The organism is Nocardia sp. NPDC004604 (assembly GCF_040609795.1).
In the GTDB taxonomy this organism is placed as follows: domain Bacteria; phylum Actinomycetota; class Actinomycetes; order Mycobacteriales; family Mycobacteriaceae; genus Nocardia.
This window is the reverse complement of the sequence record NZ_JBEXLC010000060.1, coordinates 1-51,438: the sequence shown is the minus strand read 5'-3', so window position 1 is coordinate 51,438 and position 51,438 is coordinate 1. Positions and strand designations below refer to the sequence as shown.

The window sequence follows — 51,438 nt, the reverse complement described above, 5'->3', positions numbered from 1 at the left end:
GTCAGGGCAAGGAAATTCCAGAGCTGCAGGACCAGTTGATGCGCGGCCACCGATGCCGCACCGAATCGGGCGGCGACCGCCGCCGCGGAGACGAAGCTCGCCTGGAAGGCGAGGCTGCGGGCGATCAGGTCACGACCGAGCACGAGTTGGGCCCGCATCACCGACCAGTGCGGCGCCAGCGAAACACGTTCGCGCACCAGCGCACTCAGGAACAACCCGGCTGTCACGGCCTGGCCGGTGACGTTCGCGACCGCCGAACCCGCCAACTCCAATCGCGGTGCACCCAGCAATCCGTGCACCAGCATCGGGCACAGCATCCCCGAAACCAGCAGTCCGGCAATAACGAACAGCAGCGGCCTGCGCGTCTCCTGCACCCCGCGCAGCCAGCCATTGCCCGCCATCGCGATCAAAATCAACGGCACACCGAACAACGCGATCCGCACCCAGACCAGCGCTGCCCCGGCGATATCCCCACCACCCGCGATCACATTCGTCAGTGGAACCGCAACCGCCTGTCCCACAACAAGAATCAGCGTCCCGGCGAAGACGGCGACCCAAGTCGCCTGTACCCCCTCCCCTATCGCACCGCGCTCATCACCGGCCCCATGCCGCCGTGCCGCCCGCGCCGTGGTCCCATACGACAGAAACGTCAGCTGCGAACTGACCTGCGCCAGAATCAATCCGCCAACCGCGAGACCAGCCAAGGCCAATGCCCCGAGCCGCCCCACCACCGCCAGGTCGAACAGCAGATAGATGGGTTCGGCCACCAGCACGCCCAAAGTCGGCAGCGCAAGCCCGATTATCCGTCGAGGGTCCACCCCACCAATCGAATCCGGCACATCCCCAGTGATCTCCGGGGCAGCCGCGGACTCCGGTATCCGATCCGCCACCGAATCGAGGCCATCCCCCGCTGCTCCGGGCGAGGAATCGGCTCGTGTCTCACCCATCAATGCACCGTTCCGACTCCGCCAGATCCCAAGATCGCCATCCATTCCGAAGCGAGAACTCGGCGACCGTGCGCCCGCACAGCACCGATGTGTCGTGCCCCTGCTCGACCGGACAGTCGACGGCCGCCGTGCTCACCCGAGTTCGGCCAGTAGAGCCGCGACTACCGACTCCGATGTGCCGGTCGTGGTGTAGCCGGCGGCGAACCGATGCCCACCACCGCCCAAAGACGTTGCGACCGTAGCGACATCGACGCCGTCCTGCGCACCGGGCGCACTATCGCGCGAACGCAGCGAGACGGTCCACCGATCCGCGACGGTGCGAGATTGTTTGAACACCGCGGCGACCCCGGCTTCGGCAGTGGTGCGGACGATATCGACCACACTCTCCACCTCTTCCGAGCGCACCCCATCGACATCCTCGCGGCGTACAAAGGCATACACCAACCCGGTACCGCCACCCGCCTGCGGCTCCAACCGCGCCGTATCGAGCACCCGCGACAGCATCGGCAACCAGCCGAACGGATGCGTATCCATCAGTGACCGGGTGATTTCGGCGCCGTCGATGCCGGTGGCCAGCAACCGTTCGGCCAGCTGATGGGTGCCGGGCCGGACCCAGCGGAACGATCCGGTATCGGTGACCAGTCCGGCGTAAAGGCAATGTGCCACTTCGGAATCGATCGGCACCTGCCAGGCATCGAGCAGCCGGGCGATCAGACTCGTCGTCGACTCCGCGCCCGCGTCGATCACATTGATCGTCCCGAACCGGGTATTGGAGCGGTGATGATCGAGCACCAAAGTCGTTCGGGCTCCGGCCAATCGATCGGCGAGCGCGCCGAGCCGACCGGCACTACCGCAGTCCACGGTGACGAGCAGATCCACCTCCGCCGGTACGTCGCCGGGCGGCACCAGGTGCCGCACACCGGGCAATGTCCGCATCGTGGCGGGCAGCTCGGCGGGTTCGGCGAACGACACCCAGACCGGAATGCCCCGACGGTGCAGCACCAATGCCAAGGCCAGCCCGCTGCCGATGGTGTCGGCATCGGGCTGCACATGACACAGGATGGTGACCGAACGGGCCGCGTTCAGTGCGGCAACGGCCGGTCCGAGCTGGACCGCCGCATCGAGATCGACCCCCCTGGTACCCGGGTCGGCAGGCATCGTCGTCATCGCCTACCGCACGTCACTCGTCGGATTCGCGTTCGACCTTGTACGGGTCGGCAGCACCGGCGTGGGTGGCGGTGGCCGCCACCTTCGCGACCGCGTCATCGGCGGCCCGCGCCCTGGCCAGCAGCTCCTCCATATCCCGCGCGGCGTCGGGCACCTTGTCGAGCACGAACGCCAATGTCGGGGTGAATTTCACACCGGTGCCAGCACCCACCTTGGAGCGCAGCACACCCTTCGCCTTCTCCAGGCCAGCGGCCGCGGCCGCGTAATCCGGTTCCACGTCGAGGGTTTCGCCCATTACCGTGTAGTACACCGTCGCCTCGCGCAGATCGCCGGTGACCTTCGCATCGGTCACGGTCACGAAATTCAGACGCGGATCCTTCACCTCGTATTCGATCGCGGTCGCCACGATCGCGGAAATCCGCTTGGCGAGTCGGCGTGCCCTGGCTTGATCCACCATGGCTGAACCCTCCTCACTACTAACTCGTCAGTCCTCGGGTCCGAAGATCCTGCGGCGCACTGCCAGCAACTCTAACTCCGGACGTGCCGCGACGTGTCGTTCACATTTGTCGAGCACCTCGGTCAGATGGTCCATACCGGAACTGACCATGGCAACCCCCAGCAATGAGCGACGATGGCGGTCTTGTTCCCCACCCTCAGCGGCACTCACACCGAAGCGCTGCAATTCGGCCAGCACGGGCCGGATCACCGAACGCTTCTGCTTCAGCGAGTGCACATCTCCGAGCAGGATGTCGAACTCCAGTGCACCCAGGTACACCCAAAGCCTCCCGTGTCGGTACCTACGAAATGATCGTCTCGGTGGTCCGGCACGGCAGCGATACCGTGCCGGACCACCGGCACACGATCAGTCGCGCGGCTTCTCGCGCAGCTCGTAGGCCTCGATCACATCGCCTTCCTTGATGTCGTTGTAGGTCAACGTCATACCGCATTCGAAGCCCTCGCGGACCTCGGTGACGTCGTCCTTTTCCCGCCTCAAGGTGGAGATCGTGACCGTCTCGGCGACCACCACGTTGTCACGGAGCAAGCGCGCCTTGGCATTGCGCTTGACCGAACCCGAGGTGACCATGCAGCCAGCGATATTGCCGACCTTCGACGAACGGAAGATCGCGCGGATCTCCGCCCGGCCCAGCTCGACCTCTTCGTAGATCGGCTTGAGCATGCCCTTGAGGGCCTTCTCGATCTCGTCGATGGCCTGGTAGATCACCGAGTAGTACCGAATGTCCACGCCTTCGCGGTTGGCCAGCTCGGTCGCCTTGCCCTCGGCCCGGACATTGAACCCGATGATGATCGCGTTCGACGCCGACGCCAGGTTGACGTTGGTCTCGGTGACGCCACCGACACCGCGGTCGATGACCCGCAGGCGCACCTCGTCGTCGATCTGGATACCGAGCAGCGCCTCTTCGAGGGCCTCGACGGTACCGGAGTTGTCGCCCTTGAGGATCAGGTTGAGCTCCGAAGTCTCCTTCAGCGCGGCATCCAGATCTTCCAGGCTGATCCGCTTGCGGCTGCGCGCGGCCAGTGCGTTGCGCTTGCGCGCATTGCGACGGTCGGCGATCTGGCGAGCGATCCGGTCCTCGTCGACGACGAGCAGGTTGTCACCGGCGCCGGGCACCGACGTGAAGCCGATGACCTGAACCGGCCGCGACGGCAGCGCTGCGGCGACATCGTCGCCGTGCTCGTCGACCATGCGGCGGACGCGACCGTAAGCGTCGCCCGCCACAATCGAGTCGCCGACGCGCAGCGTGCCGCGCTGGATGAGCACGGTCGCCACCGGACCACGGCCGCGGTCGAGGTGCGCCTCGATGGCGACACCCTGGGCGTCCATATCCGGGTTGGCCCGCAGATCCAGCGCCGCGTCCGCGGTCAGCAGCACCGCCTCGAGCAGCTGCTCGATATTGGTGCCCTGCTTGGCGGAGATGTCGACGAACATGGTGTCGCCACCGTATTCCTCGGCAACCAGGTTGTATTCGGTCAGCTGCTGCCGGATCTTGTCCGGGTTCGCGCCTTCCTTGTCGATCTTGTTGACCGCCACCACGATCGGCACATCGGCCGCCTGCGCGTGGTTGATCGCCTCCACCGTCTGCGGCATGACGCCGTCGTCGGCGGCGACCACCAGGATCGCGATATCGGTGGCCTTCGCACCACGGGCACGCATGGCGGTGAACGCCTCGTGACCCGGGGTGTCGATGAAGGTGATGAGCCGGTCGCTGTCGCCGAGGTGGGTGAGCACCTGGTAGGCGCCGATGTGCTGGGTGATGCCACCGGCCTCGCCCTCACGGACGTTGGCCTTGCGGATCGTGTCGAGCAGTCGGGTCTTACCGTGGTCGACGTGACCCATGACGGTCACCACCGGCGGACGCTGTTCGAGGTCTTCCTCGCCGCCCTCGTCCTCACCGTAGGTCAGATCGAACGATTCCAGCAGCTCGCGGTCCTCGTCCTCGGGGCTGACCACGTGCACGACGTAGTTCATCTCGCTGCCGAGCAGCTCGAGGGTCTCGTCGTTCACCGACTGGGTCGCGGTGACCATCTCACCGAGGTTGAACAGGGCCTGCACCAAGGCAGCCGGGTTCGCATCGATCTTCTCCGCGAAATCCGAGAGCGACGCGCCACGGGCGAGACGGATGATCTCGCCGTTGCCGCGTGGCAGCCGAACGCCGCCGACGGCGGGCGCTTGCATGCTTTCGTACTCGGCGCGCTTCGCCCGCTTCGACTTGCGGCCACGACGAGGCGCGCCACCGGGACGGCCGAACGCACCGGCCGCACCGCCACGGCCACCGGGACCACCCGGACGACCGCCGCCACCGCCACCGGGACGACCACGGAAACCACCGGCCGCCGGAGCACCCGCACCGGCACCGGGGGCACCCGTGCCGCCGCCGCCCTGGCCACCGCGGTAGCCACCGCCACCGCCGCCGCCACCACCGGGACGACCGCCGCCACCACCCGGACCGCCACCGGGACGACCCGGACGGCCCGCACCTGCGCCGCCGCCCGGACCCGGACGGGCCGAACGTGCGGGCATGGCACCGGGATTCGGGCGCGGCGGCATCGAGCCGGGGCTCGGCCGCGGACCACCGGGACGCGGACCACCTTGGCCGGGACCCGGACGCCGCTCGCCCTGGGCGCCACCCGGACGGGGACCGGGACCACCCTGGGCCGGACCGGGACGCGGCCCCTGGCCGGGACCGGGACGCGGGCCCTGGCCGGGACCGGGACGGGGTCCACCCTGACCGGGGGCCGGCCGCGGCGCGGGACGCTCACGATCGGGCGCGGAGGAGAAGGGATTGTTGCCGACGCGCGGGGCCTTCGGCCCCGGCTTCGGTCCGGCCGCGGCCGGACCACCAGGACGCGGACCACCCTGCGCGGGTGCACCCGGACGCTGCTGACCGGGACGCGCGCCACCCGGCGTCGGGCGGGGTCCGCCCTGAGCCGGAGCGCTCGGCGCCGGAGCGGCCTTGGCGGCCGGGGCCGCCGGGGTCTCCTGGACCGGGGTGGTGTCCCGCGGGGCGGGCTTGGCCGCCGGACCGGGACGCACGGCCGGGCCGGGACGGACCGCATCGGACGGACGGGCAGCCGGAGCCGCTGTCTCACGGGCGGCCGGAGCCGCCGGGGTCGCCGCCTGCGCGGGCGCGGGGGTACGTGGACCGGGACGCGGACCGCCTGCGGCGGGCTTCGCGGCCGGAGTGCTCGACGGTGCGGAACCGGAGCGCGCCCCGGACTTCGCAGCGCCGTTCGCCGGGGCGGACTTGCCTGCCACCGACTCGCGCAGCCGACGTGCGACGGGTGCTTCCACCGTCGAGGACGCCGACTTCACGAACTCGCCCTGCTCCTTGAGCCTTGCGAGTAGTTCTTTGCTCGTGACACCGAGTTCTTTGGCCAACTCGTGCACGCGGGCCTTGCCTGCCACTGCTCTCCTCACTGAGAGGTCGAGCAGTGCCTCCGCCTAGGGATGGCGGGCCCGCACGACCTCGGGTTATCTCCGATGGACGTTCATCGTTGGTGCTTCACGGTGTGCTCATGAGTGCTCGTGCCTGTTCTCGAGGTACTTCTCCAGGGCTGAGATATCCAGATTTCCGGACACTCGTAGTGCTCTGCCGAATGCTCGGCGTCGTTCTGCGGTGCGCAAACAAACCGAAACGGGGTGCAGCCAGGCACCCCGTCCGGGAAGTCTGCGCTGCGGATCGGGAACTATCGCAACAACCTCGGAACCGTCACCGGTCTCACAGTCCTGCGCCACGATCCGCAACAGATCGACGGCCAGCTCGTGCTTTCGGCATCCGATACACGTCCGCACCGGAGCTGCTCGACGTCGGTGCGCCGGGACTTGCTCGGTGGTGCGTTCGAACAAAGGAACCGAAGGCTCGTGCTGAACCTGACACCACTCTACCGCTGTCCCGCTCGGAACACCGAACCCCGTCCCTTTCGAAGTTACGAACATGTCATCCGATGGGCCCGATTGGCGGGAATCGGTCAACTGCGATGCGCCTCCGTCCGCACGCTGCCGCTGCCCGCATCCGGTGCGGCATCGCTGCGGATATCGATCCGCCAGCCGGTCAGGCGAGCCGCCAACCTGGCGTTCTGCCCTTCCTTGCCGATGGCGAGCGAGAGCTGGAAGTCGGGCACGACCACCCGAGCCGCACGCGCCTCCGGATCGACGATGGTGACCGAGACCACTTTCGAGGGCGAAAGCGCATTGCCGACGAAGGTCGCCGAATCATCGGCGTAATCGATGATGTCGATCTTCTCTCCGGCCAGTTCGCTCATCACATTGCGCACGCGCTGCCCCATCGGGCCGATACAGGCACCCTTGGCGTTGACACCGGGCACGGTGGTGCGCACGGCGATCTTGGAGCGGTGCCCGGCCTCGCGGGCGACGGCGACGATCTCCACCGAGCCATCGGCGATCTCGGGCACCTCGAGTGCGAACAGGCGGCGCACCAGATTCGGATGGGTGCGCGAGAGGGTGATCTGCGGACCGCGCGGACCACGGGATACGCCGACGACGTAGCACTTGATCCGGTCGCCGTGCTCGTAGCTCTCCCCCGGCACCTGCTCGGCGGGCGGGATCAGCCCCTCGGTGCCGTGCAGTTCGCTGCCTATGCGCACCACCACGGTGCCGCGGGCATTGGCGCGGGCATCGCGCTGCACGACACCGCCGACGATGTCGCCCTCGTGAGTGGAGAACTCGCCGAAGGACTTCTCGTTCTCGGCATCACGCAGCCGCTGCAGCACCACCTGGCGCGCGGTGGTCGCCGCGATTCGACCGAAACCCTCTGGGGTGTCGTCCCATTCGGAGATCACATTGCCGTCGACGTCGAGTTCGCGGGCCATCACCCGGACCACGCCGGTCTTCTGATTGATATCGATGCGCGCGTTGGGCTGGTGGCCCTCGGTGTGGCGGTAGGCCGTGAGCAGTGCCGACTCGATCGCGGAGATCACGGTCTCGATCGAGATCCCTTTATCGGCGACAATCGCGCGCAGGGCTTCGATTTCGATGTTCATTCCACGATCCCTTCGGTCGGCGCATCGGACGCGTCTAATGATTCGGTTGGTGCATCGGTTGTTCCATCGGCGGCGAGGTCCACCGCTTCCTCTTGTCCCGGCCGCGGACGGCCGGGCGCGACTCCGCCCGCGAGTTCCAGTTCCCGCGCGCCGGGTGGGTTGAACTCCACCTGGACGACGGCCTCGGCGATATCGGCCACCGGAACGTGCACCCGGTGCGGCTTGTTCTTGCCGCCGAGCACCAACGCCACTGTGTCGTCGGTGAGAATGCCGACCCTGGCCTCGAACTTGTCCGATGACTTGGGATCCGGTGACGGCGCGCCAGCGTGGAGTTTGATCCGCACCTTGCGGCCCTGCGCGCGGCGCCAGTGCCGGTCGACGGTGAGCGGACGGTCGATGCCCGGGCTGGTCACCTCGAGCAGGTAGGGGGTTTCGCCGAAATCGCCCGCATCGTCGAGGACCTCGGACAGCTCGGCGCTCAGTTTCGCGATCGAGTCGAGATCGGAGGCCGCGTCGCTGTCCACGATCACCTGTACCCGAACCGGCGCATCCACATGTGTGCCCGTCGTCGAGATCTCGACACCCTCGAGGTCGAATCCTCGGCGCTCGACGAGTCCAGCAACAAGCTGGCTCACCCTTTCCTCGGTCGGCATGGGCATATGGGGCGGCTCCTGGTTCAGTTGTCAGACGGCTGATCTGTCCAGCGAACTGTGGGCAGTCGCTGGCGGAAAAATTTCTCTACCGAAGATCTAGCGTAACGCGCTCCGAGAGTGTAATGGACCAGCGGCCTCGAGCAAGTTTCCTGGCCACACGCCTGCGACACGGCGCGGCGGGTGCCGTGCCGACCGGACGGTAGGCGTGCGGCCGACCGCGCGGTAGATGCGCGGCCAGCGGTGCGATGGCCGCTTGGTCGGTGGTGCCTCGCGAATCTGGCACGATGGTGCCGTGCCCATCCGCCTCCCCGCCCCGCCGCGCGCCGGGTGCACTTCCGGCATCCCCGAAGACCGGGACCGAGTCCAGCACAGCGACGCTGGCGCCGGTCGCCCGAACATCGTCGACCGCCGGACCGCGCTGCGGCTGGCAGGCGGCGGTGCGATGGGCGCGCTAGCCGTCGGCGCGGTGGCCGGGTGTACGGACAAGAAGGTGTACGAACCCGATCCACTTGCCGCACAAGAGGTTCTGGCCCGCGCCGACGCCGCGGCCGCGACCGCGGCAATCGCCGTGACGCCACAGCGGCACGCCGCGCTGACCGCGATCGCCAGCGAACGCACCGAACACGCCGACGCGCTGCGCGCCGAAGTCAACCGCGTCATCGGCGTTTACGGCGATGGGACCACCCCGGCGCACCGTACCCGCCAACCCGCCCCATCCGCCGCCGCCCCTGCGGCGTCCGGTACCGAAACAACGCCCACCCAGCCGGCGAGCATCGACGAGCTGCGCACGCGCCTCACCAAATCGCAGCAGTCCGCGGGCGATCTCGCCCGCACCCAATCTGGTTACCGCGCAGGGCTATTGGCCTCCATCAGTGCGGCATGCGCGGCCCAGGCGGGGGTCTTGCTCGCATGAATCGTGCCGAACACCAAGCCTTGTCCGAAGCCGGGAACGCGCCCCCGACCGACATCGCCCACCGAGCTGCTGCCCGCTTTGCGCACGGCTCACCTCCTCAGGCAGAGATGAGCAGATGACCGAAGCCGAACGCCACGCCTTGCTCGACGCATTGCGCGCCGAATACTCGGCGGTATACGCCTATGGGGTGATCGCGGCCTATGCCGCCGCCGAGCGAACCCGGTTGGTCGCCCAGGACACCGCCGCCCATCGCGCCCGCCGCGACACCGCCATCGATGCGCTGCAGTTGGCCGGAGTGGCGGCACCGCCGCCCGACGCGGCCTATGCCACACCGTTCCCGGTGAACGACCCGATCCCAGCCGCGAATCTGGCCGTCACGGTGGAAACCGACACCGCCGTCGCCTGGCGCTCGGTCGTCGAAAACAGCACTTCGGACCCCATCCGCCGGATGGCCGTCGACGCCCTCACCGAATGCGCCGTCCGCCTGGCCACCTGGCAATCAATCCTCGGCACCAACCCGCCCACCACCGCCTTCCCAGGCAAGGCCTGACACACTCTCCCAGCGCCACGCACCAATTCGCCAGACGCGGCAGGCCGAAGCAGACTCGACAACCACACCTGACGCGGCAGGCCACGCTGGGCACGTCATACCGAGCCAGGCGCGGCCTACCGCAGTTGGGCGAGGAATGTGGGGTTATGGGCGCATTTCGTAGGTGCCGTCGCAGGCGGCGACCTGGGTCCAGATGCGGTCGAAGCGGGGGCGGTCGGTTACCGGGGGACGCAGGGAGGAGGCGGCCCAGGCCTGTTGGCCGGGGGTGGCGGAGGGCTTGCCGTAGAGGGTGGTGGCGTAGCCGTTGAAGTCGCGGATCTGGAAGTCGAAGATCTGGTCGAGCACGTCGCGGTCCAGGCCGGTGATGGCGGCCTGCTCCAGGATCAGCTGACCGTAGACCACCAGGGCGAACAGGTGGCCGATGGTCAGCATGAAGTCCAGGTCCTGCTGCTGGCCGGCATCGGGCGCGGCGGTGGTCAGCAGGGTGCGTAGGGCCTGGGCCTGCTCGTAGAAGCGGGCGACGTTCGGTACATCGGTGTGCTTGTCGTAGACCGTGGTCCAGTCGGCGAACTGCACCTTGCCCGCGCCGCGAGCCGGGCCCTGCCGGAAGAAGAACTCGTCGTCGGCTGCGTCGTGCCGAGTGCCGATCTCCGGGTAGTCCTTCGGGTTGAACAGGTAGTTCGGCATGAACTTCAGGATCTGGCCGACATTGACATGCACCGTGCCCTCCAGCCGGGGCAGCGTGCCGATATAGCGGGCGACCTGGGCGAAGTAGGTGTTCTTCTCGAATCCCTTGGCGGCCAGCACATCCAGCAGCAGCGTCATTACGGTCTCGCCCTCGGAGGTCACCTTGGACTTCGTCATCGGGTTGAACAGCAGATAGCGCCGGTCCTCGAGGCTGGCGCTGCGGAAGTAGTCGACGGCGCGGTCGCTGAACAGCTTCATCGCGACGATGCGCGCGTAGGCATCCACGAAATTCGTTCGCACATGCGGGAATTCGGTGACGGCCTGGCCGTAGAGAATGCGGTTGTTGGAGTGCGTGATGGCCTCGTAGAACGAGTGCTCGACCATGCCGATGCTGCCGTGGCACAGGTTGAACTTGCCGACGTTCACGGTGTTCAGCGCGGCGGAGAAGGCCTCGGGACCGGTGGACAGGATATCGGCGGCGGTCACCGGGTAGTCGTGCAGCGCGAAGGTGCTCACATACAACTGGCCGTGGATGACATTGTCGATGAGTTCATAGTTGTCGTGGCGACTGTCGGCGGCGAACCAGACATAGCCGTCCGCGCCGTCGATATCGGCGCGACGGGAGAACACCGACACCATCGATGCGACATTGCCATTGCCGATGTAGTACTTGACGCCGTTGGCGCGGAAGAGAATTCCGGCTTCGGCGTCCGCGCTGCCCGGTTCGGTCGGCGTCAGGATCAGATCGGTGTTGTAGATGTCGGCACCGTGGTCACGCTCGGACAGGCCGAACGCCATCACCTGACCGTCGACGAGATCGGCGGCGGCGCGCTTCTTGGCGGCCTCGTTATCGCTCTGCCAGATCGGGCCGAGGCCAAGGATGGTGACCTGTTCGGCGTACCAGTACGCCAACCCGTAGAACCCGAAGATCTCCGACAGCGCCGCATTGCGCGCACCGTCCCAGCGCCGGTTCTCATCGCCGTCGGCGTAGGCGGCGGGCGTCAGGAAGGTCGCGAACAGCTTCTCCTTCTTGACGAACTCGAGGAAATCCGACACCCACACCGCATCGGCATCATCGGCCAGCAACTGCCGCTTACCCCGCGATTCGAACCACTCGATGGTCGCCTTCAACAGCCGCCGCGTCTCGGCGTCGAACTGCTTCGGGTCATAGGTGGCGGGGTTGAACAACAACGCGTCGGTACTCGTCATGCTGTTAACTTACCAGCGGGTAACAGCAGCCTGGAGTGGGTCCGGCAATACCGCTGGCCACGAATCGTGCCTACGGAACCGTAGGTCAGGGCGGATATGAGAAGCCCGGACGACCCCGGCTGCTGTCATCATCAGCATTGCCGCAGTCGCCCGGGCTTCGCTATCGGTTGCCGAAGGCGGACCTATCGTTCGCCGCGCACCTGCGCGAGCACCGATTCGACCACCGCATCGGCGGGGACCTCGATGGACTCCCCGGTGAAGCGATCGCGAATCTCGACCTTGCCTTCGGCCCAGCCGCGACCGACGACCACGATCAGCGGAACACCGATCAGCTCGGAATCCTTGAACTTCACACCGGGCGATGCCTTGCGGTCGTCGAGCACGACCTCGACTCCGGCCGCATCCAACAGCGCCGCGACCTGTTCGCCACCCTCGCGCGAGGAGTCGTCCTTATTGGCGATGACCACGTGCACGTCGAACGGCGCGACCTCGCGCGGCCAGCGCAGGCCCTTCTCATCGTGCTGCTGTTCGGCGATGACCGCGACCATGCGCGAGACCCCGACGCCGTAGGAGCCCATGGTGAGCCGCACCGGCTTGCCGTTCTCGCCGAGCACGTCCACCTCGAACGCGTCGGTGTACTTGTTGCCGAGCTGGAAGATGTGGCCGATCTCGATGCCGCGCGCCGATACCAGGACGCCACGGCCGTCAGGCGAGGGATCGCCATCGCGCACCTCGGCGGCCTCGATGGTGCCGTCGGGGGTGAAGTCGCGACCAGCGACCAAGCCGACGACATGTTTGCCGGGCTCGTCGGCGCCGGTGATCCAGCTGGTGCCGGTGCCGATGCGCGGGTCGACCAGGTAGCGAACACCATTGGCCTGCAGCGCCTTCGGGCCGATATAGCCCTTCACCAGGAACGGGTTGGCGGCGAAATCGGCCTCGGTGAGCAGTTCCACCTCGGCGGGTTCGACCGAAGCGCCGAGGCGCTTGTCGTCGATCTCGCGGTCGCCGGGAATGCCGATGCCGAGCAGTTCGGTCTTACCGTCCGGATGGCGCAGCTTCACCATGATGTTCTTCAAGGTGTCGGCGGCGGTGATGGGACGGTCGGCGATGCCCGTGCCATTGGCCCAATCCACCAAGGTCGCGATGGTCGGGGTGTTCGGGGTGTCGTGTACGACCGCGGCGGGCAGACCCTCGATCGGCCTCGATTCGGCAGCGGGCGTGACCACTGCTTCCACATTTGCCGCGTATCCGGACTCCCGGCACACCACGTAGGTGTCCTCGCCGACCGGACTGTCGGCGAGGAATTCCTCCGACGCACTGCCGCCCATCGCGCCCGAGGTGGCCGCGACGATGACGTACTTGACCTCGAGCCGGTTGAAAATGCGCTGGTAGGCCTCGCGGTGTGCGCTGTAGCTGGCCTTGAGCCCGTCCTCGTCCAGGTCGAAGGAGTAGGAGTCCTTCATGATGAATTCGCGCCCGCGCAGGATGCCGGCGCGGGGACGCTCCTCATCACGGTACTTCGTCTGGATCTGGTACAGCGTGACCGGGAGATCCTTGTACGAGCTGTATTCACCCTTCACGGTGAGCGCGAACAGCTCCTCGTGGGTGGGGCCGAGCAGATAGTCGGCGCCCTTGCGGTCCTGCAGCCGGAACAGGCCGTCGCCGTATTCGGTCCACCGGTTGGTGGTCTCGTACGGATCGCGCGGCAGCAGGGCGGGCAGCGAGATCTCCTGCGCGCCGATGGCGTTCATCTCCTCCCGCACGACCTCCTCGACCCGCCGCAGCACCCGCAGGCCCAGCGGTAGCCACGAGTACACGCCCGGGGCGATGCGCCGCACATATCCGGCACGGACGAGGAGTTTGTGACTGGGCACCTCGGCGTCGGCGGGATCGTCGCGCAGGGTACGCAGGAACAGGTGGGAGAGGCGGGTGATCACGGACGACAGGGTAGTCGCTGGCCGAGCGATGTCTGCAAGGCATCGGCCCATTTCGGCGCGAGCGGGGTCCGTCGTTGCGCAGGCAACCGCCTCCGAGCCCTGACCGCGCACCGCTCCGCTTCGCCGACACCCGACTCCACCGCACACCGGCGCGCACTTCATTCATGGCACGCTCGCCGACACCCGACTCCGGCGCGCACACCGCATTCATGGCACGCTCGCCGACACTCACTCACCGCACCGCCTCGCCGACACCCGACTCCGCCGCACACCGTGCACATGGCACGCTCGCCAGCACTCACTCACGGATCCGCCTCCCCAACACCCGACTCCACCGACACCGACACGCACTGAGTTCATGGCTCGCTCGCTGACACTCGTCTGCGCGCCGGTACCGTATCCGGTCGTGCTGGTCCTGCTGCCCCCTTCCGAAACCAAGTCCGACGGTGGAACCGGCGGACCGCTAGAGCTGGAGTCGCTGGCGATGCCCCAGCTCACGGCTGTGCGCGATCGGCTCATCGACGAGGTCGTCAAGCTGGCCGCCGACCCGGACGCCGCGCGTGCGGTACTCGGCCTCGGCAAGGGGGCCGATACCGAAATCGCTCGCAATGCGGCGTTGCGCAGCTCCGCGACCCGGCCCGCGCTGGAGCGCTACACCGGCGTCCTCTACGACGCTCTCGATGCCGGCTCCTTCACCAAGGTGCAACGCGCCAAGGCCTATGCGCGCCTCGGTATCGGCTCGGCACTGTTCGGCGCTGTGCGCGCGGACGACCTCATCCCGGCCTACCGTCTCTCCGGCGGTGCCAAACTCCCCGGCCTGTCGACCCTTTCCGCCATCTGGCGCGATGTCCTGCCCGACGCCTTGCACGCCGAGGCCGCGGGCGAACTCGTCATCGATCTGCGTTCGGGCACCTACCAGCAGCTCGGCCGCGTCCCCGACGCCATCACCGCCAATGTCCTCACCGAACACCCCGACGGCTCGCGAACCGTGGTCAGCCACTTCAACAAACACCACAAGGGCTTGCTCGCCCGTGCCCTCGTCCTCACCCGCGCCGACCCCACCGACATCCGCGCCGTCGCCCGCATCGCCACCAAATCCGGCCTCCGCACCGAAATAGCCTCTCCCACCGAACTCCTCATCATCACCGCCTAGATGCTTTCGGCGGCCAGCCAGGAACCGGTTCGGCGGATCCGGCGGGCCAGGTCGGCGGCTCGGGTCAGGCGCGTCAGCCAAGGTTCCGAGTTATCGAGGTCGCGCCAGCACCAGCGGACCACTATCCACCCGAGGGCGCGCAGCGCGTCGTCGCGGACTTTCTCGGCGACCGATTCCGCTGATGGGTGAATGTTGTTGCGGCGCTGGGCCATTTCGTCGAATTCGCCGACGACACCGAGTGTTGGGAACAGGAAGTCGACTCTGGACACGGCGGTTCCCCGCACATCCAGGATGGTGGGCTGCAGTTCCGGCATCGGGAGGCCGCAGGTGTGCAGCGCAACCCGACTGCGGGATTCGCCCGGACTCTCGGCCCGCCCGTCCAGGAATTCGATGACTCGACGGGCCGCCGGACAGCCGGGACGTCCGCTGGACCGCATCAGTTGCTCAGCGAGTTCGGCACGGGATGTTCGGCCGAGACGCAGTGCGGCATCACCTATTACTACTGCCTGTTCGAAAGGTACGGTGCGGGCCAGATCGATGATCGTGCGCGCCACCGCCGTCACCCGCAGGTCGCCGATCCGCACGATCTCGTCCGGTTCCGTCGACGCTGCATGCACCACGACTCGGGGACCGATGCGTGCCCCGGTCTTTCGGTTGCGGGTCAGGTGAACTCGCGTCAGTGGTACGAACCACACCGGCAGCCCATGGGCGACCGCCGCGGAGACATGGCTGACAACCGCGGCGGAACTCGCGCCCGCGGCGACCGCGCCGGTAAGCACCGAATGCCGTTGTGCGGCATTGAGTTCGCCGACATCACCGGTATTGACATAGTGCCCGCGACAAATCCGGTGCCAGGATCGTCCGCGCAGTTCACGACCGGCGACGCCGGCCTGAAGCGCGGCCTGCCGGGAGATCGTTTTCGGTAAGTCCACCCCACAATGCTCCCGAGCGGACCATGCCGCCAAAAGCCCCGATCCGCGAAATGTGGACAACTCGCAGGCTGTGGATAAATCCGCTCGCTAGCGTTGGGCGGCGGCGAGGGCAGTGCGGATCTTTTCGGGGGACGCGGGGGCGGCAGGGTGCTCCCAGAAGGGGAGGGCCGACGCGTAGGGGTCGCCGTAGGCGGGGGTGTTGACCTGGAAGCGCCAGCTCTCGGTCAGGGGGCCGACATCGACGGTGTCGTAGCCGAGGGCGTCGAGGAGTTCGGCGGCGGACTTTTTGGCGTCGGCATCGTCGCCTGCGATGGGGAGAGTCGAGCGGTCGGCGGCATCGGAGGGGCGCGCGAGTGCGGCCAGGTGCGGATAGAAGATGTTGTTGAAGGCCTTGACGACCTTGGACGTCGGCAGATGGCGCTGGAGCAGTTCGCTGCTGGTGGCGGTTGCGTCCTCGAGTTCGGGGAAGGTGCCGTCGCGGTCCGGGTAGTAGTTGTTGGTGTCGATGACGACCTTGCCCGCCAGCGGATCGACCGGGACCTGACGATAGTTCTTCAGTGGCACCGTGACCACCACGATGTCGCCTGCCGCAGCGGCCTCCGCGGCGGTGGTGGCACGTGCCGTCGGCCCGAGTTCGGCCACCAACTCCGCCAACGTCTCCGGCCCGCGTGAATTGCTGACCACCACATCGAGTCCGCCCACGACGGCCAACCGCGCCAGCGTGCCCCCGATATTGCCGCTACCGATCAATCCAAGCGTCGTCATGCCCGGTCCCAACCGTCTCGCACCCATGGATGTTCCCGTCACGCACCACCGGACACACAGTCAGCCGGTCCAGCCGGCGAGCCACTCCACACGACCAGCTGCTCCACGCGATCAGCCACTCCACACGACTAGCCAGTCCAACCAGTCCACGCAGTCAACCAGTCCACGCGGCCCCCAGTCCGCGCGATCCGAGGCGAAAACTCGGATGCGCACCGGACGAGCGGTCTGCACTGTTGCCGCGAGCGGCGGGGAAATTCGAAAAGAGGCGCCGCACAGGGAAAGTGACGGCGTACGAGTGCGCCCGGGGAGTAGAGATGACGAAGCTGAATCAGATCATCGCGGTGCAGAAGGGCTGCAGCTCCGGTACCTGAGCGACGGTCTGGAGTTGACGACCGCCGTCGAGTCCGTGACCTACCCCTACGATCGGATCAAGCGGATTCGGATCCAGGAGCACACCGTGGCGGTATCCGGTGAGCTGGGCCTGCGAGTGCTTCCGCGCGAACTCTTTCCAGCAGAGGCGCTGTCATTCCTCGAGCGTTCGACAGCGGGGCGGCTGCGCTAGGCGAGAAGTGGCTAATTGTAGAGGGAATTCCGGTTCGGCTAGAGCATGTCGGCGTCGGCGGACAGGTCGCGAATGAGCAGCGCGGTATGCAGCGAGGTGCGGGATTCACCGTCCTCGAGGTCGACGTCGAGAATTCGCTCGATGCGGGCGAGCCGATCGTAGAGGGTCGGTCTGCTGATATTGAGCCGCTTGGCGAGTTCGGTTTTATTGCCCGCCACATCGAGGAACTGCCGCAGCGTGCGCGTCAGATCCGCCGCATGATGAATGTCGTAGCGCAGCAACGCACTCAGCTCCGTTTCGGCGAAACTCTGCACACCGGGTTCATTGCGGATCAGCGAGAGCAGTCCGCGCAATCGGATATCGCCGCTGCGATAGAACGGCCGCGGCTCTGCCACGCGAGCGACAGGCCCCGAGGCGATAGCGGAGCGTGCCCCCGCAGTGCCCCGTGAGCGCGGCAAATCGGATACCGACGACTCCAGCGACAGCGCGACCTCGGCGACATGCGACGCGTGCGCCAACTCACGCGCGGTATCGAGCAGCGAATCCCCCTCGGCGCCAACGCCGATGACCACGCGGTGCACCCCGTCCACCCGCCGCACCTCGGCGGTGATCGCCGTGCATACGGCACGGAGCGTGTCGTCCAGATCGGCGCTGCGCACAACCGCGAGCACCATGGCGACCCGATCGCCGTGCTCGGCCGCGGTCAATGCGGTCGCCCTCGACAGTCCGAGTCCGTGGGTCACCGCGTCGAGCACGCCCGCACTGCGGCGCTGCCTGGCGACCTGGTCGGCTTCGGCGAGGGCGGCGACGGCTACCGCGAGCGGAACGTAGTTCACCCGGCGGGTCAGCAGACCCAGCGCGGCCGCCCTGGCCTGCGCATCGCGCTCGTCGAGTACGCGGCCATTGACCATATCGTCGATGAGTCCGGTCTGCGCCTGCCGATGCAGGCCGAAGCGGTCCTTGTCGATCATCCGGTGCAGCGTCAGCGTCTGGGCCGCGCGCTCCAGCACCATGCGCGCCCGCGGCGTCGGGACCCGACTCGATCGCAGAATCAGCCGACCCCATCGCTGGGTATGCGGGCCGACCGCGACCACATCCCACCCGTCGGGCCAGAGTCGCGAGGTGGTCTCCCAGTTCTCCAGGATCGTCGAGGTACTGGCATGCCGGGCGGTGAGCGCGAGTACCCGGTGCGCCAGATCTTCCAGCACCACCGAGGAATCGAGCATGTCCGCGGCGGTTTTGACGATCTCGGCCAGCGAGGCCCGGCGCACACTCAACTCGGTGAACGTCTCGTGCACGGTGCGCGCGAACTCCAGTTCGGCGTACTGGTCGGCCACGATGACCCGGTGCACCGCCTCGGTGATCTCCACGAATCGGGTGACCCGATGCAGCGCGACCACCGGCAGCTCGAGTTCATCGGCCAGCTCCACGACCACCCGTGGCAACTCCGGCACAGCATCGCCGAGTTCCACAACCAGCCCGGCCACCCCCGCCGCGGCCAGCGACCGCAGATAGGCGACCGTCGATTCGTCACCATCGGTCAGTGCCAAGCCCGTGGTCAGCATCAGTTCCCCGCCGACCAGCAGTTCGGCGACATCCGGCAGGTCACTGACGTGCACCCACCGCACCGGCCGATCCAGCGATCCTCCACCGACGACCTGCGGCTCGCCCGCGCGCACGACCGGCATGGCCAGCACATCAGCAACGGAGAGAAGCACCTACAAATTGTAAAACCAAATCCGAAATCACGTACAGATCGTTGGGTCGATATGGCCGGTCCATAGTGCAGAGTTGGGACCACAACAGCATCCGACACCGTCACCACCGGCACACCGCTGAACGGCAACGGCAACGGCCACCGCCGACCACCGACTGCCAACCGCTAATAGCCGACAACCACCAATCATCAACCACCACCAACCGACGACCGACGGCCATCAGCACCGGCCGCCAACCACCGAGCGACGAGCGCGTGTCCACCGCCAGCCCGACCCCGTCAAGCCTGGCAGACACAACCAGATGACCCCCACCCCGGCGAACCCTGGGATCCGATCAAAGCACCGCACAGCACCGCCCACGGCGCATCCCGGATCCCGGTGACCAGCCGGGGACAACGGTGCATCGGCACCCAACACTCAGCGGTCGACGACACCCACAACGCTCACGGACGAATCGAGGAGATATGCAGACAATCGCGCATTGGCTCGACGGCAAGCCCTTTGCCGGCACGAGTTCGGCGTCCGCGCCGGTGACGAATCCGGCGACCGGGGTGGTGACCGGGCAGGTCGCGCTGGCCGGTGTCGAGGATGCCAGGGCGGTGATCGAATCGGCCAAGGCGGCGTTTCCGGACTGGCGCGATACCTCGCTGGCGCGGCGCACCCAGATCCTGTTCCGGTTCCGCGAACTGCTCAATGAACGCAAGGAAGAACTCGCCGAGCTGATCACCGCCGAGCACGGCAAGGTGCGCTCCGATGCGCTCGGCGAGGTGACCCGCGGCCTCGAGGTGGTCGAATTCGCCTGCGGTATCCCACATTTGGTGAAGGGCGGATTCACCGAGAATGCATCGACAAAGGTGGATATCTTCTCGATCCGCCAGCCGCTCGGTCCGGTCGCGGTGATATCACCGTTCAACTTCCCGGCGATGGTGCCGATGTGGTTCTTCCCGATCGCGATTGCCGCCGGCAATACCGTGGTGCTCAAGCCGAGTGAGAAGGATCCATCCTCTTCGCTGTGGCTGGCCGAGCTGTGGCACGAGGCCGGTTTGCCCGCAGGGGTTTTCAATGTGCTGCAGGGCGATAAGGTCGCGGTCGACGAACTGCTCGACAATCCGAATATCAAGGCCGTCTCATTCGTCGGCTCGACACCGATCGCGAAGTACGTCTACCAGCGCGGCACCGCCAATGGCAAGCGCGTACAGGCGCTCGGCGGCGCCAAGAACCATATGGTCGTGCTGCCCGACGCCGACCTGAATCTGGCCGCCGACGCCGCAGTGAACGCCGGATTCGGCTCCGCGGGTGAGCGTTGTATGGCGATCAGCGTGGTGCTCGCGGTCGGCGCGGTCGGCGACGAACTGGTCGCCAAGATCACCGAGCGCGCCAAGACCATCAAGACCGGCGATGGCACCCGCGATACCGATATGGGCCCGCTGGTGACCCGTGAGCACCGCGATCGCGTCGCCGCCTATATTGATGCGGGCGATTCCGCCGGTGCCACTGTCGTTCTCGACGGACGCGGTGTTCGGGCCGACGGGGAGGCGGACGGATTCTGGCTCGGGCCAACGATTCTCGATCACGTCGGCACCGAGATGAGTGTCTACACCGACGAGATCTTCGGCCCGGTGCTGTCGGTCGTGCGTGTCGACAGCTACGACGAGGCGCTGGCCCTGATCAACGACAACCCCTACGGCAACGGCACCGCGATCTTCACCAATGACGGCGGCGCGGCCCGGCGCTTCCACAACGAGGTGGAGGTCGGGATGGTCGGCATCAATGTGCCGATTCCGGTTCCGATGGCCTACTACAGCTTCGGCGGCTGGAAGAACTCGCTGTTCGGCGATTCGCACGCGCACGGCACCGAGGGCGTGCACTTCTTCACCAGGGCCAAGGCCGTGACGACGCGCTGGCTCGATCCGAGCCACGGCGGACTCGAACTCGGGTTCCCGCAGAACAAGTAGCCGGTCCTCGACTCACGCAGGAGAACTCGCCGATGACCCTCCCGAATGGATTGACAGCCGAGGATGCCAGGCGGGCCGCCGCGCGCGCCTACGAGCTCGACCGTCGCCACGTATTCCACTCCTGGTCCGCGCAGGCACAGCTGACGCCGATGACCATCACCGCGGCCCAGGGCTGCTACGTCTGGGATGGCGATGGCAACCGCCTGCTCGATTTCTCCTCGCAGCTGGTGAACACCAATATCGGTCACCAGCATTCGAAAGTCGTTGCCGCGGTACAGGAACAGGCCGCCAAACTGTGCACCGTGGGACCGCAGCACGTCAACGACGCCCGCTCCGAGGCCGCCCGGCTCATTGCCGAGCGGACCCCGGGCGAGCTGAACAAGATCTTCTTCACCAATGGCGGCGCCGATGCCGTCGAGCATGCGGTCCGGATGGCGCGCCTGCATACCGGGCGTTACAAGGTGCTCGCGCGCTACCGCTCCTATCACGGCGGCACCGAGACCGCGATCAACCTCACCGGCGACCCGCGACGCTGGCCCAATGACCACGGCAATAGCGGGGTCGTCCACTTCTTCGGCCCCTTCCTGTACCGGTCGCAATTCCACGCGAGCACCGAACCCGAGGAAGCCGAACGCGCTTTGGCGCATCTCGAGCAGACCATCGCATTCGAGGGGCCGGATACGATCGCCGCGATCGTGCTCGAATCCATCCCCGGCACCGCGGGAATCATGGTGCCACCGCCCGGATATATGGCGGGTGTGCGGGAGCTGTGCGATAAGTACGGCATCGTCTTCATCGCCGATGAGGTGATGTCGGGTTTCGGTCGCACCGGAAAGTGGTTCGCCATAGCGCATTTCGACGGTGTCGTCCCCGATCTGGTGACCTTCGCCAAGGGGGTGAACTCCGGTTATGTGCCGCTCGGCGGTGTCGCGATCAGTCCGGCCATCGCGGCGAGCTTCGATGATCGCCCCTACCCGGGCGGGCTGACCTATTCGGGTCATCCGTTGGCGACGGCGGCCGCGGTCGCCACCATCAACGCGATGCGCGACGAGCGAATCGTGGAGAATGCCGCCGATATCGGTGAGCGAGTCCTCGGTCCGGGTCTGCACGAACTCGCCGAACGCCATCCCAGCATCGGTGATGTGCGCGGTGCGGGCGTGTTCTGGGCGCTGGAACTGGTGCGGGACAGGCGAACTCGCGAACCGCTGGCCCCCTATGGCGGCACCAGCACCGCGATGTCGGCGACGGTCGCCGCGGCGAAGGCAGCGGGCCTGCTGCTGTTCGTCAATTTCAATCGGCTGCATGTGGTCCCGCCGTGCGTCATCGGCGAGGCGGAGGCGAAGGAGGGGCTGGCGATCCTCGACCAGGTGCTTTCAATTGCCGACGGGCACGTGGACTGAGCAGATTATTCGGAAGCGGCCCGGGCCTCGCCGCTGCGGCCTGATCCGACAATACCTAGCGCGCGTCCGGCCGATCGGATCGGGAATGTTCTTGATCGGCAGGACGTTTCACTCCCGCATGACCAGTGCTGTGCTTTCCGATGAGTTGAAGAAGTATCTGGACGAGGCCAAGGTGTATGTGACCGCGGCCACGATCGGGCCGAACGGACAACCGCATCTGACTGTCATCTGGCTCAAGCGCGACGGCGACGACTTGCTGTTCTCCACCACCGTGGATCGCCAGCAGGGCAAGAACCTCGCCCGCGACCCGCGGATCACCGTCATGATCAATCCGCCGGAGAACCCGTATGTGTACGCGGAGATTCGCGGCACCGCCACCCTGACGCCCGATCCGGACAAGGCACTCCCGAACGAGCTGTCGAACCACTACCACGGACTCCCGTACGTCGAATTCAACCCCGCCTCCGTCAATGACGGACCCCGCGTGATCGTCCGGGTCACCCCGCGCAAGGTCGCCGGCCGCCTGTGAGCCGACGGCCGAGCGGATCACCCCTGCTTGGCCGCCTCCTGAGCATGCTGCGCCTGCCCCACCTCCGCTGCGGTGTATCGCAAGGTCAGCGCGACCAGACCGACGAGCAGCGCGCCGAACGCGGCGACGAAAAGTACCAGCGTGTAACCGCTGCCGAGGGCATCGAGTTGGGTCGAGGTCATGTCGGAGGGTTTGCCGGTGGTGCCACCGAGTGACAGCGTGCGGGTGGCGGCGATCGGTGCGAGCAGTCCGATCGCGACCGGTGTGCCCAGATTCATGAACATCTGGCCGACCGCCGTCAGCGGTCCGATATTCCTCGGCGGCACGCCGACCAGCACGCACAGCGGGACCATCACCACCGCCACGCCGATGCCGAATCCGATGACGATGAACAGCACCAGCAGCGTCGGCAGGTACCGCACGCCGCGGTCCAGGGTCGAGCCGAACAGCAATCCGGCGACCATGATCGCCGCGGCACCGCTCAATAGCCAGCGCGGCGCCACGGTCATCGCCAGTTTCGAGGCGAGCGCGGTACCCATACCCGCGCCGATGGTGAACGGAATAAAGGCGAGCCCGGCGACCAGCGGGCTGTATCCGACGGCATTCTGGACGAACAGACCCGCGAAATAGGTTGTCGCGCCGAGCACTCCGCTGGCCAGCAGGATCGCACCGAAGGTCGCGTTGCGGTCGCGATGATCGAACAGCGACCAGGGCAATAGCGGATTGCGGACCCACCGCTCGGCGAGGATGAAGCAGATCAGCAGCACCACACCGGCGACCAGCGAGCCGATGATGATCGGGCTGTCCCAGCCGAATTCGGGTCCCTCGGTTGCACCGAATACCAAGGACGCGCACGCCGCCGTGCCGAGCACCGCACCGCGCACGTCCAGGGGTAGTCGATGGTGGGCAGTATCGCGCAGTTGGAACAGCGCACCCCACAAGATCATCACCCCGATCGGCACATTGATCAGGAATATCCACCGCCAACTCGCCTCGGTCAGCGCGCCGCCGATCACCAAACCGCCGACCGAGCCGACCGCCATCATGGAGCCGAAGATCGCGATTGCCTGATTGCGCTCCCGGCCTGGCGCGAAGGTGGTGGCCACCAAGGCCAGGGCCGTCGGGGCCGCGAGCGCCGCACCGGTGCCCTGGATCGCGCGGGCCGCGATCAGCATCCCATCGTTCTGCGCGAGTCCGCACAGCAGTGAGGCCAGCGTGAACAGCGCGACCCCGGCGATGAACATGGGCTTGCGGCCGAACGAGTCACCGATCCGGCCGCCGAGCAACATCAGACCTGCGAAGGGCAGGCCGTATGCGGTGACCATCCAGGCGCTACCCGAACTCGATAATCCCAGTTCGTCCTGTAGTCGGGGCAGCGCGAGAATCACCACCGTGCCGTCGAGCACGACCATCAGCTGCAACCCGCTCAGCACCAGAATTGCGAGTCCGAACGCCCGCCGCGTCACCGGATAACGCGTCGCCGCGGGATTGTCTGGCACAGTCAGCCACTGTAGTCAGGACCGACGGATGACCGGAATCGGCCCGGTCCGCGGAATGACCGGCATGGACCCGGTCCGCTGCGATTCCTCCTGTGCATGCTGTGCCTCGGCCAGTTGTGTCGGCGTGAAACGCAGCATCAGGGCGATGAAGCCAGCCGCGACCGCGACGAGTGAGCAGACCGCTAGAACCAGCGTGTACCCGCTGCCGAGTGCAAAGATCTCGGCCTCGTTCATATCCGCCGCCTTTCCGGTGCGCCCGCCCATCGACATCGTGCGCGAGGCCGCGATCGGCGTCAGCAGCCCGATGAATACCGGCGTCGCCAAATTCATGAACATCTGGCCCACCGCGGACAGCGGACCGATATCCGAGGGCGGCACACCGACCAGCACGCACAGCGGCGCGAGCACCATCGCGACACCGACGCCGAAACCGATCACAATCAATAGCGGCAGCAGGAGGGTCAGGTAGCTCACACCGCCATCGAGCTGCGAACCGACCAGCAGCCCGGCCGATAACACGAACGCAGAGCCGCACAGCAGCCAGCGCGGTGCGACGACCAACGCCGCCTTGGAGGCCAGCGCGCCGCCGACGCCGATCCCGATCGTGAACGGAATCGAGGCGACACCGGCCACCAGCGGGCCGTAGCCGAGCACATTCTGCAGAAACTGCGCGACAAAGAACGTCATCGCGCCGAGCACACCACCGGCCAGGAAGATCAGCGCGAAGGTGGTGACCCGATCGCGGCTGTCGAACAGCGACCACGGCAGCAGTGGATCGTCGACGGTGCGCTCCACGACCACGAAGACGATGAGCAGCACCACACCCGCCACCAGCGCGCCGATGATCGCCGGACTGCCCCAGCCCATTTCCGGCCCTTCGGTCGCGCCGAAGACGATCGAGGCGCAGGCCAGGGTGCCGAGCACCGCGCCGCGGATATCGAGTGGGGACCGATGGTGTTCGGTGTCGGCGAGCTGGAACAGCGCACCGATGATGATCAATGTGCCGATCGGCACATTGATCAGGAAGATCCAGCGCCAGGACAACTGGGTCAGTGCACCGCCGACCACCAGACCGCCGACCGATCCGATTCCGACCATCGAGCCGACGATCGCCACTGCCTGATTGCGCGCCTTTCCGGGCGCGAAGGTCGTCGCCACCAGCGCGAAAGCCGTCGGCGCCGCGATCGCGGCACCCGCACCCTGCACCGCGCGCGCCGCGATCAGCATGGCCTGACTCTGCGCGAGTCCGCAGAGCAGCGACGCGACCGTGAACAATCCGACGCCGACCATCAGCATCCGCTTACGCCCGAACGCATCGCCGAGTCGCCCGCCGAGCAGCATGAGACCGGCGAAGGTCAGTCCGTACGAGGTCACCGTCCACGCAGCCCCAGCGCTGGTCATCCCCATCTCCTGCTGCAGCCGCGGCAGGGCGAAGATCACCACCGTGCCGTCGAGCACAACCATCAGCTGCAACCCGCTCAACACCAGAATCGCGAGCCCGAAGGCCCGCTCCGTCACCGGATACTTCATCGTCGCCGCGGGATTATCGAGCACGGTGAGCCACTGTAATTGATACCGGTCTCACCTCCGCGCCCGCGCGGGTGCGATTCGCGCAGTCATAGCGGAAGCCGCTGGGCCTTGTGACAAGCCCCAATGGTCTGTGCTACTCGGCCGACGACGCGGCGCTCGGCTCGACGGGATCGGCCGAAAAACCTGCCGTGGGGCCGATGACGACGATCGCGGGCGGGCGGATGCCCTCCTCGCGGACGCGGGCGGCGACGGTGCCGAGGTCGGCGCGCAGGACGCGCTGGGTGCGCAGGGTCCCCTCCTGGATGACGGTGGCCGGGGTGTCGGCGGGGCGGCCGCCCTCGATCAGCGCGGTCGCGAATTGTTCGATGCGCTCGACCGCCATCATCAGCACGATCGTGCCGCGCAGCCGGGCCAGGGCGGGCCAGTCGACCAGCGAATCCGGGTGGTCGGGTGCGACATGGCCGCTCACCACGACGAACTCATGGGTGACGCCGCGATGGGTCACCGGGATGCCCGCGGCGGCGGGGACGGAGATGGGGCTGGTGATACCCGGCACCACGGTCACCGGAACGCCCGCCTCGACGCAGGCCTCGAGTTCCTCATAGCCACGGCCGAAGACATACGGGTCGCCACCCTTGAGCCGCACCACGAATTTGCCCGCCTTCGCACCCTCGATCAGCGCGGAATTGATCGCCTCCTGCGCCATGGCCCGCCCGTACGGAATCTTCGCCGCATCGATCACCTCGACATCGGGACCGAGTTCGGCCAGCAGCTCCGGCGGTGCGAGCCGGTCGGCGACAACGAGATTCGCGCGCGCGAGCAGGCGGCGGCCGCGCACCGTGATCAGATCCGGATCGCCGGGACCGCCGCCGACCAGCGCGACGCCCGGGGTGATCGGCGTCGAATCATCGGTCACCACACCTGATTGCAGCGCCTCCAGCAGCGCATTGCGCACCGCCGCGGAGCGCCGATGCTGGCCACCGGCCAGCACCCCGAGGGTGAGGCCGTCGTGCCTGGCGGTCGCGGGAGTCACCGCGGTGCCGAGCCGAGCACTGTCTGCGCGCACACAGAAGATCCGCCGCCGGGTGGCCTCCTCGACCACCGCGGCATTGGTCTCCGGTTCATCGGTGCAGGCGATCGCGTACCAGGCGCCATCCAGATCGCCATCGGCATAGGCACGCAAGGTCAGCGTGAGCTGCCCCGATGTCGCCATCCCCTCTACCGCCGGGGTGACTTCGCGACTGACCACATGCACATCCGCCCCGGAAGCGATCAGCAACCCGAGCCTGCGCTGCGCCACCGTCCCGCCACCGACCACGACCACACGCCGCCCATTGAGATCGAGCCCGACCAGGTAGTTCGGATCGCTGGCTGGTCGCGCATCGGAGTCGTGTTCCGACTGGTCATCGGTGGGTACAGGCGTGTTCGGCACAGTGTTCGAGCCTACGTCCTGCGTGCGCGCTCTCGGCACTCACCCGCCACAGCAACCGCGCGGCAAGGCATCGCCCGTGAGCTGGCGATCCGCGACCAGCAGGCAGGCCGACATCAGGCGGATGCCGACGGTCCTTGCCCCAACCGGATTTCGGCTCGAGCGGTCCCTATACTTCGGCACATGAATCGCTGGGGCCGGGTGGTCCGTGCGGCGGTATCGGTGCTGTTGATCGGCTGGCTCGCGACGGGTGGTAGCGCGCAGGCGGATCCGGCGGCCTATACGCCTGCCGACGGAGTCGAATCGATGTACTTCCAGGCGGGCCCCTCGGAGGTCACCGAAGAGATCGGATTCGGTTGTTGTGATTCGACGGGGGCCGAGTACGACATCTGGTACCCGAGCGATCTCGGTGCTACTCGGCATCCGATCGTGGTGTGGGGCAACGGCACCGATGCGGTGCCGAGCCAATACGGCCATCTGCTGCGGCATTTGGCGTCGTGGGGATTCGTCGTGATCGCGACGGAAAATCGGCAGACCGGGTCCGGGGTCGACATACTCTCGTCGCTGACCTATCTGCTGGACCGGGCACGGGATCCGTCGAGCGCATTCTTCGGAAAGCTGGACCCGACGGCGGTCGGCGCGCTGGGCCATTCTCAAGGCGCAAACGGTGTACTCAACGCGATGATCAATTCGGCCGGGGCGATCAAGACCGTGATTCCGTTCGAATTGCCCGCCCGGATCTGGTGCTCGGGCACCTGTGCCGACACTCGGAGCCTGAGTTCGGGTTCGCTGTTCTTGGTGAACGGCTCGGCGGATGCATTCATTTCGCCGTCGGATCAGCTACGGCCGTGGGAGTCCAGCGGGTTGCAGTCGAATCGGGCGTATTACGAGGCGGCGACCGTGCCGAAGGCATGGGGCACGCTGAACGGGTTGAACCACAACGATATTCAGGGCCAACCGGACTGCACTCGAGCTTCCTTCTCGTGCACCACCGGGGTGTACGGATACCTGGGCTATCCGACCGCCTGGTTGCTGGCCGAACTCCGTGGCGACACCACCGCCCGCAGCATATTCGTCGCGGACACCGGCCGATTTCTGGCCCCATCACCGAACTGGAGCAACCAAACCAGCACAGTGCACTGACGTCGCGACGAACTGTCCGCAGCGAAGCTCGCGCTGGCGTACGATTCGTCGGTTGTCCGGAACCCGGTCAGCAACCAGTGTTCAGGGATGGCATTGACCGATGACACGCCGCTGGCCTCCGAATACGCCGATCGCGTCATCGCGGTGGAACCGGGCGGCAACGAATATATTCCCGACGACGCGCGGCACGGCACCCCGCGCCAACTCTTTTGGACCTGGACCTCACCGAACCTGGAGTTCGCCACCATCTTCATCGGTGTGCTGTCGGTGACCGCCTTCGGCATGAACTTCTGGCAAGCCGGACTCGGGCTGGCAGTCGGCGTCGGACTCGGCGCGGCTGCACATTACGTATTGTCCGCGCGTGGCCCACTATTCGGTGTGCCGCAAATGGTGTTGGGCCGCACGGCATTCGGCTATCACGGCAACGCGCTGCCCGCGGCGTTCATGTCGATCATGTGCGGCGTCGGCTGGTTCGCTACCAATAGCGTCAGCGGTGCGTTCGCGCTGAGCACACTGATCGGGATGCCCAAACTCGCCGCACTGGTGCTGATCGTGGTGGCGCAGACCGGATTTGCCGTCTTCGGTCACAATCTGGTGCACGCGTTCGAGCGGATCGTGTTCCCGGTGCTGGCCATGGTGTTCCTGATCGTGACGGTCGTGATCTTCACCAAGGCCGACCTCGGTGCCGCGGCGCCGTCCGGTGGCGTGGGCGGTATCGGCGGGTTCCTGCTCACCGTCGGCACCGCATTCGGGTACGCGGGTGGCTGGAATCCGTACGCGGCGGACTACTCTCGCTATCTGCCCGCCACGGTGTCGAAGGTCGCGACGGGCGGATACGCGGCGGCCGGATTGTTCGTCTCCTGCCTGTGGCTGTCGGTGCTCGGTGCCGCCTCGGCGACCATCGCCAGCACGGTTGTCGGCAGTCCGACCGATATCTTCACAGCGAATCTGCCTACGGCGCTTGCCGATCTGACATTGTTGGCGATCGCCATCGGGGCCGTCGCCGCCAATGCGCTCAATGTGTATTCGGGTGCAATGGCTTTCGTGACAATTGGTGTCAAGTTGCCGCTGCGTACCCAGCGGGCCGTTGTATCGATCGCGTTCGGCGCTATCGGACTTCTGGTCGCGTGGTGGGCACTGCCCGACGCGGCGGCCAGTTACGAGGCGTTTCTGCTCGTCGTCGCGTACTGGATCGGTCCCTGGCTCGGCGTCATGTTCGCCGACCAATACCTGCGACGCGGCCGCAAACTCGACGGTCTGCTGTACAACCGCTCCTACACCAATTGGGGTGGTGTGGCAGCATTCCTGATCGGTCTGGTCATCTCCGTATTGTTGTTTTCCAACCAAGCCAAGTTCACCGGCTACGCGGTTCGCGAGCTACCGGACCTCGGCGATATCACCTTCTTCGTCGGCTTCCTGCTCTCTGGAGCCGCCTATTTGCTGCTCGCGCGGCCGGGTAACTCCGCCGAGGATTCGGTCGCCGCGTCTACCGAGTGACCGTATCGGGGCGGGTACTCAGGGCGACGATCCCCGATTCAGTGGACCTGATCGGGCCCAGGCCGTACAGTTGAGCTGTCACGCGAGTGACGCTGGGCGGTGGGACGCATTTGTGAGCGACGCCCCACCTGATGGGTTAGCTAGCCCACAACCAGCGGACCAGCAGGAGAGCCCCGGCGATCACGGCAGCACCTACTAAGACGATGCCGTAGTCGACCGGGGCCTTGCTCTTTTTCCGGCGATGTTTCGCCATCCCCACCACCTCCCTTCTGGGCGCGGAGTAGGACCGAGTCCTCCGCCCCTCGAAGAGAGGTGGCATCACCGTACGTGAGCCCACCGACGAAAACTGGTGTATTGCTGGGATTTTCCGACGCCTACGGCGCGTCAGCGCACTGCGGCGAGTCGGTGGGCGCACAGGGCTAGCAGCAAGGTTCCGGCCAATGCCGGGTCGCTCGGGTCGTAACCGAGGAGTTCGCGGATGCGGTCGAGGCGTTGGTAGAGAGATTGGCGTCCGATATGCAAGGCGGTGGCGCTGCGAGTCGGGCTGGCGCCGTGCCGGAGGTAGACCTCCAGGGTGCGGGACAAATCGCTGTGATGGCTTGCGTCCCAGGCGATCAGGGGTGCGACGGTGGTGGCTATCAAGCGAGTTCGTTCGGATTCCGGCAGAGATTCGACCACCAACTCAGTGGCCAGCTCGCGGCAGGTCGAGATCGGACCGCCCGCCAGCCGATCCCGGCGATGAAGCGTCGCAAGCCGGAGTGCGGAACGTGCGGCTTGCAGCGAACCGGTGAGTGCGGGCGCGGTGAACTCACAAGGATCGCCGACCACGATCGTGACCCCTTCGACAGTATTGGTGGCAAACGACTTTCGCAGTACGCGTACTGTCTCACCGACCGGATCTGCACCACCTCGCTCGACCGTGAGCAGCCCATACGTCGTGGCATGAACCTCCCCGACCAGCCCCGACCTACCGAGTTCCTTTGCCGCGGTATCCAATAGACGCGCGGCAATACGCGCATCAGGCGCGTCGAGCGCGACCGGGACCAGTATCCGTCCCGACAGCGCAGGAACTCCGGCTGCGGTACCGCGCACCTTCAGATCCGCCTGCCGAATCGGCTTGCCGTCCAATAGATCCGCCAGCAGCGTCATCGCCGCAAGCTGCGGCCGACCGGTCGGCGCACCCGAATTCGTCAGGGCCAAGCCGAGGCTCGGCGCGGACTGCTGCAGCACCTGCGCCAGCGTGGCCTCGTCGAGCACGGATCCCGGTCCCGCCGTGAGCGTTCCCCAGTTGTTCTCCCGCGCACGGATCGGTGCCGAGGCGACCGCTGCTTCGACGGCGGCCCACGCCGATCGATCATCGTCGACGCCGTGCGCCGCGATCAACGCACCATTGCCGCTGGTCACGATCAACGCACAGCCGGTAGCCGCACCCATCCTGGCGAGCAGATGCGCCAACCCGTTACCCGCCGCGAGTTCCCTGGTGACATCACGCGCGAGCTCGTTGAGCAACCGCAGCGCCGACACCTCGCGCGACACGATCTCGATATTGGCCGCCCGGCACAGGTCGATGAACGGCACCACAGCGCGCAGCGCGATCAGCGGCAGCCCATTGCGCGAGGCCTCCGCGACCATATCCGGCGGCATCGCGTCGAAGGTGCGCCCCAACTCGAACGCCACCCCGGCGACCCCGCGGCCCGCGATCTCGCGCAGATAGTGCCGCCGCGTCCCCGCATCGACACCGGCCAGGCCCAGGCCGGTGGTGAGCAGCAGTTCACCACCGGACAGCAGCGGGCTGATCTCGTAGATCTCGCTGGAGTGCACCCAGCGAACCGACCGCCCCAATCTACTGTGACCAGCGAGAACGAGCGGATCGGCCGCACTGAACTGGTCGGCGAGTAGCTCGCGGACGGTGGGCAACATATGGTCATCTTGTCATCCCGGCCGTCGATCTGAGCGGACGAACTGTACGTTGCGATAGCCGCCCGGTTCCTGGAGGTTGGAGCCATGACGCAGGCGATAACCGCACGGCAACTGCTAGAAGTGGCTTATGACGAAGCGCAGCGGGGGCTGGCGGAAGGCGGGATCCCGATCGGCGCGGCCCTGTTCGCCGCGGACGGCACTCTGCTCGGACGCGGGCACAACCGCCGGGTGCAGTCCGACGACCCCAGCATCCACGCCGAGACCGATGCGTTTCGCAATGCGGGCCGTCGCCGCGACTACGGCTCGACCATCATGGTGACCACCCTCTCGCCCTGCTGGTACTGCAGCGGGCTGGTACGCCAGTTCGGCATCGGAGCGGTCATCATCGGGGAGTCGCAGACCTTCCACGGCGGCCACGACTGGCTGGCCGAACACGGCGTCGCGGTGACCGTGCTCGAAGACCAGCGCTGCATCGACCTGATGACCGAGTTCATCGCCGACCAACCACTGCTCTGGCACGAAGACATCGGGGTGTCCGACCAGATCGACGCATAGTGACAGAACACTTCCGTCGAGCATTCCCGCACGGTAGCGCTGGCCGAACAGAAGGGACCGAAGCATGAACGCGATCGCCTCGATCGACCTCGCCCGGTGGCGGACGGGCGGATCGGCCGCCGCCGAAGTCGAACGCGATGTAGACCGGGGGTTGCGTCGCGCCGGATTCCTGCTCGTCTATGGGCACGGCATACCGGCGGAATTGCCCGCGCAGGTGCGCGCGGCGGCCCGCCGCTTCTTCGCGCTACCGGAAGAGGTCAAGCAGCGCTATGCGGTCACCGTCGGCGGCCGTGGCTGGATCGGCCCTGGCAAGGAGGCCAACGGTTATGCCGAGGGCACCGAAACGCCACCCGATCTCAAGGAGACCTACGCCGTCGGCGCCGACACCCGCACCGGCGATCCTGAGGTCGACGAGGTCTGGTTCCTGCCCAATGTCTGGCCCGAGGAGGTGATCGAACTGCGCGAGCTGATGACCGCGTACACCGCCGCCATGCGCACCCTCTCCGATGAACTGCTCGCCCTGTTCGCGGCCGCACTCGAGTTGCCCGCCAACCCTTTCCAGGGTCTGGCCGCACGTCCTACCTGGACCTGCAATATCAACCACTACCCGCCGCTCAGCGCGGTCGGCGCGCCCGAACCCGGTCAGTACCGCATCGGCCCGCATACCGATTTCGGCACCGTCACCGTGCTCGATCGCGAGCCCGGCGCGGGCGGATTGCAGATCTACACCGAAGCCGGAGGCTGGGCCGACGCACCCTACGATCCGGCCGCGCTGACCGTGAATATCGGTGACCTGCTCGCCTATTGGAGCGGCGAACGCTGGCCGTCCGGCAGGCATCGGGTGCTGCCACCGCAACCGGAGGCGCCCGAGGAGGATCTGGTCTCGCTGATCTACTTCTACGAACTCGATCACGATGCCGTGGTCACCCCGCTCGAGCCGCCGATCGGCCGAGTGAGCGGACTGCAACCGGTGGTGTCGGCGGCCTTCCTGCGCACCAGGCTGGATGCGATCACCATCGGCTGATCAGCAGCTCCGGCACCAGCTTTCAGTGGAAGTACGCGTAGTCCTGCACCCAATTGAACCCACGTCCGCGCAGCGGGAAGCCGTTGAGATCGACCTGTCGCAAGGAGATGGTCACCGACCGACCGTTCAACTGCCCGTTCAGTGTCAGACGGTCGGGCGCGGGCTGTTCGAAGCTGAAGGCGGCAATCTGAGTCGGCTGCGCGTCCGGTTGCTCCGGCAGTGCGGATACGGCGATCGTGTGCGCGGCGGTGTCGACAGCGGGAACGGCCGGTACGAGCGTGCCGTCCATCTTCTGATAGGTCATCCCCGGCACATCGAATACGACTCGCTGCCAGCGTGTTTCGTCGGTGGTCAGCGGCGGCACCGGAATGCCGTCCTGAGTGAACTCCGATACCGTCCAGATCCCGTACAGCGGCGGCTTCGGGCTGCCACCACCGCCTTCGTTCCAGTACTTCAGCCCCGTGTGCACAAAGCCAACCGCCATCCACACACCGAGCGCGACCTGCAGCGCTATCGCGATCCGTCGAGTTCGGTTGCCGCGGAACGGATCCGGCTGCATGGTCGGTTCGGACGGCCGGTCGAGTACCAGCACGTTCGCCAGCCGCCGCGCCTGCGGCGCCAGCAGGACCATGCTCAGCAGCATGAGGTGGAATGCCAGGATCTTTACCGGGACGTCGAAGGTCATATTGAGCACGAACACCTGCGCCAAGCTCACCAGGCTCAGCATCGCGCCGAGCGTCGCGGTCCGCGGCACGAAGAGCAACAGCCCGCCGAGCACTTCGGCGCAGCCGAGCAAGATCTCGTAGGTGGGTGAGCTCCCGACCTGATTCCACAGCACCGAGGCGGGACTGAACTCACCATATGGTTGCAGCAGTTTGGCGAGCGCAGGCTCGGGCATCTGCGTCGGAATCGCCTTGGCGAATCCGTAGAACAGCATCTGTCCGCCCAGACACATCCGAATGAAGAGCAGGAACCACGCCTGTAGCCGCTGATAGTTCGGCCTGCGCCGGTCCAGCACCGTCCAGATGAGCGTCGCCACCACCGCGACGATCAGCACGCAGTAGACGAACGACCAGATGAACCGCTGATCACCGCTGCCCGAATCCTCGTGCAGCACGACATCGGTGCCGAAGAACAGTCGACCGGCCCACTCGACGACCGGGCTTATCGTGCGAAATTCCCAGAGCACCGCACTGTCCGGCAGCGAATCGGCGAGGAGCCCGACGAATGCGAAGGGAATCTGGGTGAACAGTAGGCAGAACAGGCCGAAATAGAGGAAGGAGAACCGAAACGCGATCCTGGTCAACGGATTCCACCGCGAGTGCGCCTCGGGCGGTATCACGCTGTCTTCCCGATCCAGAACCTCCGCACCGACCGCACTCACACCGATCCCCTCACTCTCACCCAACGACGTCACATCCGCCGACGGTATCCGCGCGTTCACCCCACCCGCTTCCAGGAAAACCCCGATTTCCACCCCGACCCACCGGGGTATGGGCATCCGCCGGAAGTATGACCGCCCGCCCGCCGACCGCTCGGTGCGCTGGAATGTCAATACCGAATATCACCCAGTGAGGGTCGTAGGTTTTCTTCTAATTTTTGCGGTAAGCACCAACTAGAACGCGTTACAGTCGCCGCAGGCACATGCGTCAGGAGGACAGAGAATGGCCGAAGATCCGGACCCCACCGCGCGGCGGCAGCTGACCGTCAGCGCGCGGGACCTCGACACCCTCGCCGAGGACCTGTCCCGGTGGCTGGGCGGTAGGGTCGGGGCGGATCGCCCGCCCAAGATCTCGGCGCTGTCGCGGCCACAGGGCGCCGGGATGTCGAGTCCGACAGTGCTGTTCGACGCCGAATGGAGTGTGGGCGGGCGGACCGAGCACGGCTCGTTCGTGGCCAGGATGACCCCGGATGCCGATTCGTTCCCGGTCTTCGAAACCTATGACCTGGAACTGCAATACCGGATCATGGCAGGGGTCGCGGCGGCCTCGGAGGTGCCGGTGCCCGAACTGTGCTGGCTGGAGACCGACGAGAAGGCGCTCGGCACAAAGTTCTTCGTAATGCGCCGGATCGAGGGCCAGGTGCCCTCGGACAATCCGCCGTATGTGTTCATCGGCTGGCTGTTCGACGCGAGTCCGCAGGAGCGGGCCGAACTGACCGCGAAGACCGTCGAGGTCATCGCGAAGGTGCACGAAATCCCGGACCCGGCAACGCGATTCCCGATGCTGGACGCTCCCGGGCAGGCACTGCGCCGCCATGTCGAATGGCATCGGAACTGGTATCGCTGGGCATTGGCCGATGACGGCTACCCGATCCCGCTGATCGAGCGGACCTTCGACTGGCTCGACGCGCACTGGCCCGCCGATCCCGGCCCCGACGTACTGAGCTGGGGCGATTCCCGACCCGGCAATGTGCTGTACGACGGATTCACCCCGGTCGGCGTGCTCGACTGGGAAATGGCCGGACTCGGCCCGCGTGAGCTGGATATCGCCTGGCTCATCTTCATTCACCGCTTCTTCCAGGACATCGCCACCCGCTTCGACCAGCCGGGGCTGCCGGACTTCCTGCGGCGCGCGGACGTTGTCGCGAAATACGAAGAGATCACCGGATATACGGTTCGCGATCTCGACTTCTACATCGTCTACGCGGCGCTGCGGCACGCGATCGTCATGGCCAGGGTCAAGCGCCGGATGATCCACTTCGGCGAGGACACCGACACTCCCGATCGCGACGACTACGTAATGCACCGGGCAAGCCTGGAGGCGCTGCTCGACGGAACCTACGAATGGGATTAGAGGAAATCATGGCTGTACCCGAGGGTCGCTCCGCAGGCTCCGCGCCTTCGCCCCTTGATGAATACCCCATCCACCAGACCCATCTGTCGATGGCCCGAGTCGCCAGCAGCGACCGGAACTTCTACGACCGAAGCTATTTCAACGGTCACGACCGCGATGGCGGCACCTTCTTCGTCACCGGCGGCGGTGTCTATCCGAACCTCGGGGTGATCGACGCGTACGCCTGCGTGCGGCGTGGTGATATCCAGCGCACGGTCCGCTTCTCCGACGCGCTCGGTGATCGCGGCATCGACCTGCGCGTCGGCGGCTACCGCATCGAGGTACAGGAACCGCTGCAGCGGATCCGGGTGGTCTGCGAGCACGACGATCTCGGCTTCGACCTCACCTGGCACGGATCGTTTCCCACCGTCGAGGAACAACCGCATCTCATCCTCAACGGCAATCGTCCGATCATCCAGGCGACCCGTTTCGCGCAGGTCGGCTCGTGGGAAGGGACACTGCACGTCGACGGCACGGACCTCACCATCGACCCGGCCGTCTGGATGGGCACCAGGGACCGCTCCTGGGGCATCCGCCCGGTCGGCGAACCCGAGCCGCCCGGCCGCGCCGCCGCCGAACCCTCGGGCGGGTTCTGGTGGATGTATGTGCCGATTCGCTTCGACGATTTCGCCATCGTGGTGATTCTGCAGGAGGAGCCCGACGGCAAGCGCACCCTCAACGACGCCGTTCGGGTCTTCCCGGACGGCCGCACCGAACAGTTGGGATGGCCGCGCTACCACATCGAATACCGTTCCGGCACAAGACATCCGGTAGGCGCTCGATTGGAGCTCAGCACCCGGGACGGTAAGCCGCTCGAGGTCGAGATCCGCACCGTCACCAATGTCCCCCTGCACGTCGGCTGCGGCTATGGCGGCGACCCGGACTGGCTGCACGGCCGCTGGATGGGCCGCGACTGGTCCTCGAACAGCACCTACGACCTCACCGACCCGGCCATCGCAAGCCGCATCCCCTTCGGCGTCATCGACCACGTCGCGCATGCCCGCTGTGGGGAGTCCGAAGGGTGGGGTTTGTTCGAGCACGCGAGTCTCGGGCGGCACGATCCGACCGGCTTCGCCGACTGGGGTTCCGTGGCGCCGTAGGTTTCCGGGCGGGCGCGCCCGAGTGGGCGGGCGCGCCTGAGTAGGGCGGCATGTCCCCAGTAGCTTCTTCGCGCAGGTGCGTCTGGGCGCGCTCATCTGGGTCGGGCACGTATGAGCAGGCAAGGCACGTCTGGCCGGGCACGTCTGGCCGGGCTGCCCGTTCATCCAGAGGTTGAACTTGCCTTATGCCGAAGACGATTCGGCGACGAGCGCGGCGGCAATCACGATTCCATCGACCGTCCGCTTGGGAATAACAAGCGGCCCACCTGCGGCGAGCAGCGCGGCGGCCTCCGCGACGCTTGCCGTACCGAGCGCGTCGCCGGTGCGGGCCGAGGGATTGGGAACATCAACCTCGGCAAGTTCGGCCGCTGTATAGGCACGGACCGAAGCGCCCAACCGGCTCGCGGCACCGAGCAGGCCACGCTCCCCAGCGCGCCGGTCGATGGTCGCGAGACAGGCAATGGGCTTGTCACCCATCACTTCTCGCAGCGCAGCCAGCAGGCGTTCGCTCGATGTCCCGGGCCGGAACCCGATCCCGACAGCCAAATCAGGTGATCGCGCTTGCCTATTGGGCGATGCGACCACATTCGCCGATGCGTCGGCTCGCACCTCACGGGTGTCGAACGGCGGCACGAGTTCGGGCGTAGTGGGCGGCTGCGGCGACGAAACGGCTTGTGGCTTCGGGATTTCCGGCTGGGTGGGTATGTAGGTAGGAGGCGTGTACGCGGTGGATGAGGGCGCCCTCGCGGATGCGGTCGGCTGCGGTGTGCCAGCCCCACGCGGGGGCGTCGGTGCCGGAGGTCACCAGTCGGGTGCGGTGGAATTCGTGGCCGCGTACGCGCTCGCCCGCTCGCCACAGTGCGGAATCGGTGAGTGCCACGGCATCTCGGTAGCCAAGGGTAAGGCGGGGGCCGAATTCCGCCGTTGCGTCGACCACACCCGCCATCGGGTGTCCGTCGAGCGAGCGAGTCAGATACAGCAGCCCGGCGCATTCGGCATGCACCGGAAGCCCGGCCCGCGCCCCCGCGCCCACCTGCGCCAACAGCTGAGTATTCGCCGCCAATTCCGCCGCATGCTCCTCCGGAAACCCACCCGGCAACACCAATCCCGATGTACCAGAGGGAAGTTCATCATGCATCGGATCGAAAACCACAACCCGAGCCCCCGCCGCCGCCAACAACTCCCGATGCTCGGCATACCCAAACGTGAACGCAGGCCCACCGGCCATCGCAATCACCGGCCCGAGCCCCACCCCCGCAGCCCCACCGCCGTCCCCCGCGATCCCACGACTCATGCCCATCACACCCGCATCACTCACGCCCCCGGCGACTACAGCAGCGACTCCCACCGCTCCGGTAGCTGCGGTACGACCCGATCCCGCGGCAACCGCATCACTCCGACCAGTGATCGATTGCGACGCGCCTGTTTCCGGCCGCGACGCACTCCTCCCGGCGAATGCATCCCGTTCGGACAGCGACTCCGCGGCGGCGTGGATCGCGGTGGCTGGATCCCATGCGGGGCCGGTGACGGTTGTGTGGGCCAAGCGGGCTATGGCGGGGAGATCGACGTGGGTGGCGACGAGATTTGTCATTGCTTCGACGGCGGCGGTGGCGGCGGAGCCGTGCTCTACGGCGGGGATGAGGCCCAGGTGGCGGGAGGGGACCTCTAGTTCGGTCATGCGGGGCAGGCAGCCGAGGACGGGGAGGCCTACTCGGTCGCAGGCAGCGCGCAGGACCTCCTCGTGGCGTTCGCTGCCGACGCGATTCAGGATGACGCCGCCCAGGCGGATGCCGGAGTCGAAGGTGGCGAAGCCGTGCAGTAGGGCGGCGAGGCTCTGGCTGTGGCCGCGGGCATCGACGACCAATATCACTGGGGCGCCGAGCAATCCGGCGACCTGGGCGGTGGATCCCTCGGCGATCGGTCCGGATCGGTTCTCGTCGATGCGCCCGTCGAACAGCCCCATTACACCTTCGACCACCGCCAGATCACAGCTATCCGCACCGTGCCGGTAAAGCGGCACAACGCGTTCCGCGCCAACCAACACCGGATCGAGATTGCGCCCCGGCCGCCCCGCAGCCAACCCGTGATAGCCCGGATCGATGTAATCCGGCCCCACCTTGAACGGCGCCACCCGATGCCCTGCCCTCCGCAGCGCCCCGATCAGCCCCGTAGCCAGCGTCGTCTTCCCACTCCCCGAAGCCGGAGCCGCAATAACCACCGCCGGAACTCGCCTCCCCACCAAACCCCCGCTGGTCAATTGATCACCATGCACTGGTGCAGGCAAACGTCGAGTACCCACCTGCACCAGCGCATTCTCGCGGGATTCACCATTCGATGCCTCGTTGGCCTTTGCGGCCTGCGTCCATGGGGTGTTTGAGTTTGGTCATTTCGGTTACTAAGTCGGCGGCGTCGAGTAGGGGTTGGGGGGCGTCGCGGCCGGTGATGACTATATGTTGGGTGCCGGGGCGGGTTTGTAGGGTGTCGACTACCTCGTTGATGTCGATCCAGCCCCATTTGAGGGGGTAGGTGAATTCGTCGAGGACGTAGAAGCGGTGTTGTTCGGCGGTTAGTCTGCGGGCGATTTCGCGCCAGCCTGCTAGGGCTGCGGCGGCGTGGTCTTCATCGGTGCCCTGTTTGCGGGTCCAGGACCAGCCTTCGCCCATCTTGTGCCATTCGACCGGTGCGCCGGTGCCGGTCTCCTCGTGTAGGCGGCCGAGAGTGCGGAATGCGGCCTCCTCCCCGACCTTCCACTTGGCGCTCTTCACGAACTGGAATACCGCTATATCGAAGCCCTGATTCCACGCCCGCAATGCCATCCCGAAGGCGGCCGTCGACTTCCCCTTACCCGGCCCGGTATGCACCGCGAGCACCGGCTGATTGCGGCGCTGCCGCGTGGTCAGCCCATCATCCGGAACCGTCTCCGGCACACCCTTAGGCATTGAAACTCCTTGGAAATCCATAGGTCAGAGCGTCTACGCGACTCACGGCCAGATCGTCGGCCGTACGACCGAAACTGATTCGACGCTCAGCCGTCACGGCGGACAGCTCGGGCTTCGGTGTCGTCGCCGAGCGAATCGTGCGTCGAAACCCGGAACGACCACAGATCGCTCGGGTTCGACCAATGACGGTCGCGTCACCACGATCAAGCGGTGCCGACTTGTACAGAATTGCCGAATATCGTTGGCTCGCTGCGGATTCGACGCAGGACACTGACATCGACACGATCAGGCGACTCGGGTCGTTCCGACAGCCGCCCGGGCGCGGACGAAATCCGCGACCGAATCGCCGGTCAGCCCACCGAGTTGGGGATATCCGGCCAGTAGAGCGCGAGCCAGGTCGGCGGCCAGGCGGTAACACCCTGATCATGCGGCTCGGGTCGCACCGACACCCGGACGACCCGATCCGGCGCGAACGCCATCCGCTACCGAACCGCGGGTCAGCTCGCCGAGCGGTACATATCCGGCACGCATTACGTGGGCCACGTCGGCAGCCAGGCGGCAGCACCCCGATCATGCGGCCCAGGTCGCACTGACACCCGGACGACCCGATCCGGCACGGACGACATTCGCTACCGAATCGCCCGTCAGTTCGGCGAGTTGGAGGTATCCGGCGCGGAGGGTGCGGGCCAGATCGGCGGCGAGGCCGAGGCGGATCATGCCGCGTTCGCAGTCGACGACGATCGAGGTGATCGCCTCGTTGGCGAGCAGATTCGCGGCGGCGCGGGCGCGTAGGACCGGGTCGGTGCCGCCGGTGGCGCGGCCGTCGGTGAGGAGCACCAGCATCGGGCGGCGGCGGGGATCGCGGACGCGCTCGCGGTGTATGACTTCGCGCGCCTTCAAAAGTCCTGCGGCGAGGGGGGTTTTGCCGCCGGTGCGCATGCCGGACAGGCGGCGCACGGCAATGTCCACCGAGGACGTCGGCGGCAGGACGAGTTCGGCTTCCTGACCGCGCACGGTGATCACCGCAACCTTGTCGCGTCGCTGATAAGCGTCGCGCAGCAGCGCGACCACAGCGCCGGTGACCGCCGAAAGTCGATCCCTGGCCGCCATGGATCCGGAGGCGTCGACCACGAAGACGACCAGATTGCCTTCGCGCCCTTCGCGATACGCGCCGCGCAGATCATCGGCGGCCAACTTCAACGGCCCATCGGCGCGACCACGGGAACGCTGATGCGGCGCGGCAGCGAAGACGGTGCCGAGCAGATGTAGGCCAGCGGAGGTGTCGGCGCTGGAGCGAACGGTGCGGCCCTGTCTGGTCTGCGCACGCGAACGGCGACCCGCCGCGCCCTCACCGACGCCTGGCACCTCCCAACGTGGCGGTGTCACAACGGATGTCGTGGGTGTGCCGGTGCGCCCCGCGCGCGCGGACGGCGACCGCCCACCACCGGGCCCGCCGCTCGGCGAATCCGGACCATCGTCATCGGGACCACGTCCGTCCGCATCATCGTCGGGGCCTGCACCATCCGGGCCACCGTTGCCATCCGCGTCCAGGTGGTCGATCAGGCCGGTGTCATCGCCATCGCTCGGACCGCCATCAGATGCCGCATCGTCCTGATGGTCACTCGGACCCGCGTTGTCGGCAGCGCTCGGGCTGCCATCGGATGCCGCATCGTTCGGATGGCTGTCCGCGCCGTCGTCCCCCGAACTCGACTGCTCCAATTCGTCACGCCCACCGGACTTTTCGGCCCGCGCGGCCTCTTCCCCTGCCTCGCGCATCGCCTCATCCAGCTGCTCTTCGCTGATCCCCGGCTCATCGAAGGGATCCCGACGCCGCCGATGCGGCAGTGCCAGCTCAGCGGCGACGCGCACATCCTCCTCGGCCACCGCATCCGCCCCACGCCAAGCCGCATGCGCGGTAGCGGTTCTGGCCACCACCAGATCCGCCCGCATCCCATCGACATCGAAAGATGCACACAGCGCGGCAATCCGCCGCAGCTCGACATTGTCGAGTGCGACAGCGGCGACCCGATCGCGGGCCGTGAGAATCCGCTCGGCCACTTCCCGATCGGCGGCGGCATAGCGCCCCGCGAACCCGGCCGGATCCGCCTCGTAGTCGAGGCGACGTCGCACCACCGCCATCCGGATGTCCACATTCCGCGAGGCCGCAACGTCGACGGTGAGCCCGAATCGGTCCAGCAGCTGCGGCCGCAGCTCACCCTCCTCCGGATTCATGGTGCCGACCAGCACGAATCGGGCGGGGTGCGAATGCGAGACCCCATCGCGCTCGATATGCACCCGCCCCATGGCCGCGGCGTCGAGCAGGACGTCGACCAGGTGGTCGTGCAGCAGATTCACCTCGTCGACGTAGAGCACACCGTGATGCGCGGCCGCCAGCAGCCCGGGCCTGAACGCCTGCTCACCATCGCGCAGCACCCGCTCCAGATCCAGCGATCCGACCACCCGGTCCTCGGTGGCGCCGACGGGTAGTTCGACCAGCCGAGCGGGCCGCGCACCGGTCTCATCGACAACGGGCGGCAGTAACTGCGCAAGTGCCCGCACCACAGTCGATTTCGCGGTCCCCTTCTCTCCGCGCACCAACACGCCGCCGATCCCGGGATGCACCGCACACAGGATCAGCGCCAGCTGCAACCGTTCCTGCCCGACCACCGCCGAGAAAGGGAATCCCGCAGCACCGTCGGTATCCGGACGCGGACCGGTCAGCGAGGGGGCATGCGGCGCGGTTTCCATATGGGACAGGGACACGTCCCAACTGTATTCGCGCCGGAACCACCACCCGGCAGCACCCTCCACCGGCCCGCACCGTGCCGCCGAGCCGCGCCATCCGGCGCGCCTGTCGATCGGCACCCCTGCGGCGAGACCGCGCTCCCCAGCGACCAGCTCGCAAGCCCGCCACGCGCCCCCAGCACCGGCTCGCATGCCCCCGCCTCCCCCAGCAACCCATCCACATGCCCGCGTCTGCACGCGCCCCCAGCGACCACCTCGCACAAGCTGACACCATTGCGCGAGGCGCTCACGATCTACCCGACAGCCAGCATCAGCCCCTACGCATCGGCAGATGCATAATGCCGTCTTCCTCGAACTCATCGCCATCGGGCTTGAACCCGAACTTGGCGTACATATCGACCAGGTACGTCTGCGCACTCAGCCGCACCGTCGCCGACCCCGCCTCGGCGAGCGCCGCCTGCACCAGCCGAGTGGTGTAGCCATGCCCGCGCGCCGGAACCGCGGTGCACACCCGCCCGATGCGGAACGATTTCACGCCGTTCTCGTGCTCCTCGAGCAAGCGCAGCGTCGAAATGACCTCACCCTCGTCATCGAGCCAGAAATGGCGCGTCTCCGGCAGCAGGTCGAGACCGTCCAGCTCCGGATACGCGCATTTCTGTTCGACGACAAAGACTTCGACGCGAAGCTTCAACAGCTGGTACAGGGTGGCGGTGTCGAGATCGAGCGCCCAGGACCGTTTGAGTGCAACCGTTGACATCATCGCGTCTTGCTATCACAACTAGGCGATCGGCGCGACCCCTACAGCTTGAGCGTGTTGTCCGACACGCCGTTCAGGTTCAGGGTTTTGGTCGACCAATCCCAGACCTCCTGGAACAGCGCCTGGTTTTCCGAGAGCTTCACGCCCAGCGAGGGCACCATTTCCTTCAGCTTCGGCGTCCAGTCGGCGTACTCACGCGGGAAGCAGCGCTGCAGCACGTCGATCATGGCGCTCACACCGGTCGACGCGCCGGGCGAGGCGCCGAGCAGACCCGCGATTGTGCCGTCCTCGGCGGCGATAACCGCGGTGCCGAACTCGAGCACACCGCCTGCACCCTTGCGCCGGATCACCTGTACGCGCTGTCCCGCGGTGATCAGCTCCCAGTCGTGTCCATCCGCGCGCGGCATGAACTCCGTCAGGGTGGCCACCTTGCCCGCCTCGGACTTGAGCAGCTCGCTGATCAGGTACTTGGTCAGGCCGAGTTCGGTGACGCCGACGCCGAGCAGCGAGAAGATATTGTTCGGCTTGACCGACTTGAACAGGTCGGTGTTCTTACCGTCCTTGAGGAACTTCGGCGTCCACCCGGCGTACGGCCCGAACAGCAGTCCGGGCTTGCCCTTGATAATGCGAGTGTCCAAGTGCGGCACCGACATCGGCGGCGCGCCGACCGCGGCCTTGCCGTAGACCTTGGCCTCGTGCTTGGAGATCAGCTCCGGGTTGGTGCAGCGGATGAATTGGCCGCTGATCGGGAAGCCACCAAAACCCTTGGCCTCTTTGATACCCGACTTCTGCAGCAGCGGCAGCGCACCACCACCGGCGCCGACGAAAACGAATTTGCTGATGAGCGTGCGGGTTCGGCGGGTGCGCAGGTTGCGCACCTTGACCAGCCAGGAGCCGTCGGCCTGCTTGCTGAGGTCGCGGACCTCGTGGCCGAAGGCCAGATCCACCCCGCTGCGGCCGAGGTAGGCCAGCAGTTCGCTGGTGAGCGAACCGAAGTCGATATCGGTGCCCTCATTGGTCCAGTTGAGCGCGATCGGATCGGAGAAGTCACGGCCCTTGGCCATCAGCGGTAGTCGCTTCGCGAATTCGTCCGGGCTGTCGATGTATTCCATGGTGGCGAACAGCGGGTGCCGCGACAGCGCCTCGTAGCGCTTGCGCAGGTAGTCCACATTGTCCGCGCCGTGCACGAAGCTGACGTGCGGGATGGGGTTGATGAACGCGCCGGGATCGCCGAGGATGCCGTTCTCCACGCCGTAGGACCAGAACTGGCGCGAGACCTGGAAGCGCTCGTTGATGTCGATGGCCTTGCTGATATCGACCGACCCGTCCGGATTCTGCGGGCTGTAGTTGAGTTCACACAGTGCGGAGTGTCCGGTGCCCGCGTTGTTCCACGGATCGCTGCTCTCGGCGGCGGCGGCGTCGAGCCGCTCGAACAGGGAGATCGACCATTCCGGCTGCAACTGCCGAAGCAGTGCGCCGAGGGTGGCACTCATGATCCCGGCACCGATGAGTACTACATCGGTCTTTTCAGTCATGGCAGCGTTCGGCACGGGTAGATCGACTTCCTTGTCCTTCTGCGCACGCCCACCCCCACGGTGGGCCTGCTGGGCACGGGCGCTATGTGGTTGTTCGCGAGTCCTGCGTGACTCGGCGGAAGTAGGTTACCCGCCGTTCACCTACGCCCAATTGTGCACCTCAGCTGTTCGAAGCCCGACAGCGAACTTGCCGAATGTGACATAGATTCCTTCCCGGGTTCGATCTTCGATCCGGCGCAGACGTCGCCTAGATTGGTCCTTGTGACGAACGAAGCCCCGCTCAGCGTGTCCGATATCACGGCTGCGGCCGCCGAGCGGTGGACGCCGGACGTCCTCGGTGCGGGCTATCAGCAGCGAACCCTGCTGCTCGGTCCGGACCCCGACGGTGAAGGCGAGGCGGTCGCCACCCTCGTGCGGTACATCCCCGATACCGCTGCCACCGCCACCGAACCCGCGGTGCTGTACCTGCACGGGTTCACCGACTACTTCTTCCAGCAGCATCTCGCCGAACACTTCGCCGAGCGCGGGCATCGCTTCTACGCGCTCGATCTGCGCAAGTGCGGTCGCTCGCTGCGCGACGGCCAGACACCGCACTACGTGACCGATCTGGCGCTCTACGACGCCGAACTGAACGAATCGCTGCGGATCGTTCAGGAGGAGGCGGGCGAGCACGTGCTGGTGGTCGCGCATTCGACCGGCGGCCTGATCGCCTCCCTGTGGCTGGACCGGCTCAACAAGGCGACGGGCACGGCCGCGTCGGGCATCGTCGGCCTGGTCCTCAACAGCCCCTGGTTCGACCTGCAGGGCCCGTCGTACTACCGGACCATCGGCACCCCGGTGATCAAGGCGCTGGGCCGGTTCCGCTCGATGTTCGAACTACCCGGCGGCAAGATCAGCTCCTACGGCGACAGCCTGCACCGCAGTGTGGCGGGCGAATGGGATTACAACCTGGATTGGAAGCCCCTGGCGGGGTTCCCGGTCCGGCTCGGCTGGCTGCGGGCCATCCGCAATGGGCATGCCAAGCTGCAGGCGGGTCTATCGGTCGGCGTGCCCGCGCTGATTCTGCGTTCGCGCATTACGAAATTCGCGCGCCAGTACGGTCCGGCCGTCGACGTGGCGGATGCAGTGCTCGACGTGAGGCAGATTCAACGCTGGTCCGGCTGCCTCGGTGACCGGACCAATATCGTCCCCATCGACGGCGCGCGCCACGATGTGTTCCTGTCTTCGGCCGAACCGCTGGCCAAGGCCTTCGCCGAACTCGACAGCTGGCTGGACTGGTTGGTGGTCTTCCGCAAGAAGACCGCCGATTCACCAGAGGCTGGTGCGTAGCACGATCTCGGTGGCCAATTCGTGGTCGGCCTCGGTCGCCACATTGTCGACGTCGATCTCCACGACCCGGAATTCGCCGTAGACGTAGCGCCCGGACGAGTCCGCGACCGAGCGGGCCAGATTCTTGGTGACCAGCACCGTGGCGGCCACCTCCACCGGCCGACAGTTCGGGTCCAGCACTGTGCCATCGGCGGCAGGTACCGCAGGATGGCCGCGATCGGCCACCACAAGGCTGATGAACCGGCCGAACCCACCCGCGCAGACCTGCCAGGCCAGCGTCGCGCCCACACCCCGTCCGGCGACGTTCACCCACGGAACGCCCAGCTCGTCGAGGATGGCGTACACGCCCGCCGGATCCAGGTCCGCCACCGATTCCACCGCTATCGTGCGCAGGTCCGAGGTGTGCAAACGCGCACATACCTGGTCGTAGACGTCGACCGGATCACCGGCGTCGGGCAACAGCAGCACGCTGTGCCGAGACTCCGGGCCGTCGACCCGCACGGTCCATGCCCGGTCACCGACTGTGATCCGCCGAGATTTCATGCCGGAGTACGGTACACGCCTCAATTGAACGGAACCGCGTGTCACTTGCCTGCGCGTTAGGGACATGAACATTCCGGTTATCCGCCACGGTGCGAAATCACCGTAGTGTGCTGCCGATTCCCAGGCCGGACACGATGGTAGGCAGCTCGGCCGGTACACCGTCGGTGAGCACGCGCTCGATCGCGGCGATATCGAGATGATCTTCGATCAGGTCGGCGAGGAGGTCGAGCTGGGCCGAGCGGATCGCCGCTACCGAGGTGTCGTCGGCGACGATGAAATCGTGACGGCGCGCCTGTGCGGCAACCTCGCGCAGCCAGCTGCGGCGGAACTCGTCCGATTCCAGCAGGCCGTGCAGATGCGTGCCCCAGATCGCGCCGTGGGCACTGCCCTCGGGTTCGCATCCGTTCAGCTCCAGCCAGGCCGGATCACCGGTGCGCCCGACCCGACCATGATGGATTTCGTAGCCGTGCACGGGAATTCCGTTGCCGATGCCGCGCCCGGTGCTGCGCCGCAGCATCTTCGGGTCGGCGAATTCGATCTCGAGATCGAGCAGACCCAATCCCGCGACCGTCCCCGCATCGGATTCGACGCGATCCACGATGCGAGCGCCGAGCATCTGATAGCCGCCGCAGATGCCGAGGACCGGCCGCCCCGCGGCAGCCCTGGCACGCAGCCCATCGGCGATTCCGGTGCGCCGCAACCATTCCAGATCCGAGACCGTCGCCTTACTGCCCGGCAGCACCACCAGATCGGCATCGGCCAGCCGCGACGGGTCGCTGACCCAGCGCACCGCGACACCCGGCTCACAGGCCAGGGCCTCGATATCGGTGGAGTTGGAGATGCGCGGCAGGCGGATGGCGGCGACGGTGAGCCATTCGGCGCCGAGCGGCGGGCGGGGACGGCCGACCGGTGCGTCGGCGACGGTGCCGAGCGAATCCTCCGCGTCGATCCACAGTTCGTCCGCGTACGGAATGACGCCCAGCGTGGGGCGGCCGGTCAACTCGGTGAGCCGATCGAGTCCGGGGCGCAGCAGTTCGACATCGCCGCGGAACTTGTTGACGATGAAGCCGCGGATCAGTTGCTGATCTTCGGGTTCCAACACCGCCACCGTGCCGAACAGGTGCGCGAGCACGCCGCCGCGGTCGATATCGCCGACCACGAGCACCGGCAGTCGCGCCGCCCGCGCCAGACCCATATTCGCCAGATCGGTGGCGCGCAGATTGATCTCGGCGGGCGAACCGGCACCCTCGCAGATCACCACATCGAATTCGGCGCGCAGCGAATTCAGTTCGGCGGCAACGACTTCGCGCAGATCCCGACGATGCTGGAAGTAGTCGCTGGCACCGACGGTGCCGATGGCCTTGCCGCGCACCACCAGCTGTGAGCGGCGGTCGCTACCGGGTTTGAGCAGCACCGGATTGAACCGCACGCTCGGCTCCAGCCCACATGCCGCCGCCTGGAGCGCCTGCGCGCGGCCGATCTCGCCACCGTCGAGCGTGACCACCGAGTTATTGGACATGTTCTGGGCCTTGAACGGCGCGACGTGTATCCCGCGCCGGGCCAGCATCCGGCAAAGTCCGGCCACCACAACGCTTTTCCCGGCGTCGGAGGTCGTTCCGGCGACCAGCAGCGCGCCCTTCAGCTCGCCGGTCACGGCAGCTCGGTGCACGTGCTCACCGCATCCCCGTCAGGCGCGGCCACGCGCACAACGGCAAGCTCGGAATTTCGGCACCCGACTCCTCGACGGCACAACAGCGCACGCCTCGAACCGCGCGGCTCACCCGTCACGGCAACGTCAGAATTTCGGCGCCCGTCTCCGTCACGACCAGCGTGTGTTCGAACTGCGCGGTCCACTTGCGGTCCTTGGTGACCACGGTCCAGCCGTCGTCCCAGATCTCGTAATCGATGCCGCCGAGGTTGATCATCGGCTCGATGGTGAAGGTCATACCGGGCTCGATGACCGATTCCACGGCGGGCTGGTCGTAGTGCAGGATGACCAGGCCGCTGTGGAAGGTGGGGCCGACGCCGTGGCCGGTGAAATCGCGCACCACGCCGTAGCCGAATCGGTTGGCGTAGGACTCGATCACCCGCCCGATCACATTGAGCGCACGGCCCGGCCGAACCGCCTTGATGGCACGCATGGTCGCCTCGTGCGTGCGCTCGACCAGCAGCCGCACCTCCTCGTCGACATCACCGGCCAGGAAGGTCTTATTGGTGTCGCCGTGTACGCCATCGATATAGGCGGTGACATCGATATTGACGATGTCACCGTCCTGGATCACCGTCGAGTCCGGAATGCCGTGGCAGATCACCTCGTTCAGCGAGGTGCAGCACGACTTCGGAAAACCCTTGTACCCCAATGTCGATGGGTACGCGCCGTGATCACACATGTACTCGTGCGCGATCCGGTCCAGCTCATCGGTGGTGACGCCGGGCGCCACCGCCCGGCCCGCCTCCTCGAGTGCCTGTGCCGCGATCTTGCCCGCGAGCCGCATCTTTTCGATGGTCTCGGCGGTCTGCACCCAGGGCTCGCGCCCCTCGTTCACGGTCTTCTTCCACGCATACTCCGGACGCTCGATCGAGCGTGGAACTTCACGGGTGGGCGAAAGCGTGCCGGGAACAAGTGGCTGACGGGTACGCACAGACATGGAACAAGACTATCCGCACCGGCCATCGCGCACCGTCCGTCCCCGCGCCCGACCTGGCCATGAGCATATGGCCATCCGATGGAATAGTTTCGGACCATGGTCCGTTTAGGCTAGTGGTTGACATAGAAACTACACAGGAACAGGACTCGAGCTGTGGAACTGGGACTCACGACCTTCGCGGAGCTGTACCCGGTCGGCGACCGACCGGCGCCCACCGCGGCCGAACGGCTACGCGAGGTGGTGGACGAGGCAGTCGCCACCGAACGCGCCGGACTCGACGTCTACGGCGTCGGCGAACATCACCGCAAGGACTTCGCAGCATCCGCGCCCGCGGTCGTGCTCGCAGCGATCGCGGCGCGCACCGAGCGCATTCAACTGACCAGTGCGGTGAGCGTGCTGAGCTCGGATGATCCGGTACGGGTGTACCAGGATTTCGCCACGCTGGACGGCCTCTCGAACGGCCGCGCCGAACTGATGGCCGGGCGTGGTTCGTTCACCGAGAGCTTTCCGCTGTTCGGATATGACCTGAGCGACTACGACGAGCTCTTCGAGGAGAAGCTGGCACTGCTGCTGCGCATTCGCGCGGATGAGCCGGTGACCTGGAACGGCAAATTCCGTGCTCCCCTGCGCGATGCAGTGATCTACCCGCGCACGGACAACCGGCCGCTGCCGGTCTGGATCGCGGTCGGCGGTAGCCCGGAATCCGTGGTCCGCGCCGGACTGCTCGGCCTACCGCTGGCGATCGCGATCATCGGCGGCCAACCTGCACACTTCAAGCCGCTGGTGGATCTCTACCACCGTGCGCTCGAGGAGGGCGGGCACGAGAAGCAGTCGGTGGCGGTGCACGCGCACGGCTATATCGCCGATACCGATGAGCAGGCGGTCGCTGATTTCTATGAGCCGTACGCCGTGGCCATGAGCACCATTGGGCGCGAACGCGGTTGGGGTCCGATGACCCGCCCGCAGTTCGATGGCATGCGCTCGCAAAGCGGTTCGCTGTTCGTCGGCACGCCCGACTACGTGGCCGAGAAGATCGCCGACATCCGCGACACCCTGGGCCTGGACCGTTTCATGCTGCACACCAGCGTCGGCACGCTGCCGCACGAAAAGGTGCTGCACAATATCGATCTACTCGGCACAAAGGTCGCACCGCAGATCGGCTGACACCCCATTCACGAGGTGGGCAAGCGGATCTCCGGATCATGCTGCTGGAGCAGGGATTGCGGTGCCGGAAGTGCGGTGACGATCCCCAGATCCGGTCGCGCACAAGCGTAGAAGCGGTCCCTGGCTTCCGAGGCCGTCGCGAGTGCACACCGAACGGTCTCCGCGGAGATCGATTCATCGGTGTGCAGCACCCGCAGTTCCCATACCTTCTGCTGCCAGGCTCGCGCGGCCGAAACCGTCGGACCGTCCGCGAGCAGGAGTATCGCTTCGAGCAGATCCGCGCGCTCGTCCTCGGCCGAAACCAGCAGCGGCCAACCTTCGGATACGGCCAATGTTTCATGCCCCGGCCACAATTGCGGATGTCTGGCCGCCGCCATCTTTGTGTGCAGACGAACCTCATGTTTGATCGCGGCGGCGAAGGCGACGTACGCCTCTCGCCGAGCCCCATCCCAACGCGTCGCATGCTGGCGGTCCCACTGCAAACGATCCTTGCGGATATTGAAGTAATAACCGAACCATGCCGAGGTCGCACCGGTCACGATCGCGATCGCGGCATATTCAATCACATCATGAGTTGGGTTATGGTGGTATTAGGATTAGTAACCCTATCTATTTCCCCAGCTTTTTTAAATAGTGAACACGGTATCGGC

Annotated in this window: 44 protein-coding genes; 15 read left to right on the top strand and 29 right to left on the bottom strand. The window is 66.5% G+C overall.

The genetic code is table 11. The features are described from left to right. The 8 genes from ABZW16_RS22145 to rimP all read right to left on the bottom strand — a co-directional run. Window positions 1-947, bottom strand: a 947-nt coding sequence (locus tag ABZW16_RS22145; protein WP_354957839.1) for an MATE family efflux transporter, incomplete at its 3' end; no start/stop codon positions are given. 132 nt (window positions 948-1,079) lie between these two features. Continuing rightward, window positions 1,080-2,105: a bifunctional oligoribonuclease/PAP phosphatase NrnA gene (locus ABZW16_RS22140; protein ID WP_354957847.1), complete on the bottom strand. Its 1,026-nt coding sequence runs from the start codon at window positions 2,103-2,105 to the stop codon at window positions 1,080-1,082. A 22-nt stretch (window positions 2,106-2,127) separates the two neighbouring features. Beyond that, window positions 2,128-2,571, bottom strand: a complete 444-nt coding sequence (gene rbfA, locus ABZW16_RS22135) for a 30S ribosome-binding factor RbfA (protein ID WP_354957838.1) — start codon at window positions 2,569-2,571, stop codon at window positions 2,128-2,130. A gap of 27 nt (window positions 2,572-2,598) precedes the next feature. Further along, complete coding sequence (locus tag ABZW16_RS22130; protein ID WP_040693064.1) at window positions 2,599-2,889, bottom strand: DUF503 domain-containing protein; 291 nt, start codon at window positions 2,887-2,889, stop codon at window positions 2,599-2,601. A gap of 87 nt (window positions 2,890-2,976) precedes the next feature. After that, window positions 2,977-6,039 (bottom strand): translation initiation factor IF-2, encoded by a 3,063-nt coding sequence (infB, locus tag ABZW16_RS22125; protein WP_354957837.1) that lies wholly within the window; start codon window positions 6,037-6,039, stop codon window positions 2,977-2,979. A gap of 108 nt (window positions 6,040-6,147) precedes the next feature. Then, entirely contained in the window at window positions 6,148-6,426 is a 279-nt protein-coding gene (locus ABZW16_RS22120; RefSeq protein WP_354957836.1) for a YlxR family protein, read from the bottom strand. Between the two features lie 176 nt (window positions 6,427-6,602). Further along, window positions 6,603-7,634, bottom strand: a complete 1,032-nt coding sequence (nusA, locus tag ABZW16_RS22115; RefSeq protein WP_354957835.1) for a transcription termination factor NusA — start codon at window positions 7,632-7,634, stop codon at window positions 6,603-6,605. Beyond that, window positions 7,631-8,293 carry a ribosome maturation factor RimP gene (gene rimP, locus ABZW16_RS22110; protein ID WP_354957833.1) on the bottom strand — a complete coding sequence of 221 codons (663 nt, stop codon included), beginning with the start codon at window positions 8,291-8,293 and terminating at the stop codon, window positions 7,631-7,633. The genes nusA and rimP overlap by 4 nt, the downstream gene beginning before the upstream one ends. 286 nt (window positions 8,294-8,579) lie before the next feature. Between rimP and ABZW16_RS22105 the strand changes: the two genes are divergently transcribed. Both ABZW16_RS22105 and ABZW16_RS22100 read left to right on the top strand, forming a co-directional pair. Continuing rightward, a complete protein-coding gene (locus tag ABZW16_RS22105) occupies window positions 8,580-9,200 on the top strand; it encodes a hypothetical protein (RefSeq protein WP_354957832.1) in 621 nt (206 codons plus the stop codon). Window positions 9,201-9,315: 115 nt separating this feature from the next. After that, the gene (locus tag ABZW16_RS22100; protein WP_354957831.1) at window positions 9,316-9,750 is read left to right on the top strand and encodes a ferritin-like domain-containing protein; all 435 of its coding nucleotides are present in this window, start codon (window positions 9,316-9,318) and stop codon (window positions 9,748-9,750) included. Between the two features lie 144 nt (window positions 9,751-9,894). Here ABZW16_RS22100 and ABZW16_RS22095 read toward each other — a convergent pair whose 3' ends face one another. Beyond that, a complete protein-coding gene (locus tag ABZW16_RS22095) occupies window positions 9,895-11,646 on the bottom strand; it encodes an acyl-CoA dehydrogenase family protein (protein ID WP_354957830.1) in 1,752 nt (583 codons plus the stop codon). 182 nt (window positions 11,647-11,828) lie between these two features. Further along, window positions 11,829-13,583 (bottom strand): proline--tRNA ligase, encoded by a 1,755-nt coding sequence (locus ABZW16_RS22090; protein ID WP_354957829.1) that lies wholly within the window; start codon window positions 13,581-13,583, stop codon window positions 11,829-11,831. Window positions 13,584-13,989: 406 nt separating this feature from the next. On the opposite strand from ABZW16_RS22090, the gene yaaA reads away from it, so the two are divergent. After that, the gene (yaaA, locus tag ABZW16_RS22085; RefSeq protein WP_354957846.1) at window positions 13,990-14,736 is read left to right on the top strand and encodes a peroxide stress protein YaaA; all 747 of its coding nucleotides are present in this window, start codon (window positions 13,990-13,992) and stop codon (window positions 14,734-14,736) included. On the opposite strand, the gene ABZW16_RS22080 is transcribed toward yaaA, so the two are convergent. After that, the gene (locus tag ABZW16_RS22080) at window positions 14,733-15,668 is read right to left on the bottom strand and encodes a hypothetical protein (protein ID WP_354957828.1); all 936 of its coding nucleotides are present in this window, start codon (window positions 15,666-15,668) and stop codon (window positions 14,733-14,735) included. The genes yaaA and ABZW16_RS22080 overlap by 4 nt on opposite strands. Before the next feature lie 87 nt (window positions 15,669-15,755). After that, entirely contained in the window at window positions 15,756-16,433 is a 678-nt protein-coding gene (locus tag ABZW16_RS22075; RefSeq protein ID WP_354957827.1) for an NADPH-dependent F420 reductase, read from the bottom strand. 385 nt (window positions 16,434-16,818) lie between these two features. Between ABZW16_RS22075 and ABZW16_RS22070 the strand changes: the two genes are divergently transcribed. Then, a complete protein-coding gene (locus ABZW16_RS22070) occupies window positions 16,819-16,995 on the top strand; it encodes a hypothetical protein (RefSeq protein WP_354957826.1) in 177 nt (58 codons plus the stop codon). A 38-nt stretch (window positions 16,996-17,033) separates the two neighbouring features. On the opposite strand, the gene ABZW16_RS22065 is transcribed toward ABZW16_RS22070, so the two are convergent. Next, window positions 17,034-18,713, bottom strand: a complete 1,680-nt coding sequence (locus ABZW16_RS22065; protein WP_354957825.1) for a PucR family transcriptional regulator — start codon at window positions 18,711-18,713, stop codon at window positions 17,034-17,036. A gap of 464 nt (window positions 18,714-19,177) precedes the next feature. On the opposite strand from ABZW16_RS22065, the gene ABZW16_RS22060 reads away from it, so the two are divergent. The 3 genes from ABZW16_RS22060 to ABZW16_RS22050 all read left to right on the top strand — a co-directional run bounded on the left by ABZW16_RS22060 (window position 19,178) and on the right by ABZW16_RS22050 (window position 22,597). Continuing rightward, window positions 19,178-20,668: a CoA-acylating methylmalonate-semialdehyde dehydrogenase gene (locus ABZW16_RS22060; protein WP_354957824.1), complete on the top strand. Its 1,491-nt coding sequence runs from the start codon at window positions 19,178-19,180 to the stop codon at window positions 20,666-20,668. A gap of 32 nt (window positions 20,669-20,700) precedes the next feature. Further along, complete coding sequence (locus tag ABZW16_RS22055; protein WP_354957823.1) at window positions 20,701-22,068, top strand: aspartate aminotransferase family protein; 1,368 nt, start codon at window positions 20,701-20,703, stop codon at window positions 22,066-22,068. A 118-nt stretch (window positions 22,069-22,186) separates the two neighbouring features. After that, window positions 22,187-22,597 carry a PPOX class F420-dependent oxidoreductase gene (locus ABZW16_RS22050; protein ID WP_354957822.1) on the top strand — a complete coding sequence of 137 codons (411 nt, stop codon included), beginning with the start codon at window positions 22,187-22,189 and terminating at the stop codon, window positions 22,595-22,597. Window positions 22,598-22,614: 17 nt separating this feature from the next. On the opposite strand, the gene ABZW16_RS22045 is transcribed toward ABZW16_RS22050, so the two are convergent. The 3 genes from ABZW16_RS22045 to cobA all read right to left on the bottom strand — a co-directional run bounded on the left by ABZW16_RS22045 (window position 22,615) and on the right by cobA (window position 26,980). Then, entirely contained in the window at window positions 22,615-24,096 is a 1,482-nt protein-coding gene (locus ABZW16_RS22045; RefSeq protein ID WP_354957821.1) for an MFS transporter, read from the bottom strand. Window positions 24,097-24,111: 15 nt separating this feature from the next. After that, window positions 24,112-25,626, bottom strand: coding sequence for an MFS transporter (locus ABZW16_RS22040; RefSeq protein ID WP_354957845.1), 1,515 nt, complete (start codon window positions 25,624-25,626; stop codon window positions 24,112-24,114). A 133-nt stretch (window positions 25,627-25,759) separates the two neighbouring features. Next, window positions 25,760-26,980: a uroporphyrinogen-III C-methyltransferase gene (gene cobA / locus ABZW16_RS22035; protein ID WP_354957844.1), complete on the bottom strand. Its 1,221-nt coding sequence runs from the start codon at window positions 26,978-26,980 to the stop codon at window positions 25,760-25,762. 258 nt (window positions 26,981-27,238) lie between these two features. On the opposite strand from cobA, the gene ABZW16_RS22030 reads away from it, so the two are divergent. Both ABZW16_RS22030 and ABZW16_RS22025 read left to right on the top strand, forming a co-directional pair. Then, complete coding sequence (locus ABZW16_RS22030; RefSeq protein ID WP_354957820.1) at window positions 27,239-28,198, top strand: hypothetical protein; 960 nt, start codon at window positions 27,239-27,241, stop codon at window positions 28,196-28,198. 87 nt (window positions 28,199-28,285) lie between these two features. Continuing rightward, window positions 28,286-29,695 carry a cytosine permease gene (locus tag ABZW16_RS22025; RefSeq protein ID WP_354957818.1) on the top strand — a complete coding sequence of 470 codons (1,410 nt, stop codon included), beginning with the start codon at window positions 28,286-28,288 and terminating at the stop codon, window positions 29,693-29,695. 384 nt (window positions 29,696-30,079) lie between these two features. Here the strand turns inward: ABZW16_RS22025 and ABZW16_RS22020 are convergent, their stop codons facing one another. Next, a complete protein-coding gene (locus ABZW16_RS22020; RefSeq protein WP_354957817.1) occupies window positions 30,080-31,615 on the bottom strand; it encodes a PucR family transcriptional regulator in 1,536 nt (511 codons plus the stop codon). A gap of 84 nt (window positions 31,616-31,699) precedes the next feature. On the opposite strand from ABZW16_RS22020, the gene ABZW16_RS22015 reads away from it, so the two are divergent. After that, window positions 31,700-32,170: a nucleoside deaminase gene (locus ABZW16_RS22015; RefSeq protein ID WP_354957816.1), complete on the top strand. Its 471-nt coding sequence runs from the start codon at window positions 31,700-31,702 to the stop codon at window positions 32,168-32,170. Window positions 32,171-32,234: 64 nt separating this feature from the next. After that, entirely contained in the window at window positions 32,235-33,194 is a 960-nt protein-coding gene (locus ABZW16_RS22010) for a 2-oxoglutarate and iron-dependent oxygenase domain-containing protein (protein WP_354957815.1), read from the top strand. A 22-nt stretch (window positions 33,195-33,216) separates the two neighbouring features. On the opposite strand, the gene ABZW16_RS22005 is transcribed toward ABZW16_RS22010, so the two are convergent. Next, window positions 33,217-34,695 carry a DoxX family protein gene (locus ABZW16_RS22005; protein WP_354957814.1) on the bottom strand — a complete coding sequence of 493 codons (1,479 nt, stop codon included), beginning with the start codon at window positions 34,693-34,695 and terminating at the stop codon, window positions 33,217-33,219. Window positions 34,696-34,858: 163 nt separating this feature from the next. Here ABZW16_RS22005 and ABZW16_RS22000 point away from each other — a divergent pair, with 163 nt between their 5' ends. Both ABZW16_RS22000 and ABZW16_RS21995 read left to right on the top strand, forming a co-directional pair. After that, complete coding sequence (locus tag ABZW16_RS22000) at window positions 34,859-35,989, top strand: phosphotransferase family protein (RefSeq protein WP_354957813.1); 1,131 nt, start codon at window positions 34,859-34,861, stop codon at window positions 35,987-35,989. Window positions 35,990-35,997: 8 nt separating this feature from the next. Beyond that, window positions 35,998-37,128 carry a hypothetical protein gene (locus ABZW16_RS21995; protein WP_354957812.1) on the top strand — a complete coding sequence of 377 codons (1,131 nt, stop codon included), beginning with the start codon at window positions 35,998-36,000 and terminating at the stop codon, window positions 37,126-37,128. A 183-nt stretch (window positions 37,129-37,311) separates the two neighbouring features. Here the strand turns inward: ABZW16_RS21995 and ABZW16_RS21990 are convergent, their stop codons facing one another. The 7 genes from ABZW16_RS21990 to mqo all read right to left on the bottom strand — a co-directional run bounded on the left by ABZW16_RS21990 (window position 37,312) and on the right by mqo (window position 45,104). Then, on the bottom strand, window positions 37,312-37,713 hold the full coding sequence (locus ABZW16_RS21990; RefSeq protein ID WP_354957843.1) for a cobalamin biosynthesis protein: 402 nt from the start codon (window positions 37,711-37,713) through the stop codon (window positions 37,312-37,314). Between the two features lie 25 nt (window positions 37,714-37,738). Then, window positions 37,739-39,346 carry a cobyrinate a,c-diamide synthase gene (locus tag ABZW16_RS21985; protein WP_354957842.1) on the bottom strand — a complete coding sequence of 536 codons (1,608 nt, stop codon included), beginning with the start codon at window positions 39,344-39,346 and terminating at the stop codon, window positions 37,739-37,741. Between the two features lie 106 nt (window positions 39,347-39,452). Further along, entirely contained in the window at window positions 39,453-40,067 is a 615-nt protein-coding gene (gene cobO / locus ABZW16_RS21980; protein ID WP_354957811.1) for a cob(I)yrinic acid a,c-diamide adenosyltransferase, read from the bottom strand. A 350-nt stretch (window positions 40,068-40,417) separates the two neighbouring features. Further along, window positions 40,418-40,546, bottom strand: a complete 129-nt coding sequence (locus ABZW16_RS21975) for a hypothetical protein (RefSeq protein WP_354957810.1) — start codon at window positions 40,544-40,546, stop codon at window positions 40,418-40,420. Between the two features lie 91 nt (window positions 40,547-40,637). Next, on the bottom strand, window positions 40,638-42,815 hold the full coding sequence (locus ABZW16_RS21970) for a VWA domain-containing protein (RefSeq protein ID WP_354957841.1): 2,178 nt from the start codon (window positions 42,813-42,815) through the stop codon (window positions 40,638-40,640). Between the two features lie 307 nt (window positions 42,816-43,122). Then, the gene (locus ABZW16_RS21965) at window positions 43,123-43,572 is read right to left on the bottom strand and encodes a GNAT family N-acetyltransferase (RefSeq protein WP_354957809.1); all 450 of its coding nucleotides are present in this window, start codon (window positions 43,570-43,572) and stop codon (window positions 43,123-43,125) included. Between the two features lie 38 nt (window positions 43,573-43,610). Beyond that, a complete protein-coding gene (gene mqo, locus ABZW16_RS21960; protein ID WP_354957808.1) occupies window positions 43,611-45,104 on the bottom strand; it encodes a malate dehydrogenase (quinone) in 1,494 nt (497 codons plus the stop codon). Between the two features lie 261 nt (window positions 45,105-45,365). On the opposite strand from mqo, the gene ABZW16_RS21955 reads away from it, so the two are divergent. Further along, window positions 45,366-46,433 (top strand): alpha/beta hydrolase, encoded by a 1,068-nt coding sequence (locus tag ABZW16_RS21955; protein WP_354957807.1) that lies wholly within the window; start codon window positions 45,366-45,368, stop codon window positions 46,431-46,433. On the opposite strand, the gene ABZW16_RS21950 is transcribed toward ABZW16_RS21955, so the two are convergent. The 3 genes from ABZW16_RS21950 to map all read right to left on the bottom strand — a co-directional run bounded on the left by ABZW16_RS21950 (window position 46,413) and on the right by map (window position 49,624). Further along, on the bottom strand, window positions 46,413-46,976 hold the full coding sequence (locus ABZW16_RS21950) for an alpha/beta hydrolase (protein ID WP_354957806.1): 564 nt from the start codon (window positions 46,974-46,976) through the stop codon (window positions 46,413-46,415). The two genes, ABZW16_RS21955 and ABZW16_RS21950, sit on opposite strands and share 21 nt — an antisense overlap. A gap of 97 nt (window positions 46,977-47,073) precedes the next feature. Next, a complete protein-coding gene (locus ABZW16_RS21945; RefSeq protein WP_354957840.1) occupies window positions 47,074-48,618 on the bottom strand; it encodes a cobyric acid synthase in 1,545 nt (514 codons plus the stop codon). A 142-nt stretch (window positions 48,619-48,760) separates the two neighbouring features. Beyond that, entirely contained in the window at window positions 48,761-49,624 is an 864-nt protein-coding gene (gene map, locus ABZW16_RS21940) for a type I methionyl aminopeptidase (protein WP_354957805.1), read from the bottom strand. A gap of 153 nt (window positions 49,625-49,777) precedes the next feature. Here map and ABZW16_RS21935 point away from each other — a divergent pair, with 153 nt between their 5' ends. Then, entirely contained in the window at window positions 49,778-50,788 is a 1,011-nt protein-coding gene (locus ABZW16_RS21935; RefSeq protein ID WP_354957804.1) for an LLM class flavin-dependent oxidoreductase, read from the top strand. A gap of 8 nt (window positions 50,789-50,796) precedes the next feature. Here ABZW16_RS21935 and ABZW16_RS21930 read toward each other — a convergent pair whose 3' ends face one another. Next, the gene (locus ABZW16_RS21930; RefSeq protein WP_354957802.1) at window positions 50,797-51,354 is read right to left on the bottom strand and encodes a hypothetical protein; all 558 of its coding nucleotides are present in this window, start codon (window positions 51,352-51,354) and stop codon (window positions 50,797-50,799) included. Window positions 51,355-51,438 lie beyond the last annotated feature (84 nt).

Excerpts from the sequence above, each read along its gene's own strand:
- ABZW16_RS22140 (WP_354957847.1), bottom strand. The coding sequence starts at position 2,105 with ATGCCTGCCGACCCGGGTACCAGGGGGGTCGATCTCGATGCGGCGGTC.
- rbfA (WP_354957838.1), bottom strand. The coding sequence starts at position 2,571 with ATGGTGGATCAAGCCAGGGCACGCCGACTCGCCAAGCGGATTTCCGCG.
- nusA (WP_354957835.1), bottom strand. The coding sequence starts at position 7,634 with ATGAACATCGAAATCGAAGCCCTGCGCGCGATTGTCGCCGATAAAGGG.
- rimP (WP_354957833.1), bottom strand. The coding sequence starts at position 8,293 with ATGCCCATGCCGACCGAGGAAAGGGTGAGCCAGCTTGTTGCTGGACTC.
- ABZW16_RS22100 (WP_354957831.1), top strand. The coding sequence starts at position 9,316 with ATGACCGAAGCCGAACGCCACGCCTTGCTCGACGCATTGCGCGCCGAA.
- ABZW16_RS22095 (WP_354957830.1), bottom strand. The coding sequence starts at position 11,646 with ATGACGAGTACCGACGCGTTGTTGTTCAACCCCGCCACCTATGACCCG.
- ABZW16_RS22075 (WP_354957827.1), bottom strand. The coding sequence starts at position 16,433 with ATGACGACGCTTGGATTGATCGGTAGCGGCAATATCGGGGGCACGCTG.
- ABZW16_RS22060 (WP_354957824.1), top strand. The coding sequence starts at position 19,178 with ATGCAGACAATCGCGCATTGGCTCGACGGCAAGCCCTTTGCCGGCACG.
- ABZW16_RS22055 (WP_354957823.1), top strand. The coding sequence starts at position 20,701 with ATGACCCTCCCGAATGGATTGACAGCCGAGGATGCCAGGCGGGCCGCC.
- ABZW16_RS22050 (WP_354957822.1), top strand. The coding sequence starts at position 22,187 with ATGACCAGTGCTGTGCTTTCCGATGAGTTGAAGAAGTATCTGGACGAG.
- ABZW16_RS22040 (WP_354957845.1), bottom strand. The coding sequence starts at position 25,626 with ATGAAGTATCCGGTGACGGAGCGGGCCTTCGGGCTCGCGATTCTGGTG.
- ABZW16_RS22030 (WP_354957820.1), top strand. The coding sequence starts at position 27,239 with ATGAATCGCTGGGGCCGGGTGGTCCGTGCGGCGGTATCGGTGCTGTTG.
- ABZW16_RS22025 (WP_354957818.1), top strand. The coding sequence starts at position 28,286 with ATGGCATTGACCGATGACACGCCGCTGGCCTCCGAATACGCCGATCGC.
- ABZW16_RS22020 (WP_354957817.1), bottom strand. The coding sequence starts at position 31,615 with ATGTTGCCCACCGTCCGCGAGCTACTCGCCGACCAGTTCAGTGCGGCC.
- ABZW16_RS22015 (WP_354957816.1), top strand. The coding sequence starts at position 31,700 with ATGACGCAGGCGATAACCGCACGGCAACTGCTAGAAGTGGCTTATGAC.
- ABZW16_RS22010 (WP_354957815.1), top strand. The coding sequence starts at position 32,235 with ATGAACGCGATCGCCTCGATCGACCTCGCCCGGTGGCGGACGGGCGGA.
- ABZW16_RS22005 (WP_354957814.1), bottom strand. The coding sequence starts at position 34,695 with ATGCCCATACCCCGGTGGGTCGGGGTGGAAATCGGGGTTTTCCTGGAA.
- ABZW16_RS22000 (WP_354957813.1), top strand. The coding sequence starts at position 34,859 with ATGGCCGAAGATCCGGACCCCACCGCGCGGCGGCAGCTGACCGTCAGC.
- ABZW16_RS21995 (WP_354957812.1), top strand. The coding sequence starts at position 35,998 with ATGGCTGTACCCGAGGGTCGCTCCGCAGGCTCCGCGCCTTCGCCCCTT.
- cobO (WP_354957811.1), bottom strand. The coding sequence starts at position 40,067 with ATGCCTAAGGGTGTGCCGGAGACGGTTCCGGATGATGGGCTGACCACG.
- ABZW16_RS21975 (WP_354957810.1), bottom strand. The coding sequence starts at position 40,546 with ATGGCGTTCGCGCCGGATCGGGTCGTCCGGGTGTCGGTGCGACCCGAG.
- ABZW16_RS21970 (WP_354957841.1), bottom strand. The coding sequence starts at position 42,815 with ATGGAAACCGCGCCGCATGCCCCCTCGCTGACCGGTCCGCGTCCGGAT.
- ABZW16_RS21965 (WP_354957809.1), bottom strand. The coding sequence starts at position 43,572 with ATGATGTCAACGGTTGCACTCAAACGGTCCTGGGCGCTCGATCTCGAC.
- mqo (WP_354957808.1), bottom strand. The coding sequence starts at position 45,104 with ATGACTGAAAAGACCGATGTAGTACTCATCGGTGCCGGGATCATGAGT.
- ABZW16_RS21950 (WP_354957806.1), bottom strand. The coding sequence starts at position 46,976 with ATGAAATCTCGGCGGATCACAGTCGGTGACCGGGCATGGACCGTGCGG.
- map (WP_354957805.1), bottom strand. The coding sequence starts at position 49,624 with ATGTCTGTGCGTACCCGTCAGCCACTTGTTCCCGGCACGCTTTCGCCC.